We start from the raw sequence: 53,398 nt of genomic DNA, 5'->3' as shown, positions 1-53,398 counted from the left end.
CTCAGCCAGGGCGCTGCCGCGGCAGCCGACCTGGCTGAGCGCCGGGCAATCGCCCAGCACCGGCGGCAGCCGGCCGAAGCGGTTGCCGGAGCCGAAGAAGACCCGCAGCCGACGGCAGCGGGCGAGACCGGGCGGCAGCGCCCCCAGCGCATTGCCGCTGAGGTCGAGCAGCTCGAGGCTCCCGGCGAGGCCGAGGATCTCGGGCGGGAATTCCCGCAGGCCGAGGCCCGCGAGGCGGAGCTCCCGGGTGCCGGCGAGGTCGCCGCGGCGCAGTGCGGCCAGGGTGGTCGCGGCGTCCGTCACCCTGCCGAAAGCCGCCCCACGAGGCCGCCGATGAAGATGCCCAGCAGCAGGTCGAGTGCCACGAAGAGCGCCGCCGTGCCGCCCGCCAGCCGCAGGGCCGACTTCGCCACGAACCATTCGAGCCAGAGCGCATAGCCCAGCGCCGCCAGCCCCAGCCCCTGGGCGATGGCGGCGGGCAGGCCGAAGGCGGCCGGCACGGTCAGGGCGATCAGCACCATGTACTGGACCACGTTCGCCCAGTTCCAGGCGGCGATGAAGCGCGGCCATTCGGCCCGGCGCCCCTGCATCTCCGCCAGCGGCAGGGAGGCGAGCGCGAAGCCCGCCCAGGCCGCCGCATAGCCGATCAGCTCGGCCGTCATGCCGCGCGCGAAGCCGGCCGCCGGCACGCCGTCGCCGGCCCAGGACAGCAGCTTCAGCGCCAGGAAGCCGGGCAGGCAGAGCGCCGCCGCCCAGAAGCTGCGGGCGACGCCGGCCGGCGTGTCCTCGATCAGCAGCAGCCCGTCCGGCTTGCCCTGGGCCAGGCGGCAGGCGCCGCGCAGCCCGGCGGCGATGATGCCGCGCGTGGTCGGCGGGGTGCCGCTCAGGCGAAGGCCTCCTCGAGCACCATGCGGTAGAGCGCCGCGAGGTCGCGCAGCTCGGCCACCGGCGCCGCCTCGTTCGCCTTGTGCATGGTGGAGCCGACGGCGCCGAGCTCCGCCACCGGGCAGAACCGCGCGATGAAGCGGGCGTCGGAGGTCCCGCCGCCGGTATCGAGCGCCGGCTCCTGCCCGGTGGCCCGCAGCACGGCGCGCTTCAGCGCGTCGACGAAGGGGCCGGGCCGGGTCAGGAAGCTCTCGCCGGAGCAGTCGACGCGCATCTCGTAGCGCGCGTCCTCGCGGCGCAGCGCGGCGTGCAGGTGCTCGGTCAGGGACGCGCTGGTGTGGAGGTCGTTGAAGCGGATGTTCAGCATCGCCCGGGCCTCGCCGGGGATGACGTTGTTCGCCGGGTTGCCGACGTCGAAGCCGGTGACCTGCAGGGTCGTCGCCTCGAAGAACTGGCTGCCCTGGTCGATCGGCGCGGCGGTCAGCCGGTGCAGCACGCGGACCAGCCGGTGGATCGGGTTGTCGGCCCGCTGCGGATAGGCGCTGTGCCCTTGCGTGCCGAACAGGGTGATCCAGGCGGTCATGCTGCCGCGGCGGCCGACCTTGACCAAGTCGCCGAGCGCGGCGCGGGAGGTCGGCTCGCCGACCAGGGCCATGTCGGGGATCTCGCCCCGCGCGGCCATCCAGTCCAGCACCTTCACCGTGCCGTCCCTGGCCGGGCCTTCCTCGTCGCCGGTGATCAGCAGGCTGATGCTGCCGGGCGGGTTCGGGTTGGCGGCGAGGTAGTCGGTCAGGCCGGCGACGAAGGCGGCGATGCCGCCCTTCATGTCGCAGGCACCGCGGCCGTACAGCACGCCGTCCCTCACCACCGCGTCGAAGGGCCCGTCCGTCCAGGCCTCGGCCGGGCCGGTCGGCACCACGTCGGTATGCCCGGCATAGCAGAAATGCGGCCCCCCGGTGCCCCGGCGGGCGTAAAGGTTGGGCGTCTCGCCGAAGGTCAGCCGGTGGCAGGTGAAGCCGAGCGCGGTCAGCGCCTGCTCCATCACGCCGAGCGCCCCGGCATCGGCCGGGGTCACGCTCGGGCAGCGGATCAGCGCCTGGGCCAGCGGCACAGGGTCGGTTGGCGTGTTGCGCATCAGTCCCGCAGCAGCTCGTTGATGCTGGTCTTGGCCCGGGTCTGCTCGTCCACCCGCTTCACGATCACCGCGCAATAGAGGCTCGGCCCCGGCGTGCCGTCCGGCAGCGGCTTGCCCGGCAGGCTGCCCGGCACCACGACGGAGTAGGAGGGAACGCGGCCCATATGGACCTGCCCTGTGGCGCGATCGATGATCTTGGTCGAGGCGCCGAGGAAGACGCCCATCGACAGCACCGCGCCGCGCTCCACCACGACGCCCTCGGCCACCTCGGACCGGGCGCCGACGAAGCAGTCGTCCTCGATCACCACCGGGTTGGCCTGCAGCGGCTCCAGCACGCCGCCGATGCCGACGCCGCCCGAGATGTGAACGTTCTTGCCGATCTGCGCGCAGGACCCGACCGTCGCCCAGGTATCCACCATGGTGTTGCGGTCGACATGGGCGCCGAGATTGACGAACGAGGGCATCAGCACCACGCCGGGCGCAATATAGGCCGAGCGCCGCACCACGGCGCCGGGCACCGCGCGGAAGCCGGCCTCCTTGAACCGGTTCGGGCCCCAGTCGGCGAATTTCAGCGGCACCTTGTCGTAGGCGCCGGTGCCCACGTCCATCGGCGCCGAATCGGTCAGCCGGAAGGACAGCAGCACCGCCTGCTTCAGCCACTGGTTCACCCGCCACTCGCCGGGCGAACCGAGCGGCTCGGCGACCCGCGCCTTGCCGGAATCGAGCGCCTCCAGCGCCGCCTCGACCACCGCGCGGTCGTCGCCGCCGGTGGCGGGGGTGAGCGTGTCGCGCCGCTCCCACAGGGCCTCGATGCGCGTCTGGAGGGTGCTGGCGTCCATGGTCGTTGTCCCGCGGCGATATCCGGCGCGCCGGAGGCCCGGCGCGGAAGCGGCGGACCATGCCGATGCCGACACGCGCCTGTCAACGCGCCCTGACCGTTCCGATAACGCGTCCTTCATCCGATGCGGCGATCCTTCCCCGCATGCCTTCCATGGACCCCACGGCAGAGCAGGCCCGCGCGCATGCCGCTTCCGCTGGCGGCGTCGCGGCCGCGCCGGAACCCGATCCCAGCCTCTGCGGGGCCCTGCTCGAATCGCGCCAACGCTGGCGGGACTTCGCCACCCTCGCCGCCGACCTCGTCTTCGAAACCGATGCCGCAGGCCGCTTCACCTTCGTCGCGCCGGAAGCCCCGCTCGGCTGGTCGGCGGAAGCCCTGCTCGACCGCCCGGGCCGCGAGTTGCTGGCGGTGCCGGAACCCGACCCTTTCCTGCTGCGCGGCGCAGCCCGCGGCCTGCGCGCCTGGCTACGCCGGGCGGACGGCGGCAGCGCCTGCCTCAGCCTCTCGCTCGTCCCGCTGCAGGATGCCGCGGGCCGCTTCGTCGGCCTGCGGGGCAGCGGCCGGGACATCACCGCTGAGGTGGCGGAGGCCGAGGCGCAGGCCGCGGCGCTGCGCCGGGCCGAGGCCCTGCAAAGCCTGATCGGTCGCGTGCGGCGCGAGGTCCTGGCGCCGCGCATGCTGACGGCGACGCTGGAGGCGCTGCAGGGCGCGCTCGGCTGCGCCGGCGCCGCGGTGGTGGAATGGCCAAGGGGCGACGGTCCCGTTGCGATCCACCAGCAGGGCGGGGACCCGGTGCCGTTGCTGGCTGGCTTCAGCCAATGCCTCGGCTGCGGCGGCCCGGCCTTCCTTGCGGGTCCGGGCGGCGAACACCTGGCGGTAGTGCCGCAGCAATCCCAGGCCACGACCCATTGCGACCAGCCGCAGGCGTTGCTGGCGTGGCGAGACGCCGGGCAGCGGGGTTTCGATGCCGACGAACGCCACATGCTGGCGGCGCTGTCCGATTTCCTCTTCGTCGTGCTGGGCAATCAGGCGCTGCAGCACCGGCTGGAAGGCCAGGCGCGGACCGATGCGCTCACCGGCCTGCTGAACCGCCGCGCCTTCCTCGAGGACCTCGGCCGCCGGCTGCGCCGCCAGGCGCAGGACCCGCTGCGGGCCGGCCGGGCGGAAGGCGCGCTGCTGTTTCTCGACCTCGACAATTTCAAGCCGATCAACGACCGGCTGGGCCATGAGGCCGGGGATGCCGCCCTGGTCGCGGTCGCCGGCCTGCTGCGCGACCTGATCCGGCCGACCGACATGGCGGCGCGGCTCGGCGGCGACGAATTCGCCCTCTGGCTCGAAGCCGCGGATGCCGAGGGTGCCGCCGGCCGTGCCGCCGCGGTCTGCGCCGCCGCCGCCCGGCTCGACCACCGGCTGGGGAAGGACACGCCGCCGATCACCTTCAGCATCGGCGGCGCCATCCGCCGGCCCGGCACGGCGGAGACGCCCGAGGCGCTGCTGGCCCGCGCCGATGCCGCCATGTACGACGCCAAGCGCGGCGGGCGGGATGCCTGGGTCCTGGCGACGCCGGACGGGCCGCCGCGGCGGCTCGCCTCGTGAAGCCGGCCCGCTCCTACGAGGCGGCGAAGCGCATCGTCGCCGAGGGCACCGAGGCCGAGCGCATCGCGCTCGCCTCCCGCCCCGATGCGGCGCCGGAGATCCTCTATTTCCTCGCCGCCGACGGCAAGCTGACGGTGCGCGCGGCGGTCGCCGCCAATGCGGCGACGCCGGCCCAGGCGGACAGCCTGCTGGCGGGCGACGGCGACCCGCGGGTGCGCGCCGTGGTCGGCCGCAAGCTGGCGCCGCGCGCGCCGGTGCTGGCCGGGGCGAAGGACCGGCTGCAGACCCTGGCCTGGAGCACGCTCTGCGGGCTGGCGGCGGATGCGGCGGTGCTGGTGCGCGCCGTCATCGCCGAGGAATTGCAGGCGATGCCGGACGCGCCGCGCGACCTGATCCTGCGCCTGGCGCGGGACGCGGCGATGGAGGTTGCCGCCCCGGTCATCCGCTTCTCCCCCCTGCTGACCGAGGACGACCTGCTGGCGCTGATCGAGGCGCCGCCGGTGCCGGAGACGGTGACCGCCGTCGCCCGCCGGCCCTGTCTCAGCGAGCGGCTGTCGGATGCGGTGGTCGCGCGGTCCGACAACGGCGCCGTCGCGGCGCTGCTGGCCAACGACAGCGCCTCGATCCGGGAGAAGACGCTCGATACGCTGATCGCGGTCGCCGCCACCCACCAGCAATGGCAGGAGACCCTGGTGCGCCGCGCCGGGCTGCCGCCGCAGGCGACGCTCGCCCTGGCCGCCGTGGTGGCCGATCACCTGCTGGAGCCGCTGGCCACCCGCACTGACCTCGACCCCACCCTGGCCCGGGTGCTGCGGGCGCGCGTCGACCTGCGGCTGGAACGCCGCGGCGGCGGCGCGCTGCCGGCGGAACTGGCCTTCGAGGAAGCCGGGCTGCGCGGCGACAGGATCACCATGATGCGGCTGCTGGCCGAGCACACCGGCGTGCCGGCGCGGGCGGTGGAGCACGCGGCGCAGCTGCGGAGCGGCAAGGCGCTGGTCAGCCTGTGCTGGAAGGCCGGCTTCCCGCCGCGCTGCGCGCTGCCGGCGCAAGGCGTGCTCGGCCAGATCGCCCCGGGCGCCGCCATCCCGCTGCCGCCCGAGGGCGACTGGCCGCTGACCGAGGCGGAGATGCGCTGGCAGATCGAGCTGCTGGCCGAGCCGGTCTGACGCGGATCGCCCGGGCGGCTCGGCCGGAACCGCTACGGCTTGATCAGCGTCCCCGCCCCGCTATCGGTGAAGAGCTCGCGCAGCACCGCATGCGGCACCCGGCCATCGAGGATGACCGCGCCCTTCACCCCGCGCTCGATCGCATAGATGCAGGTCTCGACCTTCGGGATCATGCCGGCATTGATCCATCCCTCCGAGATGCCCTGCTTGACCCGGGCCACCGTCATCTCCGGGATGAAGGCGCCGTCCGGGCCCTTCACGCCGGCCACGTCGGTCAGCACCAGCAGGCGTTCCGCCCCGAGCGCGCCGGCGATCGCGCCGGCCACCGTATCGGCGTTGATGTTGTAGGTCTGGCCGTCATGGCCGACGCCCACCGGCGCCACCACCGGCACGATGTCGGCGCCGATCATCAGCTTCAGCACCTTGGTGTCGATCGAGTCCGGCTCGCCCACGAAGCCGAGGTCGAGCACCTGCTCGAGGTTCGAGCCGGGGTCGCGCACGGTGCGGGTGACCTTGCGGGCGCGCACCAGCCCGCCATCCTTGCCGGAGATGCCGACCGCCATGGCGCCGGCGCGGGTGATCGCCTCGGCCACCTGCTTGTTGACCGGGCCGGCGAGGACCATCTCGACCACGTCGAGCATCGCCTCGTCGGTCACCCGCAGGCCCTGCACGAAGGTCGACTGCACGTTCAGCCGCTTCAGCATGGCGTTGATCTGCGGCCCGCCGCCATGCACGACGACCGGGTTGACGCCGACCTGCTCCAGCAGCGCGATGTCGCGGCCGAAGCGCAGCGCGGTCTCCTCCTCGCCCATGGCGTGGCCGCCGTACTTCACCACCACGATCTGGTCGTCGTAGCGCTTCAGGAAGGGCAGCGCGCCGGCGAGGATCTTCATCGAATCGGGCGTGGCGTCGGTCATCGGCCGGTGTTCCGGAATGCTGGCGCCCCGCTGTAGAGCAGTTTGCCGCGGGGGCAAACCACCCGGTGCGGATGCGCGCGACGGGATGGCCCGAGCGGGCGCCGACCGCCTCGCCGGTCGATCGCCGGGCGCGGCGTGCGGGCCGCAGCGCCGCGGGCGGTGCCGGCGCCGTGCTCAGCCGGCCAGCGCCGCCAGCTCCGCCCGCAGCTCCGGGATGCCTAATCCCGTCTCGGCGCTGGTGACGATGACCAGCGGGTGGCCGGCGGTATGGCTGCGGGCCAGCGTCTCGGCCTCCCGCGTCCGCTGCTCCAGCCACCAGGGCTTGGCGTCGTCGGCCTTGGTCAGCACGATCTGGAAGGCGACCGCCGCGTCGTTCAGCAGCTTCATCGCCATGCGGTCGGAGGCCTTGGTCTCGATCCGCGCATCCATCAGCAGGATGACCCGCCGCAGGGTGGGGCGGCCGCGCAGGAAGTCGAACATCAACCCCTGCCAGTCCTCCTTCACCGACTTCGACGCCTGGGCATAGCCATAGCCCGGCATGTCCACGAGGGTCAGCCGGTCCCCGAGGTTGAAGAAGTTGAGCTGCTTGGTCCGGCCCGGCGTGTTGGACACCCGGGCCAGCGCCTTTTGCCCGGTCAACGCATTGACCAGGCTGGACTTGCCGACATTGGACCGGCCGCAGAAGGCGATCTCCGGCCCGCCCACCGGCGGCAGCTGGTCGATCTTCTGCGACGCGTAGAAGAAGGTGCAGGGCTGCGCGAAGAGCACCCGGCCGGCCTCGATCAGCGCGGCGCGGTCCTCGGGCGTCCTGGCCTCGGCCAGGCCGCCCGCGGGAAGCTGCGGCGGCAGCTTCGGAAGGGTGATCACCCCTTCTTCGGCAGCGCCGTGGCGACCGGCGCCGCCGCGGGCTTGCCGACCTTCGCGTTGCGCTGGATGTACCACTGCTGCGCGATCGAGAGCAGGTTGTTCCAGGACCAGTAGATGACCAGCCCGGCCGGGAAGCTGGCCAGCATGAAGGTGAAGATGATCGGCATGTACTGGAACAGCTTGGCCTGGATCGGGTCGGGCGGCGCCGGGTTCAGCTTCTGCTGCAGGAACATGGTCACGCCCATGATCAGCGCCCAGACCGGCATGTGCAGGTAGTGCGAGAGCTGGGTCGGGTCGAAGGGCAGCAGGCCGAAGAGGTTGAACAGGTTGGTCGGGTCGGGCGCCGAGAGGTCGCGGATCCAGCCGAAGAACGGCGCGTGCCGCATCTCGATGGTGACGAACAGCACCTTGTAGAGCGCGAAGAAGACCGGGATCTGGATCAGGATCGGCAGGCAGCCCGAGGCCGGGTTGATCTTTTCCGTCCGGTACAGCGCCATCATCTCGGCCTGCGCCTTGGCCGGGTCGTCCTTGTAGCGTTCCTTGATCTCGGACATCTTTGGCCCGAGCACCTTCATCTTCCCCATCGACTTGTAGGCCTTGCTGGCCAGCGGGAAGAAGGCCGCCTTCAGCAGCAGCGTGAAGATCAGGATGGCGACGCCGAAGTTGCCGACGATCGTGAAGATCCAGTCAATCGCATAGAAGAACGGCTTGGTCAGGAAGTAGAACCAGCCGAAGTCGATCGCCTTGTCGAAATCCGGGATGCCCAGCCGGTCGCGGTAGCTGTCGAGCAGCCGCACCTCCTTGGCGCCGGCAAAGAGTCGCAGGGCCTGGCCGGCGCCGGTCGTATTGGGCGCGACGGTCGCCGGCTGGGGCTGGGCGAAATCGACCTGCCAGCGGTCCTGGCCGCCTTCCGGAATCGCCCGGTAGGTCGCCCGGAAGCGCGCCGCCTGGTCCACCGGGGACAGCGTCGCCAGCCAGTACTTGTCGGTGAAGCCGGCCCAGCCGCCGGCCGCCTCCTGCTCGAAGGCCACGCCGGCGCGCTTGGCGCCCTCGGTCTTGGCGTTCGAATAGGTTTCCTCCCGCAGCCGGCCGTCGAGCACGCCGACGAAGCCTTCGTGCAGGATGTAGAAGCCCTGCGTCGGCGGGGTGTGCTCGCGGCGGATGCGGGCCCAGGGCAGCAGCTGCACCGGGTCCGGCCCGGTGTTCTTCACCCGCTGCTCGGCGGTGACCATGTAGTTCTCGTCGAGCGCGAGGCCGATCTCGAAGACCTGGCCCTGGCCGTTGTCCCAGCGCAGCGTCACCGGCTTGCCGGGGGCGAGCTCGGCGCCGTCGGCGGTCCAGTCGGTGTCGTTGCCGGGGACCGGGGTGCGGCCATCCGCCGCGGTCCAGCCCCATTGCCCGTAATAGGGCGCGGCGCCTTCCCGCGGCGCCAGCACGCGGACCAGCGGTGAGGTCCGGTCGACCGTCTCGTGGTAGTCCTTCAGCACCACGTCATCCAGCCGCGCGCCGCGCAGGCTGAGCGAGCCATGCACGCGCGGGCCGTCGATCGGAAGCCGGGCGCCGGGAGCGCGCGGCGCGCCGGCGGCGGGCGCCGCATCGGTCGGCGCGCCGAGCGGGCCGACGGGCCCCGGGTTGGGGCCCGGCTTGGGGGCGGCCTGCTGCACCTGGGCCGCCTGCTGCTGCGCCGCGAGCTCGGCCCGCTGCGCCTCGCGCGCCGGGCGGTTCAGCAGGTCGAAGGTGAGCAGGATGCCGATCGAGATGGCGATCGCCGCAAGAAGGCGCTTCTGGTCCATGGAGCTGGGTCAGCCTTTCGGGACGGGCTGGAATTGGCCGGCTTCCCGCGCGGGGACAGGGTCCACGCCGCCGGGATGCCAGGGGTTGCAGCGCAGGATACGGCGGCCAGCGAGCCAGGTGCCGCGCAGGGCGCCGTGGGTCTCCAGCACCTCGAGCGCATAATGGCTGCAGCTGGGGTGGAAACGGCAATGTGCCCCGATGAAGGGGCGCAACGTCCACTGGTAGGCGATGACGGCGCCGCGCAGGGCCTGGGCGGCCGCGCTCATGACGCCGGCTCCGGCGCCCCGCCCGGGTCCGGTACGCCGGCCTGGCGCAGCGCGCCGCGCAGGTCGCCGAGCAGCTTCTGCCAGTCCCGCGCGCCGGTGGCGTCGCGGGCGACCAGCACCAGGTCCCAGCCTGCCGGCGGGGCCACGCCCAGCGTCAGGCGCGCCGCTTCTCGCAGCCGGCGCTTGGCGCGGTTGCGGGCAACGGCGTTGCCGATCTTCTTGGTCGCGGTGAAGCCGAGCCGAAGCCCGCCTTCCGGTTGCGGCATGGCCTGGAGAACCAGGCCCGGGCGCGCGGCCTTGCGGCCCCGGCTGGCGACCTTGAGGAATTCGCCGCGCCGGGTCAGCCGAGGCAGGCGTCCCGGCATGGCAAGCCCCGTCCCGCCCGGTTCAGGCGCTGAGCTTGGCGCGGCCCTTGGAGCGGCGGTTGGCCAGGACCTTGCGGCCGCCCACCGTCGACATCCGGTGCCGGAACCCGTGCCGGCGCTTCCGGACGAGCTTGGAGGGCTGGTAGGTACGCTTCACGGGTGTGGTCTCCGTCAGGATGGGCGTCGGCGCGGCGCCCCCTGGGGTCAGGAGACGCGCTGCAACGACGGCCGGCGGCCCTTCCGTGCGGGCCCCGGCGAAGGGGCGCACCTATAGGGAGGCCGCGGCCCCTTCGTCAATCGTGGTCTGCCTCCCCTGGCCCCCCGCTGGCGCGATCGGCGCCGCTGGCGTAGGGCGGGCGTACGCTGCGACGAGGCCAAGCACCCCGATGCCCGACGATACGACAGCAAGGCCGGGCTGGACCCGGCTCTGGCCGCTGGCGCTGATCCTCGGCGCGCTGGTCCTGGCCTATGCGCTCGGCCTGCAGCGCAGCCTGTCCTTCGATGCGCTGGCGGCGCACCGGGCGGCCCTGACGGGCTTCGTTGCCGCGCATCCGGCCGCCGCGCCGCTGCTCTATGTCCTGGCCTATGTCGCGGTGGTCGCCTTCTCGCTGCCCGGCGGTGCCGTGATGACGCTGGCCGGCGGCTTCCTCTTCGGCCCCTGGCTCGGCGCCGCGGCGGCGGTGGTGGGCGCCACGCTCGGCGCCTGCGCGCTGTTCCTCGCGGCCCGCTACGCCCTGGCCGAGACGCTGGCGCGCCGCGCCGGGCCGCTGCTGGGCAAGCTGCGGGCGGGGCTGCAGCGGGACGGGTTCTGGTACCTCCTCTCGCTCCGGCTGCTGCCGGTGGTGCCCTTCTGGCTGCTCAACTTGGCGCCGGCCCTGGCCGGGATGCGGCTGCTGCCCTATGCGGCGGCGACCTTCCTCGGGATCATCCCCGGCACCGCGGTCTTCGCCGGGATCGGCGCCGGCCTGGGCCAGGTCTTCGATGCCGGGGGACGCCCGGACCTTTCCATCATCTTCTCGCCGGGCATCCTGCTGCCGCTGCTCGGCCTGGCCGCGTTGTCGCTGGCCGGGGCCTGGTGGCGCGGCCGGTCGCGGCGCATGAACGGGGAATAGCGGGATGCCTGACTTCGACGTGGTGGTGATCGGCGCCGGGGCCGCCGGCCTTTCGGTCGCCGCCATCGGCGCCGGCCTCGGCCTGAAGGTCGCGCTGGTCGAGCGCGGCAGGATGGGCGGCGACTGCCTGAATTATGGCTGCGTGCCCTCGAAGGCGATGCTGGCGGCGGGACACGCGGCGGCCGAGGCCCGCGCCGCCGGCCGCTTCGGCATCCGCCTTGCCCCGCCCGAGATCGATTGGGCCGGGGTCCGCGCGCATGTCCAGGGCGCCATCGCCCGCATCGCGCCCAACGACAGCGCGGCGCGCTACCGCGGCATGGGGGTCGAGGTGATCGAGGCCTCGGCCCATTTCACCGCGCCCGACGAGATCGAGGCCGGCGGCCGTCGCCTGACCTTCCGCCGCGCGGTCATCGCCGCCGGCAGCAGCGCCGTCATCCCCGACCTGCCGGGGCTCGACGGCGTGCCCTGGCTGACCAACGAGACGCTCTTCGACCTCGAGGAGCCGCCCGGCCACCTGCTGATCCTCGGCGGCGGGCCGATCGGCGTCGAGATGGCGCAGGCGCATGCCAGGCTCGGCTGCCTGGTGACGGTGATCGAATCCGCCCCCCGCATCCTGGCGCGGGAGGATGACGAACTGGCCGAGGGCGTCCGCGCCGCCCTGCTGGCGGATGGCGTGACCCTGGCGGAGGGCCAGCCGGTGGCGCGCCTGGAACAGCTCGAGCCCGACAGCCCGGCCGCGACCGCCGGCGTGGTCGCGGTGCTGGCCGACGGCAAGCGGATCGCCGGCACCCACCTGCTGCTGGCGGTCGGCCGGGCGCCGCGGCTGGCCGGGCTCGACCTCGTGGCCGGCGGGGTCGAGGCCGGGCCGAAGGGCGTGCGGACCCGGGCCGACCTGCGATCCGTCTCCAACAGGCGGGTCTGGGCGGTGGGCGACATCGCCGACCCCGAGGGAATCGGCCCGCGCGCCTTCACCCATGTCGCGGGCCAGCATGCCGGCATCGTGGTGCGGTCGATGCTGTTCCGCCTGCCCGGGACGAAGGTGGACTACGCCGCCCTGCCCCGCGTCACCTATACCGACCCGGAGCTCGCCCAGGTCGGGCTGACCGAGGCCGAGGCGCGCGCCGCCGGCCACGACGACCTCCGCATCCACCGCTGGCCGCTGTCGGAGAACGACCGCGCCATCGCCGAGGGCCGGCCGGAGGGGCTGGTGAAGCTGGTGGTCACCGCGAAGGGCCGGCTGCTCGGCGCCGGCCTCCTGGCACCGCGGGCGGGCGAGATGGCCGGCCTCTACGGGCTGATGATCGGCCGCCGCCTGCCGCTCTCGGCGCTGGCCGGCATGGTGCTGCCCTATCCGACGCTGTCCGAGGGCGGCAAGCGCGCGGCGGGAGAATTCTACACCCCGAAGTTATTATCTTCCTTCACGAAACGTCTTCTCGGCTTGCTCAAACGGCTGCCCTGAGCGTTCATGCCGCAACTGCGAAGGAGCCGACCACCCATGGACAAGATCCTCACCGGCCGCACCGCCCTGGTGACCGGCAGCACCAGCGGGATCGGCCTCGGCATTGCCCAGCTCTATGCCGAAGCCGGCGCCCGCGTGATGCTGAACGGCTTCGGCAAGCCGGAGGAGATCGCCAAGGCCCGCGCCGAAGTGGGCGCCGCCATGGGCGTGGCCGAGGCGCCCTATTCCGCCGCCGACCTGTCGAAGCCCGATGCGGTCAAGCAGATGATCGCCGAGGCCGAGGCCACCCTCGGCTCGCTCGACATCCTGGTGAACAATGCCGGGATCCAGTTCGTCGCGCCGATCGAGGAGTTCCCCGACGCGAAGTTCGAGGCGATCATGGCGATCAACTTCGCCTCCAACTGGTATGCCATCAAGGCGGCGCTGCCGGGCATGAAGCGGCGCAACTGGGGCCGGATCATCAACATCGCCTCGGCGCACGGGCTGATCGCCTCGCCGGAGAAGTCGGCCTATGTCTCGGCCAAGCACGCGGTCGTCGGCCTGACCAAGACGGTGGCGATCGAGGTCGCGCAGACGCCGATCACCTGCAACGCCATCTGCCCCGGCTTCGTCCGCACCCCGCTGGCCGAGGCGCAGCTGCCGGCCCTGGCCAAGCAGTTCGGCGTCTCCGAGGAGGTGGCGCTGAAGGAGCACCTGCTGGCGCACCAGCCCTCCAAGCGCTGGATCGAGGTCGATGAGGTGGCGCAGATGGCGCTCTATCTCTGCGGCCCGGGCAGCGGCGGCGTGACCGGCGCGGCGCTGTCGATTGACGGGGGCTGGCTGGCGAACTGATGGCGAAGGAACAGGGCGGCGGGCCGGGAGAGTCCCCCGCCGCGCAACCCGGTGCGGTGCCGACCGGCGATCTGCGGGCCGAGGGACCGCTGCCGGAGGCGCTGATCCCCGCGCCAGCCGACGGCCCGGGCGTCGCAGCCGCGCCGCTGCCGCAGCCCGCGGTGGCGAAGCCGGTGGCGACCAAGCGGCTGAACCTGGCGCTGCAAGGGGGCGGCACGCATGGCGCCTTCACCTGGGGCGCGCTCGACCGGCTGCTGGAGGACGAGCGGATCGTCTTCGACGGCGTCTCCGGGACGTCCGCCGGCGGCATCAACGCGGCGATCTTCGTCCAGGGCCTGGCCGAGGGCGGCCGCGAGGGCGCCAAGAAGGCGCTCGACCGGATGTGGCGCGACGTGGCCGGGCGGCTGGCGATGAGCCCCTTGCAGAACACGCCGCTCGAGAAGGCGCTGTGGGGCTACGACCTGACCCATTCGATCGCCTACCAGACCTTCGAGACGCTGACCCGCGTCGTCTCGCCCTACCAGATCAATCCCTTCATGGCGGAGTTCAACCCGCTGCGGCAGGTGATCGCCGACAACCTGGACGAGGCGCGGCTGAAGCGAGACCCGAAGGCGATCCGGCTCTTCATCAGCGCGACAAATGTCCGGACGGGCAAGCCGCGGGTCTTCTCGCGCACCGAGGTGACGACCGACGTCATCCTCGCCTCGGCATGCCTGCCGAACGTGTTCCGCGCGGTGGAGATCGACGGCGAGGCCTACTGGGACGGCGGCTATCTCGGCAACCCGGCGATCTGGCCGCTCTATTATGAACGGGGGGCGCCCGACATCCTGCTGGTGCAGATCAATGCCATCATGCGGAACGAGCTGCCGACCACGCCGTCCGACATCATGAACCGGCTGAACGAGATCAGCTTCAATGCCTCGCTCATGGCGGAGATGCGGGCCATCGACTTCGTCCAAAGGCTGCTGGACTCCGGGCGGCTGGAGCAGCCGCGCTACCGCCGCATCTTCCTGCATTGCGTCGAGGACGAGGAGCGGATGCGGAAGTTCAAGCTCTCCACCAAGCTGAACGGCGACTGGGAATTCCTGCAGACCATCCGCCACTACGGCTGGGAAGCCGCGGACAAGTTCCTCCGCGAGCACTTCGACACGATCGGGCGGGAGAGCACGCTGGATATCCAGCGGTATCTTTGAAAAAGTCAGGAAGTTTGGGGAGGGAAAAGCATTCCCTCCCCAAATCCCACCCTTCCTTTCTGTGGGTTGGCACTCGCCGCGCGGCGAGTGCCAACCCACAAAAATGAAGGAGGGTCCAGGGAGGATACGTCCTCCCTGGCCTCGCGCCGCCAACCGCCAGCGCTCCGCCGCGTTGCCCCCCAGCAATGGAGGGCGGCGATGCTGGTCTATGGCGACAGGCAGCACACCGCCGACCCGCGCGCGCTGCATGCCGCGATCGCGGCACGGCTGGCGAGGGCCGCCACCCTGCCGCCGGGCCTCGAGCGCCATGCCGTCCTGGCCGCCGCGCTGATCGAGGCCGGCGAATTGGCCCAGGGCATCGCCGATGCCGACTACGCCGCGCGCGGGCTGGACGAGCTCTCCCTGGCGCAGGACTGGGCGATGGCGCTGCTGCTGGGCTGCGCCGGGGGCCTGCACCGGTCCTGGCACGATGGCGCCGTCGCCGTGCCGGAGGCCGGCCAGTGCCTTCTGCGGCTGCCGGAGCGCATCGACACCCGGCTCGCCGAGGGCTTCGCCTTCTACGCCCTTTATCCCGAGACCTATGCGCTGGCCGCGGAGGCCTCGGGCCTGCCCGCCGCCACGCGGGTGATCGGGCTGCGCAGCATCGGCGCGCCGCTCGCCGCCATGGTCGCGACGGGGCTCGGCAGCCGGAACCCGGCGACGCTGCGGCCGGCCGGGCATCCCTTCCGGCGGGAGATCGCGGTGGGGCCCGGCCTCGCCTCGAGTCTCACGCCCGGCGCGCCGGTGGCGGTGGTGGACGAGGGGCCGGGGCTTTCCGGCAGTTCCTTCGGCGCGGCGGCCGACTGGCTGGCCGCGCGCGGCCACCCGCGTGGTGCCATCGCGCTCTTCCCGAGCCATGCCTGGCCGCCCGGCCCGATGGCCAGCCCGGACCACCGCGCCCGCTGGGACGGCATGGCCCGCCACGTCTGCAGCTTCGAGGCCGCGGTGCTGCCGCGCCTGGCCGGCTGGGTCGCCGACCTCACCGGCGCCGCCGAGGCGCCGCCCGAGGATATCGGCGGCGGCGCCTGGCGGCGCGGCCCTGCCGAGGCCTGGCCGCCCGCGCACCCGATGCAGGAGCGGCGGAAGTACCTGCTCGCCGCAGGCGGCCGCACCTGGCTGCTGAAGTTCATCGGCCTCGGCGCCGAGGGCGAGCGGAAGGCGGACCGCGCGGCGCGGCTGGCCGCCGCCGGCTTCGCCCCGCCGGTGGCCGGCCTGCGGCACGGCTTCCTGGTGCAGCCCTGGCTGGAGGAGGCCCGGCCGCTCGACCCGGCGGCGATCCCCCGCGAGGTGCTGGCCGCGCAAGTCGCCGCCTATCTCCGCTTCCGCGCCCGCGCCTTTCCGGCCGGGCCCGGCCGCGGCGCCGGCCTGGACGCGCTGCACGCCATGGCCCGCCACAACGCGGCGGAAACACTGGGCGAGGCCGCCGCGGCCCGGCTCGACCGCTGGAGCCCCCGCGACCTCGCCAGGCTCGCCGCCCTCGCCCGGCCGGTCGAGACCGACAACCGCATGCAGACCTGGGAGTGGCTGGCGCTGCCGGACGGGCGGCTGCTGAAGGCGGATGCGGTGGACCACCATGCCGCGCACGACCTCATCGGCTGCCAGGACATCGCCTGGGACGTCGCCGGCGCGATGGTGGAGCTGGACCTCGACCCGGTGCTGCCGGTCGATCCGGACCTGCTTGGCCTGCTGCTGCCCTGCTACTGTGCGTTCCAGCTCGGCGCCTGGACCATGGCGCAGGAGGCCGCGCCCGATGCGGCGGAGGGCGCGCGGCTGCGCCGGACGGCGGGCCGCTATGCCGCGCGGCTGCGGGCGGCGCTCGGCGCGTGATCCTGCTGCGGCATGGCCAGAGCGCCTTCAACCTGCATTTCGGCGCGACGGGCCGGGATCCCGGCATCCCCGACGCGCCGCTCACCCCGCTCGGCCATGCCCAGGCCGAGGCCGCCGCGGCGGCGCTGGCCGGCGCGTCGATCCACCGCATCCTCAGCTCCCCCTATACCCGCGCCCTGCAGACCGCGGCGCCGATCGCCCGCCGGCTCGGCCTGCCGGTCACCGTCACGCCCGGCATCCGCGAACGGTACTCCGCCAGCTGCGACATCGGCATGCCGCGGCTGCAGCTCGCGCTGGCCTGGCCGGCGCTGGACTTCTCCGCCGTCGATGAGGTGTGGTGGCCGGCCATCGAGGAGCCGCACGGGCAGTTCGAGGCCCGGGTGGCGCTGTTCCGCGCCGAGGCCGCGGCATGGCCGGACCGGGACGGGATGCTCGTGGTCAGCCATTGGGGGTTCATCCGCGCCCTGACCGGCCGCGATGTCGGCAATGGCGAGTGGGTCCGGCTGCCGCCAGCGCCGGGCTGAGCCCCTACGCCGTTGCCGGAGGGTTGGTGGTTGCCGGAGTTCGGGCGCGGCCTGAATCGTCGAAGCTTCGGCTTGCCCCCGGGTGAGAGGACGGCACGGCACGGCACTGAGGACCCTTCCGGCCGCCGACGCGCTGGCCATCGCCGCTTCGCCCAGGGCGCCGCGCCGGCCCGGCCGAGTGCGGCCCAGGCGGCGCAGCAGGAGCGGGCGACGACCTGCAAACGCCGAGGCCGGCACCTGCCAACTGGCTGGCGACCTGCGGAAGGCGTTCATGAACGCCTGCCCCGCCGGCACCAGGCCGGCCGCGGCCCCAGCGGCGGCGCGGCGCTGAAGCGCCACAAATCACTCCTGCGCCGGGCCGAATTCCGCATCCCGGTGCACATGCACCGACAGCAGCAGCCCAAAGCCCAGCATCGTCGTCAGCATGGCCGAGCCGCCATGCGAGATCAGCGGCAGCGGCACGCCGCCCACCGGGATGCTGCCCGTCACCATGGCGATGTTGACGAAGACATAGAGGAAGACGTTGGTCCCGAGCCCGACCGCCAGCAGCCGGCCGAACTGGTGCCGGCAGCGGAAGGCGACGAGGTAGCAGAACAGCACCACGAGGCAGAGCAGCCCGAGCGTGCCGAGCGCGCCGACCAGGCCGAATTCCTCGGCAATCATGGTGAAGATGAAGTCGGTCTGCTTCTCCGGCAGGAAGTTCAGGTGGCCCTGCGTCCCCTGCAGGAAGCCCTTGCCCCAGATCCCGCCCGAGCCGAGGGCGATCTTCGACTGGATGATGTTGTAGCCGGCGCCGAGCGGGTCGCTTTCGGGGTCGAGGAAGGTGGTGATCCGCGCCTTCTGGTAATCGCGCAGGTGGTCGTAGGCGATCGGCGCGGCGGTGCCGACGGCGGCCAGGATCAGCGCGAATTTCCACAGGCGCACCCCGGCGGCGAAGAAGATGGCGCCGCCGATCATCGCGGTGATCAGCCCGGTGCCGAGGTTCGGCTGCTTCAGGATCAGCCCCACGGGGATCAGCACCATGATCGCCGGCGGGACCAGGAAGAACAGGTTGCCGACGCGCTCCCAGCTTGCCCGCCGGAACCAGGCGGCGAGGCCGAGCGCCAGCATGATCTTCATCAGCTCCGAGGGCTGCAGCTGCAGCGGGCCGATGTCGATCCAGCGCTGCGCCCCCTTGCCGACATTGCCGTGCAGCAGCACCAGCACCAGCAGCCCGACGCCGAGCGCGTAGCCGACCCAGGCCAGCCGCGCGACCACCCGGATATCGACGACCGCGATCGACAGCATCAATACCAGGCCGAAGCCGAAGCGCAGCGCATGCTTCGCCGCATAGGCCTCCGGCCCGTTGCCCGCGGAATAGAGCGCGACATAGCCGACCGCCGCCACCGCGCTCAGCAGCAGGACGAAGAGCCAGGGGATGCGCCAGAGCTTCTCCAGCAGCCCGTCGCCGCGGTCGCGGGTCAGCAGCCGCCGCTCGAAGCGGGCCGTGCCGCTCATCGCGACGCCTCCGGCCGGCCGGCCTGCGCCACCCGCGGGCCGGGCGCCACGGCGGGGACGGGCGGGGTGCGGAACCGGTTGAAGACCTCGATGAGCGCGTCGCGCGCCAGCGGCGCCGCGGCGCCCGAGCCGCTCATGCCGTGCTCGACCACCACGCTCACGGCATAGAGCGGGTTGTCATAGGGGGCGAAGGCGACGAAGAGCGCATGCGGCCGCCATTCGCGCGGCTGGTTCTCCGCCTTGAAGCCGCGCTCGCGCTGTTCCCGGCTGACGCGGCGGACCTGCACCGAGCCGGTCTTGCCGGCCATGACGCCGAGTCCGCCGGGCAACCGAGCGCCGAGCGCAGTGCCCCCGGGCTCGTTCACCACCGCCCACATGCCCTCCCGCATCAGCCGCAGGTCGCGCTCGGGGATGCCGAGGCTCGGCCAGTCCTCCGCCCGGCCGCCGCGCACCGGCCTCGCCCCGATGCTGCGCGTCAGGTGCGGCTGCACCGCCCGCCCGGTCGCCAGCCGCGCCGCCATGGTGGCGAGGCTGAGCGGCGTCAGCTGGTAGAAGCCCTGGCCGATGCCATGGACGATGGTGTCGCCGAGATTCCAGGGCTTGCCCTGCGCTTGCCGCCAGGCCCGCGTCGGCACCAGCCCCCGCTTGGTCCCCGGCAGCTCGATCTCGAGATCGACGCCCAATCCGAAGCGGTTGGCCATGGCGGCGATGCGGTCGATCCCGGCGCGCTTGGCGATCTCGTAGAAATAGACGTCGCAGGAATGCTTGATGGCGTTCCGCATGTCGAGGCCGCCATGCCCCTGCTTCCGCCAGCAATGGAAGCGGGTGTCGCCGAGGTCGAGATGGCCGGGGCAGAAGACCCGGTCGCCCGGCGTCACCACCTTCGCCTCCAGCCCGGCCAGCGCCACGATCATCTTGAAGGTCGAGCCCGGGGCATAGAGCCCGTTGGTCGCCTTGTTGATCAGCGGCGTCGCCCGGTTGCGGGTCCATTCCCGCCACTGCGCGGCGGAGACGCCGGCATTGAAGACGTCGGGGTCGAAGGAGGGCTGCGAGGCCATGGCCAGCACCTCGCCGCTTCTGGCATCCAGCACGACGATGCTGGTGCCCTCCTCGATCCTGCCGCGCAGCGCCTTCTGCAGCTCGGCATCGACCGAGACCTGCACGTCCTGGCCCGGCAGGCCCTCCCGCCGGTCGAGCTCGCGGATCACCCGGCCGACCGCGTTCACCTCGAGCTGCACCGCCCCGGCGCGGCCGCGCAGCGGCTGTTCGTGATGCTTCTCGATCCCGGCCCGGCCGACCCGGATGCCGGGGAGCTCGAGCAGCGGGTCGCCGTCCATGTCGCGCTCGGCCGGCGGGGCGACGTAGCCGACGACATGCGAGAGGTGCTCGCCTTCCGGATAGAGCCGGGTGGTGCCGACATCGATGACGATGCCGGGCAGGTCGGGCGCGTTCACCTCGATCCGCGCCATCTCCTCCCAGGCCAGGAAGTCGCGCACGGTGACCGGCACGAAGCGGCGCCGGCGGCGCACCTCGCGCTCGATCCGCGCGCGCTCGTGGTCCAGCAGGGGGACGATGCGGGAGAAGGTCTCGAGCGTGGCGCCGACATCCTGGGTCTGCTCGGCGACCAGCAGGGCGCGCCAGTTCAGCCGGTTGCCGGCGATGACCCGGCCGTTGCGGTCGAGCACCTGGCCGCGCGGCGGCGGCAGCAGCCGGGCGGAGAGCCGGTTCTCCTCCGCCAGCGTCCGGTAGCGCTCGCCTTCCTCGGACTGCAGCCGGTACAGCCGGCTGCCGAGGAAGCCGAACAGCGCCAGCTGGCCGATGCCGAGCGCCAGCGCGCGGCGGGTGAAGACGCCGCGGCGCTCCGCCTCCTCCCGCCGAACGCCCTTGCCGAGGCTGCTCATGGCGCCGCCTCCGCCCGCATCATGGTCTCGTGCACCCGGGTCAGCAGCCAGGCCAGCAGGGGATAGAGGCCGGCGGTCAGCAGGGCTTGCCAGGCGCCGGGCGGGACCGGCAGGACCTGCCAGGCCAGCAGCGCCTGCAGCGCGCCGCCCAGCGCCGCGGCGCCGGCGGTGAAGCCGCAGAAGGTCACCCAGACCAGCAGGAAGGACTGCTTCACCAGCAGGCGCCGCCAGCGCACCGCCAGCCCATGCACCACCAGCAGCACCAGCACCCCGGCGCCGAGCGGCGCCGCGGTGAGCAGGTCCTGCAGCAGCCCGAGGGCGAAGACCACCGGCGGCGGCAGCGCGGCGGGGCGGAAGACCGACCAGAAGAAGACGCAGGGCAGCGCCACCGCCGGCACCAGGCCGGGCACCCCGACCGGGACCGCGGCCAGCATCAGCAGCAGCGCGGTCAACCCGCCGGGCAGGACGGCACGCGCCAGCGCGTCGATCTGCCGCAGCAGGCCGTAGGCCGGGGCGGGCCGACCCTTCATGGCCGGCTACCGCTTCGCCCGCGGCTCGGGCCGCGCCACCGCCTCGGGCGGCAGGATCCCGCCCAGCCCGTAGTCGAAGAGCCGCAGCACATCCAGCCGGTCCAGCCGGGCAAAGAGCTCGATCTCGGCCGCGCCGGAGGCGGTCCAGCGCACCACGCCGACGGGCAGGCCGGCGGGGAAGGCATTCGCCTCGGCGCTGGTGACCACGCGGTCGCCCTCCTGCGGCCGGTTGCCGGCCGGCCAGTACTGCAGCCGCGGCCGGGCGCCGTTGGTGCCGACCATCATGGCCCTGGCCCGGCTGCCTTCCAGTGCCACCGGGATGCGGCTGTTGATGTCGGTCGCCAGCACGACGCGGGCGGAGCGCGCGCCGACCTCGGTCACCCGGCCCGCCAGGCCGCGCTCGTCGAGCGCCACCTGGCCCTTGCGGACGGCGTGGTTGGGCCCGGCGGCCAGCAGCACGGCGCGGGCATAGGTGCCGCCGCCGTCGGCGACGACCCGGGCGGTGGTGAAGCCGGGCGCCGCGTCCGGCAGGTAGGCGAGCTGGCGGCGCAGCATGGCGTTCTCCGCCTCCAGCGCCAGGGCCGCGGCCTGCCAGCGGTGCAGCCGGGCATTCTCCTCGCGCAGCCGGGCATTCTCGGCCCGCATGTCGAGCAGCGTCCCGGCCTCCCGCGCCGCGTCGCGTAGCGCGCCCACCGGCTCCCGCAGGGCGGCCCAGATCGGCGTCAGCGCATCGGCCAGGACCATGCGGGCGCGCTCCGCCAGCAGGGCATCCGCCTTGCCGAGGAGCATGGTGCCGAACGCCAGGGCGATCAGCAGCGGAAGGGACAGCCGCGACAGGGCCTGTCGCAGCGGGACGCTCAGTCGGATCACGCGGGCTCCGGGAACCTCAGCGGGCGGGCCTCACCTCACAGGTCATCAATACATGGAAGTCAGCACCTGGCGTAGCCGCTTCATCTCTTCGAGAGCGCGTCCTGTGCCGAGTGCCACGCAGGACAGCGCTTCCTCGGCCACCACCACGGGCAGGCCGGTCGCGGCGCGCAGCACCTCGTCCAGCCGGTGCAGCAGGGCGCCGCCGCCGGTCAGCACGATGCCCTTGTCGACGATGTCGGCGGCGAGCTCGGGCGGGGTGTTCTCGAGCGCGACCTTCACCGCCTCGACGATGGCGCTGACCGGCTCGGCCAGGCTCTCGGCGATCTGCCGCTGGCTGACCACCACCTCGCGCGGCACGCCGTGCATCAGGTCGCGGCCCTTCACCTCGATCACCGGCCCCTCCTCGCCGTCGTCCGGCACGGCCGCGGCGCCGACCGCCATCTTGATCCGCTCGGCGCTGCTCTCGCCGATCAGCAGATTGAACTGCCGCCGGATGTAGCTGATGATCGCCTCGTCCATCTTGTCGCCGCCCACCCGGACGCTGCGGGCATAGACGATGCCGCCGAGCGAGATGACCGCAACCTCGGTCGTGCCGCCGCCGATATCCACCACCATCGAGCCCGAGGGCTCGGTCACCGGCAGGCCCGCCCCGATCGCCGCCGCCATCGGCTCCTCGATCAGCAGCACCTTGCGGGCGCCCGCCGATTCGGCGCTTTCCTGGATGGCGCGGCGCTCCACCGCCGTGCTGCCGGAGGGCACGCAGACGATGATCATCGGCGAGGCGAAGCTGCGGCGGTTGTGCACCTTGCGGATGAAATGCTTGATCATCTCCTCCGCCACCTCGAAATCGGCGATCACGCCGTCCCGCAGCGGCCGGATGGCGGCGATGTTGCCCGGGGTGCGGCCGAGCATCTGCTTGGCTTCCTCGCCCACCGCCAGCACCTGCTTGCGGCCGCGATGGTCGGCGATGGCGACCACCGAAGGCTCGTTCAGCACGATGCCCCGACCCTTCACGTAGACCAGCGTGTTCGCGGTCCCGAGGTCGATGGCCATGTCGGCCGAGAGGAAGCCGAACAGGCGAGAGAACATGCGAAGGAAACCTTCTGGTCGGAGGTCGTGACCCGGGGCGCCGAATCCTCGGCTCCGGGGCGGCAGCGGAGGCGCGCCCCGGGCCCGCGTTCACGATCGCGGGGGGTCCGGCTGCGGCCGTGGCTTACCCGCCGGCCGCCCGGCGCTCAAGCTTTCTGTCCGCGTCTTCACCGAATCCGCCGCGAGCGCACGCCGGCGTGGCCGGTCGGCAGCGCAACCACAGCCCAGCGAGCGGCGTTTCCTTATCCCAACGACTCATGGAAGAAGGAGACGGCAGATGCGGAAAATCGTCCTCGGACTGGTGACCCTCGGCGCGCTCGGGCTCGGCGGCTGCGGCTATTCGACCGGCGACCGGGCGGTCTCCGGCGGCCTGCTCGGCGCCGGCGCCGGGGCGGGAATCGGCGCGCTGACCGGCGGCAGCGCCGGCACCGGCGCGCTGATCGGCGGCGCCGCGGGCGCGGCGGGCGGCGCGCTGACCAGCGGCCGGGACGTCAACCTCGGCCGGCCGGCCTGGCGCTGACCGCCTTGCGAGGGGACGCGGCCGCGGCGCGCCCCCTCGCCGTCCGCGTCAGTCCAGCAGCGAGGCCAAGGTGCTGAGCACCAGGTTGGCGACCGGCAGCGGCAGGCCGGAGCCGAAGCAGCGGATCGTCAACCCACAGGCCGCCCGGAGGGAGGCGCCCCGGGCAGCGACCGCCACGGGCCATGGCCCTGGATGCCGATCGAAGCCGCGGCGAGCACGGCGCTGGCCACCCACCAGGGGTTTCAGGGCCCCTCGTCGAGCTCGAAGACGATAAAGCGGACATGGACCGGGGAGGAGGTGCGCGGCACGGCGATGCCGGTCACCACGGCCCGGCGGTAGCCAACCGGCAGCGGCGCATCGCGCCACGGCTCGGCACCTATGCGCAAGGTGGTCCGGGTCCGGTGATGCGGCACGGCGGGAGTTGCCGCGCCGCCGGGCCAAACCCGCGACGGACTGGGCGACAGCGGCAATGCACCAACTCCCGGGCGGTCCGGCGCCGCTTCCGCTGGCCCGGTCAGCCGCGTGCCCCGCGCAGCAGCCGCCGCAGGCCGCCCTGCCCCGCCATGTCGCGCGCTCCCTCCGGCTGCCGCCGGTCCCGCCGCCGCCGCGCCGTCAGCTTCGCCCCGTCCGCCCCGCGCACCAGGCTCAGGGTCCGGTCGTGATAGACGTCGAGCCCCGGCCGGTGGCCGATCGAGACCAGCGCGGTGCCCTCCAGCTCCTCCCGGAACAGCCGCATCATGGTGTCCTGGTTCTCCTCGTCGAGCGCCGCCGTCGCCTCGTCGAGGAAGACCCAGCGGGGACGGTGCAGCAGCAGCCGGGCAAAGGCCAGCCGCTGCTGCTCGCCGAGCGAGAGGATGCGGTCCCACCGCTCGGTCTCCGCCAGCCGGGGAACCAGGTGTTTCAGCCCGCAACGTGTCAAAGCCGCCGCCTGCGCCTCGGCCGGGAAGCGGTCGGCCGGCTGCGGATAGGCAAGCGCGCCGGCGAGCGTCCCGAGCGGGAGGTAGGGCCGCTGCGGCATGAAGGACATCGCCTCGCGCGGCGGGATGCGGATCTCCCCGCCGCCCCAGGGCCAGAGGCCGGCGATGGCGCGGAACAGGGTGGATTTGCCGGTGCCGCTCTCGCCCACGATCAGCACGCGCTCGCCGGCGGCGATCTCGGCATTGGCCTCGGCGATCAGGCTGCTGCCGTCGGATTGCGCGATCTGCAGGTCGCGGAAGGCCAGCACCTCCCGCCCGTCGGGCTCGGCGCCCTCCTCGATGCGGATGCCCTCCCCGGCCTCGGTCAGCAGCTCGGCCTCCAGCGTGTCCTCCAGCTCCGCCACCCGCTCGACATGGCTGCGCCAGTCGGCGATGCGGGGGAAATTGTCGACGAACCAGTTGAGGCTGGTGGTCACCTGGCCGAAGGCGGAGGAGATCTGCATCAGCACGCCGAGCGTGATGGCGCCGGAGAAGTAGCGCGGGCTGGCGACCAGCACGGGGAAGACAGTCAGCAGCATGCCATAGGCGCTGGTCAGCCACATCAGCCGCCGCTCGCTCAGCATCAGGTCGCGCATGACGTCGGCGACGTGCAGGAAGGCCTGGCGCAGGCCGCGCTCCTCGTCGGCCTCGCCGCGGATCAGCGCCACGCCCTCGCCGCTCTCGCGGATCCGCACCAGGGCGAAGCGGTGGTCGCTCTCGGCCTCGTTGCGGCGGACATTGGCCTGGACCATGGGCCGGCCGATGCGCCAGGTCAGGAAGCTGCCGATCCCGGCATAAAGCAGCGCGGCGAAGACCATGTAGCCGGGGATGTCGAACTCGGTGCCGCCAAGCGCGACATGCAGCGGCCCCGACAGGGTCCAGAGGATGCCGACGAAGGAGACGAGCATCAGCGCCGAGGTGATCAGCCCGATCGCCAGCTCCACCGCCATGGCCGTCGCCCAGCGGGTATTCTCGCTGATCCGCTGGTCCGGGTTGTCCGCGGCGCCGTCGAGGAAGCCGAGCTGGTAATGCCGCCCGCCCTCCAGCCAGCGGTGCTGCAGCCGGAAGACCAGCCATTCCCGCCAGTGCAGCTGCAGCAGCTGCCGGACATAGAGCTGGAACACGGCCGTTGCCATGCTGGCGAGCGTCAGCCCGACGAAGAGCCCCATCTGGCCGAAGAAGGCGGGGCGGTCGCGCTGCTCGAGCGCGTTGAAGAAATCCCGGTTCCAGACGTTGAAGCGGACCTGGATGCCGATCTGCAGCAGGGTCAGCGCCAGCAGGCCGGCGGCCAGCAGCCGGGCCTTCCGCTTCTCCTCCCCGTTGAAATATTGCCCGGCCAGGCGGCGGACGCGGCGCGCGAAGCTGTCGGGGGGCGGCAGGGATTCGGAGTCAGGCATCGGTCGGGCAGCCATCGGCAAGCCTCAGCGCGGCAGCGGCTTGAGCGCGCCCGGCGCCTCGCCGAGCGCGCTGGCCAGCAGGGCGCGGCCGGCCTCGCCTTCGCTGCCGATGCCCTCGGCCGCCAGCTTCGCGCCGGCCTTCAACAGGTCCTTGGCACCCTCGGCGGCGCCCTGCGGGACGAGGACAACCGTGCCGTCCTCCAGCACCGCCCCAGCGACCTCCCCCTGGGGCGTGTAGTAGGGCTGCTTCACCGTGCCGGCGACGGCGAGGTGCGCCGCATGCTCCAGCGGCTGGCGGCCGCCGAGCCGCCAGTAGAAGCGGTCGAGCACGGTCGGCGCGGCATCGGCGCTGGGCGCGAAGGCCAGCATGGTGATCACGGGCGCGCTGCGGGCGCGGATGCCCCAGGCGACCAGCGGCTTGCCGGGCGGCGCCGCCTGCCTGACCGCGTCGGCGATGTCGGGCGGGAAGACGATCTGCGGCCCTTCGCGGAAGATCAGCGCATCGGTCTCGCCGCGCGGGTTGGGCAGGTAGCGCTCCACCGTGCCGGTGAAGGAGGGCAGCTGGGTCGGGTCGAACCAGAACTCCCCCTTGCCCGGCGAGGCCACGACCTGCCCGAGGGCGGCAGCGGGTGCGAGCGCCGCGGTGGCGAGAAGCGCTGCGCGGCGCCGCATGACGCCTGCCTCAGGCCCCGCGCACCACGCCGAAGATCAGCGAGACCAGGAACAGTACGAGGAAGATCGCGAAAAGGATCTTGGCGATGCCCGCCGAGGCCGAGGCGATGCCGCCGAAGCCGAACAGGCCCGCCACCAGCGCGACGACAAGAAAGATGAGGGTCCAGTAGAGCATGCGCGTCCTCCGTTACGTGAGTAGCCGGAGAACGCTGCCCTATCGCGGCGGTTGCCGATGCTCAACGAACCGGCAGAAACAACGATGTGCAGTGGCGCCGGTCCGCCTTCGCATGCGCCCTCAGACGGGGCGCACGCCGCGGGTCACGGCCTGAAAGGTCGCCACCGCCAAAGTCGTCGGATCGAAGGGCTTGGTGATGACGAAGGCGGGTTCCACCGCCTCCCCGGTCAGCAGCCTTTCGGGATAGGCGGTGACGAAGATCACCGGCGCGGTCAGGTGCTTGAGGATGCGCGCCACCGCGCTGGCGCCGTCGCCCCCGGCGCCGAGGTTGATGTCGGCCAGCACCAGGCCGGGCCGCTCGGCCTCGGCGAGCGCGACCGCTTCCGCCTCGGTCGCGGCGATGCCCACGACGCTGTGGCCGCAGCGCTCGACCAGTTCCTGGATGTCGAGCGCGATGATCGGCTCGTCCTCGATGATCAGCACGCGGGTGGCGACGCCGGTCCGCAGGCTGTCGCGGGCCAGCCGCAATTCCAGCTCGGCCGCGGCCGGCAGGATGCGGCAGGCGGCGGCCGCGGCGGTCAGCGGCTGTTCCTCCAGCGCCGTCAGCAGCAGCAGCATCCGCTGCAGCAGCGACATCTCGGTGAGGTCGGCCTCCGGCGGCACCTCGGCCCCGCGCACGCGGTCGCCGATCGCGCCATAGAGCGCGACCCGCGCGCCGGGATCGGCGGCCAGGCTTTCCGGCGGATTGGCGAGCACCTGCTTCAGCGCCTCCGCCACCACCTCGTCGCCTTGCGACTGGCTGCCGGTCAGCGCGCGCGCATAGCGCCGCGCATAGGGAAGCGCTCGGATCAGCGCACCGCGGTCCATTGCACTCATTGCAGTCAGGCCTCGACCGCTCTTCGGGTTGTCATCGTTGGCACAAGCCCGACGTCCTCGCTGGGATTGGATGAGGTTGATATTGACCGTCCGGTGACCGAACAAGCCACGGATACGGGACTGCGGACCGCGCTCGCGGGATTGTTGCCCGAACTGCGCGCATTCGCACGATTCCTCTGCGGATCGCGCAGCGAAGCCGACGACCTGGTGCAGGAGGCGCTGGCCCGCAGCCTGCGGAGCCTCGACCAGCGGGCCGAGCCGGTCGAGGACCTGCGCGCCTGGTGCCTGGCGACCGTGCGCAACATCTTTCACGAACAGCTGCGGGTCAGGAAACGGGAAGCGGCGCGGCTGCGCGACGCGGTGCCGGAGGATGCCACCCCGCCGCTGCAGGAAACCCCGGGGCAGGTGCGCGACCTGGCGCGGGCGATCGCCGCCCTGCCGCCGCTGCTGCGGGAAGCGGTGATCCTGGTCGGCCCACAGGGGATGTCGCATGCCGAAGCCGCGGCGATCTGCGGCGTGCCGGTCGGCACGATGAAGGCGCGGGTGTCGCGGGCGCGAACCCAGCTCGCGGCCGCTCTCGGTCGTGTGACAGCGTAACGGAACCGCGATGCAACCCCGGCCCGCCGGCGATCACTGGTCATCAGAGATCGCAAGGGGACGCACCATGGACGGCATGACCAATACCGCACCGGAAGCTCAGGACGGGCAGCCGGTCGCGACCAAGCCGCAGCGGGGCGGGCGCGCCAGTGCCGAGTTCCACAAGCAGCTCGTCGCGCTGCTGCCGAAGCTGCGGGTGCAGGCGCTGGCGCTGACCCGCAACCGTGCCGCGGCCGAGGACCTGGTGCAGGACGCGGTGGCGAATGCGCTGGCAGCGCAGGAGAGCTTCACCCCCGGCACCAACTTCGCCGCCTGGATGCACCGCATCCTCCGGAATCGCTTCATTTCAACTCTGCGCAAGCAGCGCGAGACCACGGACATCGAGGATCTGCCGATGTCGGCCTTCGCGGTCAGCGGCGCGCATGACGACCGGATGGTGCTGAAGGAGCTCAGCCGGGCGCTCGGGCGGCTGCCGAGCGACCAGCGCGAGGCGCTCTTCATGGTTGTTCTGCAAGGACTTTCCTACGAGGAAGTGGCGCAGGCCACGGGCTGCGCGGTGGGCACCGCGAAGAGCCGCGTCTTCCGTGCCCGGCGCCAGCTGCAGACCTGGCTGGCCGGCGAGGAGCGGTCCGAGCGGCAGCTGCCGCGGTCGGAGCGTTCCGATGTCGTGGGCATTGGCGAATACCGCGCCGGGGTCTAGGGTGCGATGACGCGGAGTGGTGTGGCGGTCTTGGAACGGCCCGCCACCAGTCCGTCCTTCCTGGCAGCGGCGATGGGCAAGACGGACCAGAAGAAACCCGGCGATCCGGCAAAGCCCGGCACGGAACAGGAGGACGGGGCGGTGGACAGCGCCTTCGACCTGTGGCTGCGCCGCGGGTTGCACCAGCTATATGACACAGTCGCGAGCGAACCGATCCCGGAAGCCCTGCTCCGGATGATCGAGGAAGATCGCGCGGCGAAGGAAGACTGAGGCGGCGGCACCGGGCGACCCGGTGCCGCGCGCTTGGCGTCAGGCCGTGAGCGCGGCCTGGAATTCCGGCGGCATGGTCCGCTCGCGCTTCGCCAGCAGCTTGTTCAGCGCATGCACATAGGCCCGCGCCGCGGCGACAATGGTATCGGTGTCGCTGCCCTGGCCATCCACCAGCTTGCCGTTCTCCTCCAGCCGCACGGTGACGCGCGCCTGCGCGTCGGTGCCGCCGGTCACGCTCTGCACCGCGAACAGCTTTAGCGCGACGTCGTGCGGGAAGGCCTGGCGTATCGCGATGAAGGTCGCGTCCACCGCGCCATCGCCGGTCGCCATGCCGTCGCGCCGCTCGCCGTCCACCTCGAGGGCCAGCGTCGCCATCGGCCGGACGCCGAGGCCGGTGGCGACGGTCAGGCCGACCAGCTTGACCCGGTCGTTGCCGCGGACGACCTCGTCATCGACCAGCGCCGCCACATCCTCGTCGTAGACCACCTTCTTGCGGTCGGCGATGTCCTTGAAGCGGCGGAAGGCGTCGTTCAGGGCATTGTCGCCGATCTCCCCATAGCCCAGCGCCTTCAGCTTGTCGCGGAAGGCGGCCCGGCCGCTGTGCTTGCCGAGCACGAGGGAGTTGGTGGTCCAGCCGACGCTCTCCGGCGTCATGATCTCGTAGGTCGAGGCGTCCTTCAGCACGCCGTCCTGGTGGATGCCCGATTCATGCGCGAAGGCGTTGCGGCCGACGACGGCCTTGTTCGGCTGCACGTCGAAGCCGGTGATGGTCGCCAGCAGCTTCGAGGTCCGCAGGATGCGCGGGGTCTGGATGTTGTTCCTGAAGGGCAGCGCGTCGCGCCTGGTGCGCAGCGCCATCGCCACTTCCTCGAGGCTGGCATTGCCGGCACGCTCGCCGATGCCGTTGATGGTGCTCTCGATCTGCCGGACGCCGGCCTGGATGGCGGCCAGCGTATTGGCCACCGCCATGCCGAGGTCGTTGTGGTTGTGCGCGGAAAGGACGACCTTCTCGATCCCCGGGACCCGGTTGCGCAGGTCGCGGAAGATCCGCGCCATGTCCTCCGGCATCGAGTAGCCGACGGTGTCGGGGATGTTGATGGTGGTGGCGCCGGCCTTGATCGCCGCCTCGACGCAGCGGCAGAGGAAGTCGGGGTCGGAGCGGCTGCCGTCCTCGGCCGACCACTCGACGTCGTCGGAATGCTGCCGTCCCAGGGTGACGCTCGAGGTCGTCAGGTCCAGCACCTCCTCCGGCGTCAGCCGCAGCTTGACCCGCATGTGCAGCTCGGAGGTCGCCAAGACGATGTGGATGCGCTTGCGTGCCGCCGGCTTCAGGGCCTCCGCGCTGCGCAGGATGTCGGCCGGGTTGGCGCGGCCCAGGCTGGCGATGACCGGGCCGTCCTTGGCGAATTTCCGTGCGATCGACTGCACGCTCTCGAAGTCGCCGGGGGAGGCGATGGCGAAGCCGGCCTCGATCACGTCGACGCCGAGTTCGGCCAGTTCCTCGGCCATGCGGAGCTTCTCCTCGAGGTTCATCGAGAAGCCGGGCGACTGTTCGCCGTCCCGCAGGGTGGTGTCGAAGAAGATGATGCGGTCGTCGTCCAGCGTGCCGAAGCTGGGATGATTGATGGCCATCTGGGGCGTTCCTTGGTCGTCGTCTCGTTCAGCCGCGCGGGGGCGCACGGAGGCGCCCCAGGATCCCCTGAGCGATAACCGGCAGTCAGCCGGTCGTCACGCCCAGGGGCGGCTAAGTCGAAGGAGAAGGAGGCCGAGGAGCGCGCGCGCGGGACCGCCGACGGGGATACCGCGGGTCAGGCCGGCAGGGGATGCGCTGCGCTGCATGGGCGGGCAACCTAGGCGGGCGGAACCACGGCGTCCAGTGCGGAAGTGGCCGGAGCCGCGCCGGCCCGGTCCCGGCGCTGCGTCAGCCCTCGCCTTACGAAGGGGGGCGAGGCCCGCGGATGGCGGGCGGGCTGGCGGCAGGATGGTTGCGCGCCCCCTCCCCTTCCCCTATAGCCCTCCGCTTCCCGCGGCCGGTCGGTATCGGCTGCGCCCCAGTTCATGAGCGCGCCATGAAGCCCGACATCCATCCCGAGTACCACGAGATCAACATCATCATGACCGACGGGACCGCCTACAAGACGCGGTCCTGCATGGGCAAGGAAGGCGACACGCTGCGGCTCGACATCGACCCGAAGTCGCACCCGGCCTGGACCGGCATTCAGCGCGTGATGGACACCGGCGGCCAGGTCGCCAAGTTCAACAAGCGCTTCGCCGGCATCGGCACGCGCACGAAGTAAGCTGCCCCCGGCCGCGGCCGGGTTTGTCGAATTCGACAGCGCCGCCCCCTTGACCGGGGGGCGGCGCTTGCCAATTTCAGCCTTGTCACGGGGCGCCCTGCTGGGGCTCCGGGCGTGGTTCCTTCCCTTCGCGGTGCCCTGTCGGGGCCGTTCGGGTCAGGGGCCGCAGGCATCAACAGACCTTGCTTGCCAAGGAGGTTCTGGCTGTGAACACCCTCGATTTCTCTCCCCTCTTCCGTACCGCCATCGGCTTCGACCGGCTGGCACGTCAGCTCGAATCCGCCCGCAGCGTGGGCGAGGCGCAGAGCTACCCCCCCTACAACATCGAGAAGACCGGTGAGGACAGCTACGTCCTGACCATGGCCGTCGCCGGCTTCGGCCCTGGCGACATCGACGTGGTGGCGCGGGAAAACGTGCTGACCGTCGCGGGCCGCGCGCCGCAGGCGCCGGAAGGCCGCAGCTACCTGCATCGCGGCATCGCCGGGCGCGCCTTCGAGCGCCGCTTCGTCCTCGCCGACCACATTGTGGTCGAGGGCGCCAACCTGGAGAACGGGCTGCTCGAGCTGGCCCTGAAGCGTGTGGTGCCGGAGGCGCTGAAGCCGCGGCAGATCCCGGTGCAGGCCGGCCGGCCGCAGCCGCAGATCACCGTGAACGAGCAGGCGGACCAGGCCCAGGCCGCCTGAGCGGGCTGGACGGGTTCCGGACGAGGGCCGGCGGGGCAACCCGCCGGCCTTTTTCATGCGCGCTTTACCCGACAGGTAATGGAATCCGCGCGTCGGCCCCGGCAGGCTGGGGCACATGGACGGATATCAGAACAGCCAAGCCGACTGCAGCCATGGCGCCGGCCCCCTGCTGGCCCGCGCCCGCCGTGCCCGGCGGCTGAGCCAGCTGGACCTGGCGCTCGAGACCGGCATCTCCACCAGGCACCTCAGCTTTGTCGAGACCGGCCGGTCCCGTCCCAGTCCCGGCCTGGTGCTGCGGCTCTGCGAGGTGCTCGGCGTGCCGCCGCGGGAGGCCGACGGGGTGCTGCTCGCCGCCGGCCATGCGCCGGCGCATCGCGAGACGCCGCTCGAGGCCCCTGCGATGGCCGAGGTGCTGGCGGCGCTGCGGCTGATCCTGGCGCGGCACGACCCCTTGCCGGCGGTTGCCTTCGACGCGTCCTGGGACATCGTCATGGTCAACCAAGCCTATGCCGGGGCGCTGGATGCCTGCCTCGCCGCCGGGGCGGAGCCGGCGGTGGGCGCCGGCCCGGTGGCCCGCCTCGCCCTGCTTCCGGCGCCGCGGCCGAACCTGCTGCGGCTGCTCTGCCACCCCCAGGGCGCCCGCCGCTTCATCGGCAATTGGCCGGAGGTGGCGCGGGCGCTGCTCGACCGGGTGCAGCGGGAGGCGCGGCTGCCGAGCGCCGACCCGGCGCGGCGCCCGCCGATCGAGGAGGCGCTGGCGCAGCCCGGCGTCGCGGCGCTCATGCGGTCCCGTCCGCCGGGCCTGGCGGCGCCCCTCGTCGTGCCGGTCGAGATGCCGGGCCCGACCCGGTACCTGACCACGATCGCCACCCTCGGCACCGCCCAGGACCTGACCCTGCGCGAGCTGAGGATCGAGACCTACCATCCCGCCTGATGCGGAGGCCCGCCCCCGGCTGCGCTTGAGCTGTTCCCGTGGTCTATTCCCGGGCCTTGCGGAAGAACGCATCCGCCGCGCCCCGGTGCGCCTCCTTCCTGGCGATCGCCGCTTCCGCCCGGCCGATCTCCGCCTGGAGCCTGGCGATGTAGTTCTTCAGTTCCTCGACGTCGCAGCCATCGAGGACTGGCGGCACGAAGCCGTTCACCAGGCCTCGCGCGCGGCGTGGCGGATCGTCCTCCATCATTCCATTCTCCTTTGCCTTCCGGGCTTTGACCCTGCGGGGGGGCGCCTCTATATGCCAGCCATTGCCGTGTCGGGGATGCCCGGCCCTCCCCGGCGCCGCCCAGAAGGTTCCGCTTCCATGACCCAGCCCCTGATGCCGAAGGCCACCGCCGTGTGGCTGATCGAGAAGACCTCGCTGACCTTCGAGCAGGTGGCGGATTTCGTCGGCATGCACCCGCTCGAGGTCCAGGCGATCGCCGACGGCGAGGTGGCGCAGGGCATCATCGGCTACGACCCGGTGCTGAACGGCCAGCTGACGCGGGAGGAAATCGCCCGCTGCGAAGCCGATTCCTCCGCCCGGCTGCAGATCTCGGCCAACTCCCTGCCGATCCCGAAGCCGCGCGGCAAGGGCGCCAAGTATACCCCCGTCTCCAAGCGGAACGACCGGCCGGATGCCATCGCCTGGGTGCTGCGGCACTACCCGCATCTGACCGATGTCGCGGTGGGCAAGCTGCTCGGCACCACCAAGGAGACGATCGCCAAGGTCCGCGACAAGACCCACTGGAACAGCCCGAACATCAAGCCGCGCGACCCGGTGATCCTCGGCCTCTGCAGCCAGGGCGACCTGAATGCCGCCGTCGCCGCGGCTGGCGAGCGGCCGCCCGGCGCGCCGTTGCCGTCGATGGATGCGGAAGAGAGCATGGCCTGACGCAAGCTGCCTGCAGCGGCGATGGGCCGCCGCGCCAGTCGGGGCACGGCGGCCTTTCCGGCAGTTCTTAATTCTGGCGGCGCAGCTTCTCGATTTCCTCCTTGAGCCGCAGCTTCTCCCGTTTCAGCCGGTTGAGCTCCGTCTCGTCGGGTCTGGGCCGTCCGTCCTCCTCGCCGATCTGCCGGTCAAGCACCGCATGCCGCTCCTCAAGGGACCGGATCCTCGGCGAAGTGTTCATTCGGCATCTCCCTGCGTCTGTGAGGCGCGGTGGCCTGGCACGGCGACCCAGTCAGGACACGGCCGTGCTGTGCGCCCGCGCCCGGCCATGGTAAGGGCGGCGGGGGGGCAAATGCACCCTCCTTTCACGTCACGACCTCCACTGGCCGAGCGCATGCCCTGATGCTGGATGACCGCGACTCCCTGCTGCGCCGCCTGCATGAGATGCGAAGCGAGCATCGTGACCTGGATACGGTCATCGCCAGGCTGTCGGACAGCCTGACCGACCAGCTCCAGGTCCAGCGGCTGAAGAAGCGCAAGCTGAAGCTGAAGGACGAGATCACCTGGCTGGAAAGCCGGCTGCTGCCCGACATCATCGCCTGAGACCCGCCATGACCGCCGAGGATCCGATGCCGCTGGTCGGCATCATCATGGGCAGCCGCTCCGACTGGGAGACGATGCGCCATGCCGCCGAGACGTTGGAGAAGCTCGGCGTCCCGCACGAGACCCGGGTTGTCTCCGCCCACCGCACCCCGGGCCGGCTGGTCGCCTATGCCGAGGGCGCGCGCGGCCGAGGCCTCAAGGTCATCGTCGCCGGGGCCGGCGGCGCGGCGCACCTGCCGGGCATGGCGGCGGCGATGACGCCGCTGCCGGTGCTCGGCGTGCCGGTCGAAAGCCACGCGCTGAAGGGCATGGACAGCCTGCTCTCGATCGCCCAGATGCCGGGCGGCGTCCCGGTCGGCACCTTGGCCATCGGCCGCGCCGGCGCGATCAACGCGGCGCTGCTGGCCGCCGCCATCCTGGCGCTGTCGGACCCGGCGCTGGCGGGGCGGCTGGATGCCTGGCGCGCGGCGCAAACCGCCGGCGTCCCCGAGGCGCCCTTCGAGCCCGCCCCGTGACCGACGCCTTCGCCGGCCGCTTCCCGCTGCCGCCCGGCGCGACCATTGGCATCCTCGGCGGCGGCCAGCTCGGCCGGATGTCGGCGCTGGCGGCGGCGCGGCTCGGCTACCGCTGCCACGTCTTCTCGCCGGAACAGGACGGGCCGGGCATGCAGGTCGCCGCCGCGGCGACCGTCGCCCCGTACGAGGACGCCGAGGCGCTGGCGGAATTCGCCGACGCGGTCGATGTCGTCACCTTCGAGTTCGAGAATGTCCCGGCCGAAACCCTGGCGGCGATCGAGCCGCTGGTGCCCTGCCGTCCCGGCGTCGAGGTGCTGCGGATCTGCCAGGACCGGCTGCGGGAGAAGGACTTCCTGACCCGCGCCGGCGTCCCGGTGGCGCCCTGGCGCGCCGTCCATACCGAGTCGGACCTGGCCGAGGCGATCGCCGCGATCGGCCTGCCGGCGGTGCTGAAGACCACCCGCATGGGCTATGACGGCCGCGGCCAGGCGGTGCTGCGTGACCCCGCGGATGCCGCGCCGGCCTTCGCCCGGCTCGCCCCGAAGCCGCTGATCCTGGAAACCTTCGTGCCCTTCGCCGCCGAGCTCTCGGCGATCGCGGCGCGCGGCGCGGATGGCGCGGCGGCGGTCTACGACGCGGTCGAGAACCGCCACCGGGACCACATCCTCGACCTCAGCTTCGCCCCGGCCCGGCTGCCCGCCGCCATTGCCGTGGCGGCGCGGGCGCATGCGGCCGCGGTGGCGGCGGCGCTGGACCTGGTGGGCGTGCTGGCGCTCGAGCTCTTCCTGCTGCCGGACGGGTCGCTGCTGGGCAACGAGATCGCGCCGCGGCCGCACAATTCCGGCCACTGGACGATGGATGCCTGCGCCGCCAGCCAGTTCGAGCAGCATGTCCGGGCGGTGGCGGGCCTGCCGCTGGCGGCGCCGGACCGGCACCACGACGTCGTCATGCTGAACCTGGTCGGGCCGGAGGGCATGGCGCGCTGGCCCGCCTTGCTGCGGCAATCCGGCGTCGTGCCTCACCTTTATGGCAAGGCGGAAGCCCGGCCGGGGCGGAAGCTGGGCCATGCCAACCGCCTGTTGCCGCTCGGCAGCCTGGCGGCGATGGCCGATGAGGCAGCCCTCAACGGGCTGTGACGGAAATGCCATGCGGCACTGTGGCCGTTGGGCAACATTATCGCTTTTCTGGTTCGTAACGCCTGCCAATGCGCGTCATGCGATGGTAGGGTCTTTCCACGCACCGATGGAGTCGTGCCCTGGGCAGGTCTGGCGGCGCGAAAGCTTTGCCTATTCGGATCGAGGAGAGACGAGGATGACCCTCAAGAAGGCCCTTCTGGCCGCGACGGTTCTGGCGCTGCCGGTGGCCGCGCAGGCGCAGCCCGTGTCGGGCCTTTATGTCGGCGCTGGCGCCGGCGTGAACTTCATGCAGGAGAGCAAGTTCAACGCTCTCGGCTATGGCGCGAAGATCGAGACCAAGCCCGGCTGGGCCGCGGTCGGTTCGCTCGGCTGGGGCTTCGGCAACGGCCTGCGCGCCGAGGTCGAGGGCAACTACCGCACCAACGACGTCGACAAGAGCAAGGTCAGCGGCGGCGGTACCGTCGGCGGTCGTGGCGCCCTCGCCAACTACGGCGTTATGGCGAACGTCCTCTATGACATCCAGACCGGCACGCCCTTTACGCCGTATGTCGGCGTCGGCGCCGGCTATGGCTGGCTCGAGACCGACAAGTACCGCGCCAGCTCCACCGTGCTGAACGCCTCTGCGACCTCGGACGACACCGCGGGCGCCTTCGCCTACCAGGCCATCGCCGGCGTCGGCTACAACCTCGGTGCGGGCGTGACCCTGACCACCGAGTACCGCTTCTACGGCACGGTCGACCCGAAGATCGACGGTGAGGTTCGCTCGGGCGCCGGCCCGACCGGCACCGTGCTGCGCGCCGGTGAGGTCAAGTCGGGCAACTACAACCACTCCGTCCTGGTCGGCCTGCGCTACGCCTTCAACGCGCCGGCTCCCGCTGCCGCCGCGGTGGTCGCGCCGGTCGCCGCCCCGGCCCTGGCCCGCACCTACCTCGTCTTCTTCGACTGGGACAAGTACAACCTGACCGAGCGCGCCCGCCAGATCATCGCCGAGGCCGCCGGCGCCGCCCGCACCACGAAGACGACCCGCATCGAAGTGGCCGGCCATGCCGACCGCTCCGGCACCCCGGCCTACAACCAGCGCCTGTCGCAGCGCCGCGCCGACGCGGTCGCCGCCGAGCTGGTCCGCCAGGGCATCGCGCGGAACGAGATCGCGGTCAGCGCCTTCGGCGAGACCCGCCCGCTGGTCCCGACCGCGGACGGCGTGCGCGAGCCGCAGAACCGCCGCGTCGAGATCGTCCTGAAGTAATCGGGCCGGCCGCATCGGGCTTGTCGGGAAGGGGCGCCGCGAGGCGCCCCTTTCTGCATAGAGGCCTCGGCGACTCCGCAGCGGCACCAACCGCCGGGGCAATCTCGCGGCATCAGATTTCCATTTCTGCTCAAATCAACCCCAAGCATCGCTCCGGACACCGTCGCCCGGGATGTGATGATTTTGCCATGCCTATGTGTGTCTTATCCGCCACATTGATGCGGAAATGGTCCATACGGTCTGCCATTGCCGGGCAGGCGATGATAGGTCTCTCCCCACACCGTCGTGTTGGCATGCAATATACTTTCGACGGCGTGACAGTTGGTCGATGAACGATCGAGGAGAGACGAGGATGACCCTCAGGAAGGCCGCCCTGGCCGCGACGATCCTGTCGCTGCCCCTGGCCGCACAGGCACAGCCCGTCACGGGGCTCTATGTGGGCGCCGGGGTCGGCGCGAATTTCCGTCTGGATGCGGACGGCGACTATTCGCGCTCGCTCGTCGCCACGCCCGGTCGGGTGACGAACACCGCGACCGGCAGGGCGCAGGTGAGCACCGATCCCAACATCATGGGCCTCTTCTCGCTCGGTTGGGGCTTCGGCAACGGCCTGCGCGCCGAGATCGAGGGCAACTACCGCACCAACCAGGTCGACAGCGCCACCATCCCGGGCCGCCCGCGGAGCAGCAGCAGCCCCTGGCTGAACACCTACGGCGCGATGGTCAACGTGCTGTACGATTTCCGCATGGGCTGGCCGGTGGTGCCCTATATCGGCGCCGGCGTCGGCTACGGCTGGAACGAGATCGAGAAGGGCGCCAGCTTCGGCTTCCCCTCGACCCAGACCAAGGGCGAGTTCGCCTATCAGGGTATCCTCGGCGTCGCCTATGAGCTGGGCTCGATGGTGCCGGGCCTCGCCCTCACCCTCGAGGGCCGCTACTACGCGACGCTCGACCCGAGCTTCAAGGATGCCAGCCGCGTCTCGCCGACGGTGTCGCAGCAGAGCTACTGGAAGCCGAAGAACGAGAACGTCTCGGCGCTGATCGGCCTGCGCTACGCGCTCTATACCCCGGCCCCGCCGCCGGCCCCGGTGGTCGCGCCGGTCGCCGCCCCGGCCCTGGCCCGCACCTACCTCGTCTTCTTCGACTGGGACAAGTACAACCTGACCGAGCGCGCCCGCCAGATCATCGGCGAGGCTGCCGGTGCCTCGCGCAAGGTGCAGACCACGCGGATCGAGGTGGCCGGCCACGCCGACCGTTCGGGCACCCCGGCCTACAACCAGCGCCTGTCGCAGCGCCGCGCCGATGCGGTCGCCGCCGAGCTGGTCCGCCAGGGCATCGCGCGGAACGAGATCGCGGTCAGCGCCTTCGGCGAGACCCGCCCGCTGGTCCCGACCGCGGACGGCGTGCGCGAGCCGCAGAACCGCCGCGTCGAGATCGTCCTGAAGTAATCGGGCCGGCCGCATCGGGCTTGTCGGGAAGGGGCGCCGCGAGGCGCCCCTTTCTGCGTTCAAGGGCCGTGGCGCGCGCGCCATACACGGCTGTGGTCCTTCCGCCACATCCCGCTGCCATGCACCGCCTGGCGCGAACCCAGGCCAGCGCTTGAACATTCTCCATCCTGCACGCGGCCCCGCGGGGGAACCGTTCTTCGGTTGCAGGGCCGCGGCATCTCAGTGGGACGGAGCAGGAATGAGCAGTTTTCGACGGGCGCTGCTGGCAGCGACCATTCTTTCGGCAGCGGCCGGGCCTTGGGGGGGCCTTGCAGGGGCCGAGGCCCGGGCCCAGCCGGTCACCGGCCTCTACATCGCCGGCGGCGGCGGCTGGAACCAGGTGCAGGACGCCGACATCGCGCTGCGCCGCGGTGGCTACCAGCTGCAATCCAGCATCGACAATGCCGGCACCGCCCGGTTCGATGCCGGCTTCGCCGGCCTCGCCTCGCTCGGCTGGGGCTTCGGCAACGGCATAAGGGCGGAAGTCGAGGGCAACTACAGGGAGAACGACGTCAACGCGATCGGCGGCTTCGACCTCTCGCCCTTCATCGGCATCCAGGGCAAGCAGCGTAGCTACGGCGCCATGGGCAATGTCTTCTACGACATCGACCTGGCCCGCTACGGCATCGCCGGCAGCCCGGTGACACCCTATCTCGGCCTCGGCGCCGGCTATGTCTGGACCGAGTGGCAGGGCGTCCGCGCCGCCAGCGTGCCGAGCTTCAGCCGCCTCAGCCTGACCGCCAATGATTCGGACGGGCAGTTCGCCTACCAGGCCATCGCCGGCATGGCCTTCCCGCTCGGGCAATTCGGCCTGCGCGGGCTGTCGGTCACGGCGGAATACCGCTTCCTCGGCACCGTGACGCCGAAGATCCAGACCGAGTTGCGCCGGCCCGACAACAGCGTGGCCGACCGCGGCAAGGTGGAGCCCGACAACTACAACCACGCGGTCCTGGTCGGGCTGCGCTACGCGCTGTTCCAGCCGCCGCCGGCGCCGGCCCCGATGGTGGCGCCGGCGGTCGAGGCTCCGGCCCCGGCGCGCACCTTCCTGGTCTTCTTCGACTGGGACCGCGCCGACCTGACCGGGCGGGCCCGCCAGATCATCGGCGAGGCGGCGCAGAATGCCCGCCGCGCCGCGGTGACGCGGATCGAGGTGGCGGGCCATGCCGACCGCTCCGGCACCCCGGCCTACAACCAGCGCCTGTCGCAGCGTCGCGCCGATGCGGTGGCGGGGGAACTGGTGGCCCGCGGCATCGCCCGCAGCGATATCGCGGTCAGCGCCTATGGCGAAAGCCGGCCCCTGGTGCCGACCGCCGACGGGGTGCGGGAGCCGCAGAACCGCCGGGTCGAGATCGTCCTGCGCTGAAGCGCCGCGGCGCCGGCGGCGCCTGACCATGCTGCGAAGGGGCGCCGCGAGGCGCCCCTTCCGATTCGGCGTCTTGTCGCGCCCCTGCACCCAGCGCCGGCGCCCTGCCCGCTGTTCCGCCATGGAAACCCGTCCGGCAGCCCTTCCGGCCAAACTGCAGGCACCGGCATCACGGAAGCGGGAGCCATGTTGTAAGTATCATGCCTGACATTGGCTTCGTCGTCCGGTGCCTCACACCACCGATACTGGATTGCGATACTTGGTTACACTGTACTTACAGTCAAAATATGGCGTGTCTATTTGGCAACAGGGTCCGTCTTCTGCCGTTGCGACCGGGCTGCTCGCGCAGCCGTGGGGCCACTTGGCGCGGCTAATCTGCTCTACCTCCGTGGCGTTCCGACGCGCCGCGCATCGCCCGCCTTGCCCCCCCTTCGGGGCACTGTGGCGCTGATGCAACAGCGCCCGGGCTTGCAGCGGGACCGATGAACCTCCGGCCCCGGATTTCTTTAGGCGCATGAGCGCATGTCGCCAGCGAACCGACCCCCCGGTTCCCGCGGCAGGCGCCACGAACACGGAGATGCGACAATGACTCTGAAAAGGGCGCTGCTGGCAGCGACCATCCTGGCGGCCCCGCTGGTGGCCCCTCTCGCGGCCAGCGCCCAGCCGGTGACCGGCCTCTACATCGGCCTCGGCGCCGGGGCGAACTGGATCAACAACCCGTCCAAGTTCGACCTCAGCGGCAGCAGCACGCCGGGTAATTTCGGTCTGCCGAACAACGTCACCATCGACAATGCCGGCAAGGCGAACTTCAAGACCGGTTGGGGCGGCGTCGGCAGCCTGGGCTGGGGCTTCGGCAACGGCTTCCGGGCGGAAATCGAAGGCAACTTCCGCGAGAACGAAGTCGACAGCATCCGCGGCTTCAACCTGGCTCCGATCGGCCGGACCGGTGGCTTCCAGCGCACCTACGGCGTGATGGCGAACGTCCTCTATGACTTCGACTTCGCCAACTTCGGCCTCGGCCAGTCCATCTTCCAGCCCTATGTCGGCGTCGGCGCCGGCTATGCCTGGACCGAGTGGCGCAACATCCGCGGCCAGAGCAATGCCCCGGGCCGTGGCGGCGCGGTGCTCTACGCCAACGACACCGATGCGCAGTTCGCCTACCAGGGTATCGTCGGCGTCGGCACCCCGCTGACCTGGCTCGGCGTCACCGGCCTGACCCTGACGGCGGAATACCGCTTCATGGGCACCCTGCAGCCGGAACTGTTCACCACGATCCGCAGCCCGACCAACAACCAGATCGGCGCTGCCGGCAAGATCCAGGCCGACAACTACAACCACTCGGTCATGCTCGGCCTGCGCTACGCGCTGTTCCAGCCGCCGCCGCCGCCGCCGCCGGTTGCCGTTGCGGCTCCGGCCGTGGCGCCGGCCCCGGCGCGCACCTACCTGGTCTTCTTCGACTGGGATCGCGCCGACCTGACCGCCCGCGCGCGGGAGATCATCGCCGAGGCGGCCTCCAACGCCGGCCGGGTGCAGTCGACGCGGATCGAGGTGGCCGGCCACGCCGACCGCTCCGGCACGCCGGCCTACAACCAGCGCCTGTCGCAGCGCCGCGCCGATGCGGTCGCGGCCGAGCTGGTCGCCCGCGGCATCAGCCGCAACGAGATCGCCGTCACCGCCTACGGCGAGAGCCGTCCGCTGGTGCCGACGGCCGATGGCGTGCGCGAGCCGCAGAACCGCCGGGTCGAGATCGTCCTCCGCTGAGCCTGAACGTCCCGGGTGGCGACACCCGGGACACCACCGGCCCGGTCGGGACAACCGGGCCGGCCTTCGGGGGGCGGAATTGGGAAGGGGCGCCGCGAGGCGCCCCTTTTTCGCGTCCGGGCTCCAGACCCGGTCAGATCACGTGGAACAGGTACAGCAGGATGAGGATCGGGATGGGGATGCCGAGGAGCCAGAGGAGGATGCCGCGCATGGTGACCTTCCGTTGCGTTCCGATCCCGGCTCAACGCGGCCTCCGCCCTGGCGCTCCCATGGTCGCGCATCGAGGCTTGCCCGCTCCATGCTTCGTGAATATGCCTGGACCACAAGGCAGGAGATGCGGATGCGGACGAGACGCGGGGTGATGGCCCTCCTTGGCGGGATTGGCACCATCCTGGCCCTTGGCGGCTGCGAGACCGACCCCAATGCGCCCTATCTCTGGGGCATCGGCGATCCGGTGCGCGGCGCGGCGCTGCGCGCCCCGCGCAACTTCGGCGAACCCAGCCGCTGGGTGGGCTCCCCCGCCAATGCGACCGTCGCGGTCGAGCAGCAGGAATTCCTCGCCAGCGAGCTGGCGACTAGCCCGATCTACGCGCCGGTGCTCAATCCGGCCGTGGTGCAGACGCTGCAGCAGGGCCGCGCCGAGATGCGCGACTACCTCGGCATCCCGGCCAGCGCCGACCCGCAGGCGGTGATCGAGGCAATGCGCCGGGCCGGCGCCGCGCTGCGCGCCGGCAACCAGGCCGGGGCGGAGGCGGCGCTGACCGGCCCGGCCTTTCCGGCCGGGCCGAGAGTGGTGCTCGCCCGCCTGTCCAACATGCCGCGCATGCCGCAGACGGTGGCGGCCGCCGGCATGGTCGCCTCGGACTTCGACCGGCTGGACCGGATCCGATAGGGCGATTCCCGGACGGGCGGGCGTCGTCCCGGGCACGCGGCGCGCGGGCGGCGCCGCGTTTGTCCCGATGCGAAGCGCGGCCGCCCGGTTCAGAAGGCGATCAGCTGCCGCACCACATGGCCGCCCTTCAGGCGCTTGAAGCCGTCGTTGATCTCCTCGAGCTTCAGCGTCGAGCTGATCAGGTGGTCGAGCTTGAGGCGGCCCTGCTGCCACATGGTCAGCAGCCGCGGCATGTCGGTGCGGAAGTGGTTGGAGCCCATCGACGACCCCTGGATCTTCCGCTCGCGCAGGAAGTCGAAGCCGTGCAGCTCGATCTTCTGGCCGAAGGGCACCATGCCGACGATGGTCGCGGTGCCGCCCGGCCGCAGCATGGCGAAGGCCTGCTCGGCGGTCTTCTTCAGGCCCAGCGCCTCGAAGCTGAACTCGACGCCGCCATTGGTCAGGTCCTTCACCGCCTGCACCGGGTCGTCGTTGCCGACGAGGACGGTGTCGGTGGCGCCCATAACCTTCGCCAGTTCCAGCTTCTCCGGCAGCGTATCCAGCGCGATGATGCGCGACGCGCCGGCGAGCGCCGCGCCGTTCACCGCCGAGAGGCCGACGCCGCCGCAGCCGATGACGGCCACCGTCGAGCCCGCGGGCACGCGGGCGGTGTTGATGACGGCGCCGACCCCGGTGATGACGCCGCAGCCGACCAGCGTCGCGTGGTCGAGCGGGATGTCGCGGTCGATCTTCACCAGCGCATTCTCGTGCACCACCATCTGCTCGGCGAAGGCCGAAAGGTTGAGGAACTGGTGCATGAGCTCCCCGCCCTTCCAGGACAGGCGGCGGGACTGGCCCGGCACCATCTTCACCTCGGTATTCTCGCAGAGCACGGTGCGGCCGCCGGTGCATTGCTGGCAGGCGCCGCAGAAGACCGACAGGCAGCCGATCACGTGGTCGCCGGGCGAGAGGTAAGTGACGTCGGACCCGACGGCCTCGACCACGCCGGCGACCTCGTGGCCCGGCACGGTCGGCATCGGATGGGGGTAGAGGCCCTCGATGAAATGCAGGTCGCTGTGGCAGAGGCCGGCGAAGGCGGTGCGCACCAGCACCTCCCGCGCCTTCGGCTTCTGCAGGGTGACCTCCTCGATGGTCAGGGGCTCGTTCGCCGCGTGCAGGACCGCTGCCTTCATGGGATGTCCTCTCCTCCTCCGGTCGCGTCATTGCCTTTGCGCGACGGGTAGCGCGCTATTCTGCGCCGGCGGTATAGGCTGCGCCAGACGGCAGAAGCAGGAGGAAACCCATGCCCGATCTTCTCGTGACCGAGCAGGATGGCGTCGCCACCCTCACCATGAACCGGCCGGACAGCCTGAACGCGCTCGGCGGCGACATGCTGACCGAGATGCTGGAAGCCCTGACGCGCATCGCCGGCGACATGTCGGTCGGCTGCGTGGTGCTCACCGGCGCGGGTCGCGGCTTCTCCGCCGGCGGCGACATGAAGGCGCGCGCCACCGGCGAGAAGCCGATCCTGGATGGCACGCGGGAGCAGGCGCAGATGTCGCTGCGCGCGCGGATGGAGGCGTCCCGCATCCTGCACGAGATGCCCAAGCCAACCATCGCCATGGTCAACGGCGTGGCGGCCGGCGCGGGGATGTCGCTGATGCTGGCCTGCGACATGCGCATCGGCGGCGCCAACGCGCGGATGGGCACCGCCTTCGGCAAGATGGGGTTTTCCGGTGACTTCGGCGGCCATTGGTTCCTCAACCGCCTGGTCGGGCCGGCCAAGGCGCGCGAACTCTACTTCACCGCCGAGGTCATCGATTCCGCCGAGATGGCCCGGCTCGGCCTGCTGAACAAGCTGGTGGCGGATGCCGAGCTGACGGCGACGACCATGGCGCTGGCGAAGCAGCTGGCGGCCGGGCCGCGCGTCGCCTGGCACCACATGAAGCGCAACATGCAGGTCGCCGAGCAGGGCACCTTGTCCGAGGCGCTGGATGTCGAAGCCTTCGGCATGACCCGCTGCCGCGACACCGAGGACCACCGGGAGGCGCTGAAGGCCTTCGCCGAGAAGCGCCCGCCGGTTTTCAGCGGGCGATAAGCTTGGCGAGGGAACAGTATTCCATTCCCAAGCTTGTCCGTCGCTTCTCGTAGGTCCGGCTGCAGCCGCGCAGCGCGTGCCGACTCAGAGAAACAGATCAAGGGTCCGGGGAGAATACCTTCTCCCCGGCCTTGCCTTGCTAGGCGTCGAGATTCCAGCAATCGACGTCCCACTTCCAGGCGCCGCCTTCCTGCTTCCACAGCACCACGTATTTGACGGTGACCGGCGGCGCCCCGGGCTTGGTGAAGATCTCGCCGCGGCCGAGCTCGGTCGCGCGGTCGCCGGTGACGGTCACTTCCAGGCTGTGCAGCTTCGCCCCGGTGACGCCGAGCGCACCGGCGGCGCCCTTCCAGTAGTCGATGATGCCGGGGATCCCGGTAATGGCGGGCACGCCGGGCGAGAACAGCCGGGCGCCTTCGGTATAGACCCGCGCCAGGGCGGCGAAGTCGCCCCGGCCCATCGCATCTTCCTCGAAGATGCGGTTGGTCGCGCGGAATGCCTCATGCGCCATGGTCGCCTCCCTGCCTGCCGGCGCAGCTTGCACCGGCGGCGGGAGGCACTCCTTCACGGTTCCGCGACAGGCGACCCGGCCGCGGTCAGGACTTGTTGCTCGGGTCGTGGACGTGGTGCCGGTCGCGCTCGCCGCCGCCGGAAACCCGGCTTCGGTCGGGATTGGTCGCCTCGCCCGGGGTCGGGCCGTGGTCGTCCCGGTCGCGATGCGCCCTGCCGTGCCCGCCGCCCTGGTGGCTGCTGCCGGGCCCGCCCTCGTCGCGCTTCACCTCGTGCTCGCCGCGTTGCTGCTTCATCTCAGCGATCCTGCTGGTGGCCCTGGTGGGTGGTGTTCTGCTTGATGTTGCCCTGCCGGCCCTGCTCCGCGAGGTTGCGGTCGCGGCCGGACTTGGTTGCCTCGGCGGCCTGGGCCGACATGTCCCCGGCATGGTCCTGGTGCGGGCCGGGACCTTTCGGGCTGATGCCGGCCGGCGGGACCGGCGGCAGGTGGGCCTTCGACATGGGCGTTCCTCTTCCTGGCCTGTGACCCGTCGCGAACGCGCCCCCGCCCCACGCTGTTCCCGATATTTGTCCCCTGGCCTTCCACCGTTCCGCACCCCATACCGGCGGCATGTCCGCCACCCCCACCCGGGCCGCCGCCATGCCCGGCAGCCGCGCCTGGCTGAACAGCCTCTTCGTCGACCACGCCCTGCTCCGCGTCTCCTGGCGCAACTGGGGCGTGGTCGAGAGCGGCCGGCTCTACCGGTCCAATCACCCGCTGCCCTGGCAACTGCGTGACGCGCAGCACCGGCTCGGCCTGCGGACCGTGATCAACCTGCGCGGCGAGCGGCGGGATTGCGGCTCCGACCGGCTCGGCCGCGCCGCCGCCGCCGCCGCCGGCCTGGTGCATGTGGACGCGCCCTTCGAGAGCCGCGGCGCGCCGCACAAGGACCGCATCCTCCGCCTGGCGGAGGTCTTCGCCAGCGTGCCGGAGCCGATCCTGATCCACTGCAAGTCGGGCGCCGACCGCACCGGGCTCGCGGCCGGGCTCTGGCTGCTGCTGCAGGGCCGGCCGGTCGGGCAGGCGATGGCGCAACTCACGCTGCGCCACGGCCATATCCGCCAGGGCAAGACCGGCATCCTCGACGCCTTCTTCGCCCGCTACGCGGCGGCGACGCGGGTGGCGCCGAAGCCTTTCCTCGAGTGGGTCAGGGAGGATTACGAGGAGGCGGCGCTGCGGCGCGACTTCACCTCGCAGCCCTGGGCCGACCGGCTGCTGGACGGGATCCTGCGGCGGGAATAGCGGGCCGGATCGATCGCCGCAGGACGGGTTGCCGCGCGGAGGCGCGGATCCGCTTCGTCGGCGATCGCCTCACAGCAGCCCGAGCTTCAGCCCCATCCGGTGCAGCGGCCCGACCAGCAGGTTGCACAGCACCGTCCGGGTCAGGTGGAAGCCCAGCACCAGCGGCACCGCCAGTTCCAGCGCCTTGGCCGTCAGCGCCATCTCCGGCATCCCGCCCGGCGCCATGCCGAGGATCAACGCCGGCACCGGCAGCCCGGCCAGCCGCGCCATGCCCCAGGCGATCAGGGTCAGCAGCAGGGACAGCACGACCGAGGAGATCACCGCGGCGACCGCCAGCCGGCGCGAGGTCAGCAGGAAGCTCTTGGTCAGCCGCGTCCCGAGCGAGGCGCCCATCGCCACCTGCGCCGCGTTGAGCAGCACGGCCGGCACGCCGGACGGCAGGTGCCCGGTCGCCGCCAGGCCGATCGCCACGCCGCAGGGGCCGAGCATCCAGGGATTGGCCAGGCCCGCCAGGCGCAGCGGCCAGGCCATGGCCAGGCCGCCCGCCGCCATCGCCAGCAGCCCCGGCCACCAGACCGGCTGCCGCGTCGCCATGAACTCGCCGAAGGCGCCGTGCGGCGCCAGCCAGCCGAGCAGCGGCGGGAAGGTCAGCACCACCACCAGCACCCGCATGGTCTGCGCCAGCGTCACCGTGGCGACCGAGGCGCGGGCGTCCTGCGCCAGCATGGCCATGACGATCACCCCGCCGGGGACGGCGCAGAAGAAGCCGGTCTGCGGATCCGTTCCCGCCAGCCGGGTGAACAGCCGCGCCACGACGAAGCCGGTGGCGATGGCGATGACGCCGCCGGCCAGCAGCACCGGCAGGGCGCCGCTGACCGCCGCCAGCACCGGGCCGGAGAAGGTGGCGCCGAGCCCGAGGCCGAGGAAGACCAGCCCGGCCGGCCGCGCCCAGCCGATCACCGCCACCGGCCGGTGCCAGGCGAGCGTCGCGGTCGCCACCATCGCGCCGATCATCCAGGCGAGCGGCAGGTGCAGCAGCGCCAGCAGGCCGCCGCCGAGGGCGGCGCTTCCGGTGGTGAGGAGCTGGGTCGGGAGGGTCCGCAAGGCGCCCGACCTTCGCGCCGGCGGCCCGATCCGTCAAACCGGTCGGGCCGGATTCAGGCTTCCTTCAGCCTTTGTCTCGAAAATCGGGACGGCCCGATCATGAACTCGCTCAGCCCCCTCCCCCCGCCGCGCGGGGCGGATCCTCCCAGCGAAGCCGCCCCGCCGAGGGCCGCGGCATACGAGCCTGCCGGCAGGCCCGAGGCAGCCTCGCCCGGCCTGCCGAACCCGTCGCTGCGGCTCGATCCGGCGCTGGGGCTGGTGGTGCTGGAGTTCCGCGACCGATCCGGCCGCACCGCGACCCTGCCGACCGAGCGCGAGTTGGCCGCCTATCGCTCCGCCCGCGGCAGGCCGGAACCGACCCCGCCGCCGCCGAAGCCGGGCGCCGGGATGGAGGCGCAGATGGCGGCACGCCTGGCCGCCGATACGGCGGCCAAGGCGGCCCCGCAGGTTGCCGCCCCAGCCGCCCCGGCGCGGCCCGACCGGGGCTGACGCCGGCGGCCCGGCGCCGCCCCCTCTTTCCGCGTTCAGGGCCTGTCGCGGGAGGCCGCGAAGGCCCGGAGGCATGGATCCGCTTCGGACACCAGGCGGGGCCGCGACGGCGCCGGGTTCAGGCCGGGACGCAGGCCGCGATCGTCCCTCAGGCCTCGGCCCGCGGCGGCGCCGGCGGCATCAGCCCCAGCACCTCCTCCTCATGCCGCATCACCCGGCGCGCCAGCTTCAGCGCCTGGTAGCAGTCATCCACCTCAGCGAAAGCGAGCGCCTGGCCCAGCATCTCCCGCACGGTGGCGGAGGTCGTCGCCTCCTGGAAATCGGTGATCAGGCCGCGCGCCGCGACCAGGCCGCCGGGCCGTTCCTCGTCGTTGCCGATATAGGCGGTCTGCAGGGCGAAATAGATCCGCCGCGCCGGGGTGGTCGCCGTCTCCGGCGCCATGATCTGCTTGCCGAACAGGAAGCGCGCCTTGGCCGCGAGCTCGATGCGCGCGCGATTGCGGAAGCGGATCGGCGCCCCGTTCACCACCATCAGATCGCCCTGGCGTAACTCGAGCACCAGCGTGGACATGCATCTTCCTTTTATCGCTGCGCGCAATCCGCGAAACGTCGCAGGTTGCGTTTAACGGTCCCTGAACCGCGGCGCGGTCAGCGGAGATAGGAGGTCAGGCTCAGCCGGCCGAGATTGCCGAGCGCCGTATAGCTCGCCTCCAGGGCGGTTCGCGTCGCCTGCAGGCGGGTGAGGGTGGCTGCAAGGTCGACCTCCTCGACATCGGCAAGTTGTGCCTTCAGCGTATCCGTGACGGTGGCGTGCCGCGCCTGCGCCGCCTGCAGCCGCTGCTCCGCCAGGCCGAGCGCGCCCTGCTCGTCGGCCAGGCCGTTCGCCGCGCTCCTCAGCCCCTGCCGGATGGTATCCGCCAGGGCACGGAAATCGGTTGGCGCGGCGGCCTGGGCCGGGCCCAGCGCGGCGATGCTGGCCAGGCCGCGCAGCAGGTCGCGCGCCCAGGACCCGGTGGTCTCCCCGGTCGAGGCCACCGCGCCGTTGCGGTTGGCCGGGACGCCATAGGCCATCGCCTGACCATCCCCCGCCGGCACGCTCCGCCGCGGCTCGGCCAGGCCGCCGGCCGGGTCGGAGAGGAACGCGGAGAAGGGCGTCACCCCGGCGCTGTCGTCCATCGCCGCCGCCTTCGTCGCCGCCGCGACCGCCGCCGCATTGCCGCCGCCGAGCGTCGCCACCGCGCCGGCCACCTGCCGCGCCATGCCGGAGGCCGGCAGGCCTTCCGGGTCCGGGACCGGCGGGTTGGCGAAGTCGGACCCGCCGAACAGGTATTCGCCGTTGCTCTGGCTGTTCAGCAACTGCCCGACCTCGACCATCGCCGCCCTGGCACGGGAGGCGACCAGGGCGAGCGAGCCGGTGTCGTTCGGGTCGAGCTTCATCGCCACGCCACCGGCGAATTCGCCGGCGATCGAGGCCAGCCGCTGCAGCGCCGTCCCGGTGGCGGCGGTGCGGCCCAGCGCCTCGCCGATCGCGCTGCCATAGGCCTCGCGCCGGACGATCTCGCCGCGCAGCGTCAGCGCCCGCGGCAACTGCGGCGCCAGGTCGCCGATCGCATCGGTCCGCCGCCCGGTCGAGGCCTGGCGGGTCAGCCCCTCGAGCCGCAGGCGCAGCGCGGCGCTGTCGGCTTCCAGCCGGCCGAGGAGGCTGATCGAGGTCATCGGCCCATCCCCTTACCTCACCGCGCCAAGCAGGGTGTCGAACAGCGCCTGCACCGTGCCGAGCACCTTGGCATTGGCGGCATAGGCATTCTGCAGCGCGACGATGCCGGCCATCTCGGCATCGGTATCGACGCCGGACTGGCGGCCGAAGCGGGCCTCGAGCGCCGCGCCCAGCGCCGTCGCCTGGTCCTTGGCCACGGTCGCCGCGGCGCGGTCGCCGGCCTGCGCGGCGGTGATGCGCCCGGCATAGGACTCGAGCGTCGCCGGCGCGGTGAAGGGGGAGGCCAGGGTGCCGTCCGGCCCGAGCCCGGCGGTGGCGATGCCCGGCCAGGGCTGGCCGGCGGCGGCCTCCGCCCCGAAGGCGAAGTCCAGCACGCGGTCGAGCAGCGTGGTGAAGCCGGCCGGCCCGCCTGCCGGGTTCGGCACGAAGGCGGTCGGCCCGCCGGCGCTGCCCGCCACCGCCCGGGTGCCGTCGCGCAGCAGGGCCGGGTTGGCGGCGATGGCCGGGTTCACCCGGATGCGTCCGGCGAAGCCGACCTGCGCGCCGCCGGCATAGGGCTGCGCCGGATCCGGCAGGCTGGTCCCGTCGGCATCGGTGAAGAGCCGCAGCCCCTCCCCGTCCAGCCGGGCCGCGAGGTTGCTGGCCAGCACGTCGGCCTCCGCCTGGTAGCGCGGCAGGGTGCGGTCGCGCAGCGCGATCGCCTCGCCCAGCCGGCCGCCGGAGACCTGGCCGGTGATGTCGAGCCCGTTCAGCGTGACGCCCGGCAGGGTGCCGCCGGCGCCCGACAGGCTGGCCGGCTGCACCGCAGCCTCCGCGGTCGAGAACTGGTCGCGGCCGGGGTCGAGCGGCAGCACGATGCCGCCCTTGGCCACCAGCAGCAGGTCGCCGCCGGCCCGCTTCACCGCCTGCACGCCGAGGCTTTCCGACAGGGTGGCGATCGCCGCGTCGCGCCGGTCCTCGAGCGCCGCGGCATCGCCATCGGCGCCGCGCTGCAGCGCCAGGGTCAGCGTGGCGACCTCGCGCAGCGCCGCATTGGCGGTCTTCACCTCGGCCACGATCGCATCCTGCGCCTGCTGCCGCGCCGTGCCGATCGCCTGCGAGACGCCGTTCAGCCGCCCCGCCAGGGTCTCCGCCGCGGCGGCCGCCGCCTGCTGCTTGCCGGCATCGGCCGGTGCGGCGCGCAGCGCGAGGAAGCGGGTGTGGAGGTCGGCCAGCCCGTCGGCCAGGGTCTGGCCGCTGTCGCCATGCGCCTGCTCGATGCCGGTCAGCAGCGTTTCCCGCAACGCGGCGGCGGCGCTGCCGGCGCGACTGGCATCGAGCCGTGCCAGCAGCGCGGCATCGACGGCACGCGCCGCCTCGGCGCTGCGCAGCCCGGCCGGGCTGTCGCCGACCGTGACCGCCTGCTGCGGCACGGTCTTCCGCGTGTAGCCGGGCGTGTCGGCATTGGCGACGTTCTGCGAGGCCTGCGCCAGGCCACGCTGCACGGCGGCGAGGCCGCTGCGGGCGATCAGCAGGGCGGAGTCGAGGCTCATGGCGGGCTATCCCCGGGCCCGGCTCAGCGGCGCATGTTGATCGTGTCCTGCAGCAGCTCATCCGTCGCCGACACCACCTTGGTGTTGGCGGAATAGGCGCGCTGGGCGACGATCAGCTTGGTGAACTCGGTGGCGATGTCGACGTTCGACCGCTCGATCGAGCCGGTGACCAGCTTGCCGACGCCGTTCGAGGCGGCATCGGTGACCCGCGCCTCGCCGCTTTCGGGCGTCCGCATGAAGGCCTGGCCGTCGAGGCGCTGCAGCTTCTCCGGGTCGTTGAAGGCGACCAGCGGGACGCGGGCGATGACGCGGCTCTGGCCGTTGTCGTAGTTCACCGCGACGTCGCCGTTGCCGCGGATCGATAGGCCGGAATAGGCGCCGAGCGGCACGCCGTCCTGGGCGTTGTTGCGGACCGAGAATTCGGTGCCGGAATACTGTGTCAGCCCCTGCGCCAGGCCGAACTTGCCGAGCGCCAGCTGCACCGTCTGCGCCCCTTGGCCGAAATCCGCGGTGAAGCTGATGGTGGCGGGGTCGCCGGTGGCGCTGGTGCCGGGCAGGGTGACGGAGCCGGTGGCATTGGTGAAGGTGCCGATCGTGCCATCCGTCACCGCTGGCGTGGCACCGGTGCCGAAATGCAGCCCGACCGTGCCGCGCGCGGCGCTGTTGATGTCGTCCGGCGCGTTCAGCCCCAGGGTCCAGGAATTGGTGCCGGCACTGGTGAAGCTCAGGTTGACCGTGTGCAGCCGGCCGAGGCTGTCATAGACCTGCGCCTGGGTGGTGACCGGCGTGGTCGTCGCATCCGCCGGCAGGTTGGCGGCCAGGTCGATCCTGGTGGTGGCGACCGGATTGAAGACCTGCTGGTTCAGCCGGATGGGGTTGAGGATGGTGCGGTCCGGATTGCCGGCGGCATCCGACGGCCAGCCCTGCAGGTAGTAGCCGGCGCCGTTGACCAGGTAGCCGTCCTTGTCGAGCGCGACGTCGCCGGCCCGGGTGAAGAACTGCCGCTCGTCGAACACCGGCTGGCCGTTGGTGGTGCCCTTGGCGAGTGCCACGCTGAAGAAGCCCTGGCCGCCGATCGCCATGGCCAGCGGCTGCTCCGCCTGCTCGATCGTGCCCTGGACGGCGTTGGTGTAGTTGGGCCGGGCGATGACCGCGCCGGGCTCGTTCACCGTGGCATTCGACTGGGTGATGTAGGAGACGAAATTCGTGTCGACGCGCTTGTAGCCGATGGTCTGGCTGTTCGCGACGTTGTCCGAGATGTCGCCGAGCGCCTTGCTCTGCGCGGTGAGGCCGCTGATGGCGGCGGTGAGAGAGCCGAAGAGGGACATGCGGGAAAGCTCCGGCGACGAAGGGTGACCGGGCCGCGGGGGACCTGGCCGGGGTGATTGCGGCGGCGTGGTTGCAGCGACCGTGCCAGGATTCGGCGAAGGGCGACCGGCGCCGCTTGCCGGCGGGGCGGCAGGGCTTGCCGGGTGGCCGGCCGGGCTTGCCGGAGTTCGGCCGGCACGGGGTGGAACGCCGCTCGCAACCGGGGCGGCATGGATGCCCAGCCATTGCCCGCCAAGCCCCGGACCGCCCGGCCCCCGCCTGTCCAGTCCCAGACTGTCCAGTCCCGGGCTGCCCAGTCCCACCCTGCCCGGCGCCTGCATGCCCGAGACGTCCCTGCCCCGGGCCTGCCGGACGCAACCCCGCCCGCCGCCGCGGCGCGCGACGCCGCATCCCCCGACAGGGGCTTCGCCGGCACCCTGGCGCGGCTGGCGAGCGACAAGGCGCCAGCGGCACCCGATGCCGCGGCGGCCGAGCCGGCGGAGGATGCGCCGCCAGCGCCGCCCGGCGCGGGACCGCAAATCCTTCAACCCACCGTCCTCCCCCTGACGGCCGCGGCCGCCGGCGCGGTCCCGGGCGCCGCGCTGCTGGGCGCGGCTGGCGCGGCGCCTTCCGCCGATCCGCCGGCCATGGCCGGGGCGGCCCCTGGGGCT

General features: G+C 72.2%; 61 protein-coding genes and 1 pseudogene (1 of these 62 cut by a window edge). 29 read left to right on the top strand and 33 right to left on the bottom strand.

Going from position 1 to position 53,398, the window contains the following annotated elements; all coding sequences use genetic code 11:
• The 4 genes from E2C06_RS10710 to dapD form a co-directional block, all read right to left on the bottom strand.
• Window positions 1–303, bottom strand: partial view of a leucine-rich repeat-containing protein kinase family protein gene (locus tag E2C06_RS10710; protein WP_206664508.1) — the 5' end (the start) only. The gene continues 984 nt to the left of window position 1, outside the view; the window shows 303 of its 1,287 coding nt (coding positions 1–303); the start codon lies at window positions 301–303; the stop codon falls past the left edge of the window.
• Window positions 300–689 (bottom strand): hypothetical protein, encoded by a 390-nt coding sequence (locus tag E2C06_RS38700; RefSeq protein ID WP_206664507.1) that lies wholly within the window; start codon window positions 687–689, stop codon window positions 300–302. The genes E2C06_RS10710 and E2C06_RS38700 overlap by 4 nt, the downstream gene beginning before the upstream one ends.
• 194 nt (window positions 690–883) lie before the next feature.
• Window positions 884–2,020, bottom strand: coding sequence for a succinyl-diaminopimelate desuccinylase (dapE, locus tag E2C06_RS10705; RefSeq protein ID WP_133288597.1), 1,137 nt, complete (start codon window positions 2,018–2,020; stop codon window positions 884–886).
• Window positions 2,020–2,859, bottom strand: a complete 840-nt coding sequence (dapD, locus tag E2C06_RS10700) for a 2,3,4,5-tetrahydropyridine-2,6-dicarboxylate N-succinyltransferase (RefSeq protein ID WP_133288596.1) — start codon at window positions 2,857–2,859, stop codon at window positions 2,020–2,022. The genes dapE and dapD overlap by 1 nt, the downstream gene beginning before the upstream one ends.
• Window positions 2,860–3,011: 152 nt before the next feature.
• Here dapD and E2C06_RS10695 point away from each other — a divergent pair, with 152 nt between their 5' ends.
• Both E2C06_RS10695 and E2C06_RS10690 read left to right on the top strand, forming a co-directional pair.
• A complete protein-coding gene (locus tag E2C06_RS10695; RefSeq protein ID WP_165982321.1) occupies window positions 3,012–4,454 on the top strand; it encodes a sensor domain-containing diguanylate cyclase in 1,443 nt (480 codons plus the stop codon).
• The gene (locus tag E2C06_RS10690) at window positions 4,451–5,620 is read left to right on the top strand and encodes a DUF2336 domain-containing protein (RefSeq protein WP_133288594.1); all 1,170 of its coding nucleotides are present in this window, start codon (window positions 4,451–4,453) and stop codon (window positions 5,618–5,620) included. The genes E2C06_RS10695 and E2C06_RS10690 overlap by 4 nt, the downstream gene beginning before the upstream one ends.
• 32 nt (window positions 5,621–5,652) lie before the next feature.
• Here the strand turns inward: E2C06_RS10690 and argB are convergent, their stop codons facing one another.
• From argB to rpmH, 6 genes are all read right to left on the bottom strand, one after another.
• Window positions 5,653–6,537, bottom strand: a complete 885-nt coding sequence (gene argB, locus E2C06_RS10685) for an acetylglutamate kinase (RefSeq protein WP_133288593.1) — start codon at window positions 6,535–6,537, stop codon at window positions 5,653–5,655.
• Window positions 6,538–6,711: 174 nt separating this feature from the next.
• A complete protein-coding gene (gene yihA / locus E2C06_RS10680) occupies window positions 6,712–7,359 on the bottom strand; it encodes a ribosome biogenesis GTP-binding protein YihA/YsxC (RefSeq protein ID WP_133288669.1) in 648 nt (215 codons plus the stop codon).
• Window positions 7,360–7,400: 41 nt separating this feature from the next.
• The gene (gene yidC / locus E2C06_RS10675) at window positions 7,401–9,197 is read right to left on the bottom strand and encodes a membrane protein insertase YidC (protein WP_133288592.1); all 1,797 of its coding nucleotides are present in this window, start codon (window positions 9,195–9,197) and stop codon (window positions 7,401–7,403) included.
• A 9-nt stretch (window positions 9,198–9,206) separates the two neighbouring features.
• Window positions 9,207–9,464: a membrane protein insertion efficiency factor YidD gene (yidD, locus tag E2C06_RS10670; RefSeq protein ID WP_133288591.1), complete on the bottom strand. Its 258-nt coding sequence runs from the start codon at window positions 9,462–9,464 to the stop codon at window positions 9,207–9,209.
• Window positions 9,461–9,829 (bottom strand): ribonuclease P protein component, encoded by a 369-nt coding sequence (gene rnpA / locus E2C06_RS10665; RefSeq protein WP_133288590.1) that lies wholly within the window; start codon window positions 9,827–9,829, stop codon window positions 9,461–9,463. The genes yidD and rnpA overlap by 4 nt, the downstream gene beginning before the upstream one ends.
• 22 nt (window positions 9,830–9,851) lie before the next feature.
• Window positions 9,852–9,986 carry a 50S ribosomal protein L34 gene (gene rpmH, locus E2C06_RS10660; protein ID WP_133288589.1) on the bottom strand — a complete coding sequence of 45 codons (135 nt, stop codon included), beginning with the start codon at window positions 9,984–9,986 and terminating at the stop codon, window positions 9,852–9,854.
• A gap of 229 nt (window positions 9,987–10,215) precedes the next feature.
• On the opposite strand from rpmH, the gene E2C06_RS10655 reads away from it, so the two are divergent.
• From E2C06_RS10655 to E2C06_RS40755, 7 genes are all read left to right on the top strand, one after another.
• Entirely contained in the window at window positions 10,216–10,941 is a 726-nt protein-coding gene (locus E2C06_RS10655; RefSeq protein ID WP_133288588.1) for a TVP38/TMEM64 family protein, read from the top strand.
• Between the two features lie 4 nt (window positions 10,942–10,945).
• On the top strand, window positions 10,946–12,400 hold the full coding sequence (locus E2C06_RS10650) for a dihydrolipoyl dehydrogenase family protein (protein ID WP_133288587.1): 1,455 nt from the start codon (window positions 10,946–10,948) through the stop codon (window positions 12,398–12,400).
• 36 nt (window positions 12,401–12,436) lie between these two features.
• Window positions 12,437–13,231: a 3-hydroxybutyrate dehydrogenase gene (locus E2C06_RS10645; protein WP_133288586.1), complete on the top strand. Its 795-nt coding sequence runs from the start codon at window positions 12,437–12,439 to the stop codon at window positions 13,229–13,231.
• Window positions 13,231–14,424, top strand: coding sequence for a patatin-like phospholipase family protein (locus E2C06_RS10640; protein WP_165982320.1), 1,194 nt, complete (start codon window positions 13,231–13,233; stop codon window positions 14,422–14,424). Before E2C06_RS10645 ends, E2C06_RS10640 begins: the two co-directional genes overlap by 1 nt.
• Before the next feature lie 198 nt (window positions 14,425–14,622).
• Entirely contained in the window at window positions 14,623–16,290 is a 1,668-nt protein-coding gene (locus E2C06_RS10635; protein ID WP_133288585.1) for a hypothetical protein, read from the top strand.
• Complete coding sequence (locus tag E2C06_RS10630; RefSeq protein WP_133288584.1) at window positions 16,287–16,814, top strand: histidine phosphatase family protein; 528 nt, start codon at window positions 16,287–16,289, stop codon at window positions 16,812–16,814. The genes E2C06_RS10635 and E2C06_RS10630 overlap by 4 nt, the downstream gene beginning before the upstream one ends.
• An 82-nt stretch (window positions 16,815–16,896) precedes the next feature.
• Window positions 16,897–17,145 (top strand): PsiF family protein, encoded by a 249-nt coding sequence (locus tag E2C06_RS40755; protein ID WP_133288583.1) that lies wholly within the window; start codon window positions 16,897–16,899, stop codon window positions 17,143–17,145.
• A gap of 11 nt (window positions 17,146–17,156) precedes the next feature.
• On the opposite strand, the gene rodA is transcribed toward E2C06_RS40755, so the two are convergent.
• From rodA to E2C06_RS10600, 5 genes are read right to left on the bottom strand one after another with little or no spacing between them, the layout of a single operon-like run.
• Window positions 17,157–18,311: a rod shape-determining protein RodA gene (gene rodA / locus E2C06_RS10620; RefSeq protein ID WP_133288582.1), complete on the bottom strand. Its 1,155-nt coding sequence runs from the start codon at window positions 18,309–18,311 to the stop codon at window positions 17,157–17,159.
• On the bottom strand, window positions 18,308–20,212 hold the full coding sequence (gene mrdA, locus E2C06_RS10615) for a penicillin-binding protein 2 (RefSeq protein WP_133288581.1): 1,905 nt from the start codon (window positions 20,210–20,212) through the stop codon (window positions 18,308–18,310). The genes rodA and mrdA overlap by 4 nt, the downstream gene beginning before the upstream one ends.
• Window positions 20,209–20,742 (bottom strand): rod shape-determining protein MreD, encoded by a 534-nt coding sequence (gene mreD / locus E2C06_RS10610; RefSeq protein WP_133288580.1) that lies wholly within the window; start codon window positions 20,740–20,742, stop codon window positions 20,209–20,211. The genes mrdA and mreD overlap by 4 nt, the downstream gene beginning before the upstream one ends.
• A gap of 6 nt (window positions 20,743–20,748) precedes the next feature.
• Entirely contained in the window at window positions 20,749–21,612 is an 864-nt protein-coding gene (gene mreC / locus E2C06_RS10605) for a rod shape-determining protein MreC (RefSeq protein ID WP_133288579.1), read from the bottom strand.
• A 45-nt stretch (window positions 21,613–21,657) separates the two neighbouring features.
• On the bottom strand, window positions 21,658–22,701 hold the full coding sequence (locus tag E2C06_RS10600) for a rod shape-determining protein (protein ID WP_133288578.1): 1,044 nt from the start codon (window positions 22,699–22,701) through the stop codon (window positions 21,658–21,660).
• A gap of 277 nt (window positions 22,702–22,978) precedes the next feature.
• On the opposite strand from E2C06_RS10600, the gene E2C06_RS10595 reads away from it, so the two are divergent.
• Window positions 22,979–23,221 (top strand): YMGG-like glycine zipper-containing protein, encoded by a 243-nt coding sequence (locus E2C06_RS10595; RefSeq protein WP_133288577.1) that lies wholly within the window; start codon window positions 22,979–22,981, stop codon window positions 23,219–23,221.
• 48 nt (window positions 23,222–23,269) lie between these two features.
• Here E2C06_RS10595 and E2C06_RS40250 read toward each other — a convergent pair whose 3' ends face one another.
• The 6 genes from E2C06_RS40250 to E2C06_RS10575 all read right to left on the bottom strand — a co-directional run bounded on the left by E2C06_RS40250 (window position 23,270) and on the right by E2C06_RS10575 (window position 27,297).
• Window positions 23,270–23,398 (bottom strand): hypothetical protein, encoded by a 129-nt coding sequence (locus E2C06_RS40250; RefSeq protein ID WP_277751809.1) that lies wholly within the window; start codon window positions 23,396–23,398, stop codon window positions 23,270–23,272.
• A gap of 65 nt (window positions 23,399–23,463) precedes the next feature.
• Window positions 23,464–23,607: a hypothetical protein gene (locus tag E2C06_RS37505; RefSeq protein ID WP_165982319.1), complete on the bottom strand. Its 144-nt coding sequence runs from the start codon at window positions 23,605–23,607 to the stop codon at window positions 23,464–23,466.
• A gap of 128 nt (window positions 23,608–23,735) precedes the next feature.
• The gene (locus tag E2C06_RS10590; protein WP_165982318.1) at window positions 23,736–25,574 is read right to left on the bottom strand and encodes an ABC transporter ATP-binding protein/permease; all 1,839 of its coding nucleotides are present in this window, start codon (window positions 25,572–25,574) and stop codon (window positions 23,736–23,738) included.
• Window positions 25,575–25,598: 24 nt separating this feature from the next.
• Window positions 25,599–26,246 (bottom strand): hypothetical protein, encoded by a 648-nt coding sequence (locus E2C06_RS10585; RefSeq protein ID WP_133288575.1) that lies wholly within the window; start codon window positions 26,244–26,246, stop codon window positions 25,599–25,601.
• Between the two features lie 10 nt (window positions 26,247–26,256).
• Complete coding sequence (locus E2C06_RS10580) at window positions 26,257–26,421, bottom strand: DUF1328 domain-containing protein (RefSeq protein ID WP_133288574.1); 165 nt, start codon at window positions 26,419–26,421, stop codon at window positions 26,257–26,259.
• Window positions 26,422–26,541: 120 nt separating this feature from the next.
• Window positions 26,542–27,297: a PhyR family response regulator anti-anti-sigma factor gene (locus E2C06_RS10575; protein WP_133288573.1), complete on the bottom strand. Its 756-nt coding sequence runs from the start codon at window positions 27,295–27,297 to the stop codon at window positions 26,542–26,544.
• A gap of 93 nt (window positions 27,298–27,390) precedes the next feature.
• On the opposite strand from E2C06_RS10575, the gene E2C06_RS10570 reads away from it, so the two are divergent.
• From E2C06_RS10570 to E2C06_RS10560, 3 genes are all read left to right on the top strand, one after another.
• A complete protein-coding gene (locus E2C06_RS10570) occupies window positions 27,391–27,894 on the top strand; it encodes a sigma-70 family RNA polymerase sigma factor (protein ID WP_133288572.1) in 504 nt (167 codons plus the stop codon).
• Between the two features lie 67 nt (window positions 27,895–27,961).
• Window positions 27,962–28,594: a sigma-70 family RNA polymerase sigma factor gene (locus tag E2C06_RS10565; protein WP_241671208.1), complete on the top strand. Its 633-nt coding sequence runs from the start codon at window positions 27,962–27,964 to the stop codon at window positions 28,592–28,594.
• Between the two features lie 72 nt (window positions 28,595–28,666).
• Window positions 28,667–28,864 (top strand): hypothetical protein, encoded by a 198-nt coding sequence (locus E2C06_RS10560; RefSeq protein WP_133288571.1) that lies wholly within the window; start codon window positions 28,667–28,669, stop codon window positions 28,862–28,864.
• Window positions 28,865–28,903: 39 nt separating this feature from the next.
• Here E2C06_RS10560 and E2C06_RS10555 read toward each other — a convergent pair whose 3' ends face one another.
• Window positions 28,904–30,496, bottom strand: coding sequence for a 2-isopropylmalate synthase (locus tag E2C06_RS10555; RefSeq protein ID WP_133288570.1), 1,593 nt, complete (start codon window positions 30,494–30,496; stop codon window positions 28,904–28,906).
• Between the two features lie 437 nt (window positions 30,497–30,933).
• Here E2C06_RS10555 and rpmE point away from each other — a divergent pair, with 437 nt between their 5' ends.
• The 3 genes from rpmE (at window position 30,934) to E2C06_RS10540 (ending at window position 32,778) form a co-directional block, all read left to right on the top strand.
• Window positions 30,934–31,161 (top strand): 50S ribosomal protein L31, encoded by a 228-nt coding sequence (rpmE, locus tag E2C06_RS10550; RefSeq protein WP_133288569.1) that lies wholly within the window; start codon window positions 30,934–30,936, stop codon window positions 31,159–31,161.
• Between the two features lie 206 nt (window positions 31,162–31,367).
• Window positions 31,368–31,844: an Hsp20 family protein gene (locus E2C06_RS10545; protein WP_133288568.1), complete on the top strand. Its 477-nt coding sequence runs from the start codon at window positions 31,368–31,370 to the stop codon at window positions 31,842–31,844.
• A gap of 115 nt (window positions 31,845–31,959) precedes the next feature.
• Window positions 31,960–32,778, top strand: coding sequence for a helix-turn-helix transcriptional regulator (locus tag E2C06_RS10540; RefSeq protein WP_133288567.1), 819 nt, complete (start codon window positions 31,960–31,962; stop codon window positions 32,776–32,778).
• 43 nt (window positions 32,779–32,821) lie between these two features.
• Here E2C06_RS10540 and E2C06_RS10535 read toward each other — a convergent pair whose 3' ends face one another.
• Complete coding sequence (locus E2C06_RS10535; RefSeq protein WP_133288566.1) at window positions 32,822–33,025, bottom strand: DUF1192 domain-containing protein; 204 nt, start codon at window positions 33,023–33,025, stop codon at window positions 32,822–32,824.
• Window positions 33,026–33,142: 117 nt separating this feature from the next.
• Between E2C06_RS10535 and E2C06_RS10530 the strand changes: the two genes are divergently transcribed.
• Window positions 33,143–33,712: a DUF1013 domain-containing protein gene (locus E2C06_RS10530; RefSeq protein WP_133288565.1), complete on the top strand. Its 570-nt coding sequence runs from the start codon at window positions 33,143–33,145 to the stop codon at window positions 33,710–33,712.
• A 67-nt stretch (window positions 33,713–33,779) separates the two neighbouring features.
• On the opposite strand, the gene E2C06_RS10525 is transcribed toward E2C06_RS10530, so the two are convergent.
• Window positions 33,780–33,950, bottom strand: a complete 171-nt coding sequence (locus tag E2C06_RS10525) for a YdcH family protein (RefSeq protein ID WP_133288564.1) — start codon at window positions 33,948–33,950, stop codon at window positions 33,780–33,782.
• Between the two features lie 161 nt (window positions 33,951–34,111).
• On the opposite strand from E2C06_RS10525, the gene E2C06_RS10520 reads away from it, so the two are divergent.
• From E2C06_RS10520 to E2C06_RS10485, 8 genes are all read left to right on the top strand, one after another.
• Window positions 34,112–34,312, top strand: coding sequence for a YdcH family protein (locus E2C06_RS10520; protein ID WP_133288563.1), 201 nt, complete (start codon window positions 34,112–34,114; stop codon window positions 34,310–34,312).
• Window positions 34,313–34,320: 8 nt separating this feature from the next.
• A complete protein-coding gene (gene purE, locus E2C06_RS10515; protein WP_206664506.1) occupies window positions 34,321–34,827 on the top strand; it encodes a 5-(carboxyamino)imidazole ribonucleotide mutase in 507 nt (168 codons plus the stop codon).
• Window positions 34,824–35,963, top strand: coding sequence for a 5-(carboxyamino)imidazole ribonucleotide synthase (locus E2C06_RS10510; protein ID WP_133288562.1), 1,140 nt, complete (start codon window positions 34,824–34,826; stop codon window positions 35,961–35,963). The genes purE and E2C06_RS10510 overlap by 4 nt, the downstream gene beginning before the upstream one ends.
• A 175-nt stretch (window positions 35,964–36,138) precedes the next feature.
• On the top strand, window positions 36,139–37,209 hold the full coding sequence (locus tag E2C06_RS10505) for an OmpA family protein (protein WP_133288561.1): 1,071 nt from the start codon (window positions 36,139–36,141) through the stop codon (window positions 37,207–37,209).
• Between the two features lie 352 nt (window positions 37,210–37,561).
• Window positions 37,562–38,653 (top strand): OmpA family protein, encoded by a 1,092-nt coding sequence (locus tag E2C06_RS10500; RefSeq protein ID WP_133288560.1) that lies wholly within the window; start codon window positions 37,562–37,564, stop codon window positions 38,651–38,653.
• A 238-nt stretch (window positions 38,654–38,891) separates the two neighbouring features.
• Entirely contained in the window at window positions 38,892–40,055 is a 1,164-nt protein-coding gene (locus tag E2C06_RS10495; RefSeq protein WP_133288559.1) for an OmpA family protein, read from the top strand.
• Window positions 40,056–40,640: 585 nt separating this feature from the next.
• Window positions 40,641–41,816, top strand: coding sequence for an OmpA family protein (locus tag E2C06_RS10490; protein WP_133288558.1), 1,176 nt, complete (start codon window positions 40,641–40,643; stop codon window positions 41,814–41,816).
• A 340-nt stretch (window positions 41,817–42,156) separates the two neighbouring features.
• On the top strand, window positions 42,157–42,708 hold the full coding sequence (locus tag E2C06_RS10485) for a hypothetical protein (protein WP_133288557.1): 552 nt from the start codon (window positions 42,157–42,159) through the stop codon (window positions 42,706–42,708).
• An 89-nt stretch (window positions 42,709–42,797) separates the two neighbouring features.
• Here the strand turns inward: E2C06_RS10485 and E2C06_RS10480 are convergent, their stop codons facing one another.
• Complete coding sequence (locus E2C06_RS10480) at window positions 42,798–43,880, bottom strand: Zn-dependent alcohol dehydrogenase (protein WP_133288556.1); 1,083 nt, start codon at window positions 43,878–43,880, stop codon at window positions 42,798–42,800.
• A 110-nt stretch (window positions 43,881–43,990) separates the two neighbouring features.
• Between E2C06_RS10480 and E2C06_RS10475 the strand changes: the two genes are divergently transcribed.
• Window positions 43,991–44,785 (top strand): enoyl-CoA hydratase, encoded by a 795-nt coding sequence (locus E2C06_RS10475; RefSeq protein WP_133288555.1) that lies wholly within the window; start codon window positions 43,991–43,993, stop codon window positions 44,783–44,785.
• A gap of 139 nt (window positions 44,786–44,924) precedes the next feature.
• On the opposite strand, the gene E2C06_RS10470 is transcribed toward E2C06_RS10475, so the two are convergent.
• The 3 genes from E2C06_RS10470 to E2C06_RS10460 form a co-directional block, all read right to left on the bottom strand.
• Complete coding sequence (locus tag E2C06_RS10470; protein WP_133288554.1) at window positions 44,925–45,296, bottom strand: YybH family protein; 372 nt, start codon at window positions 45,294–45,296, stop codon at window positions 44,925–44,927.
• Window positions 45,297–45,381: 85 nt separating this feature from the next.
• A complete protein-coding gene (locus E2C06_RS10465; RefSeq protein WP_133288553.1) occupies window positions 45,382–45,591 on the bottom strand; it encodes a hypothetical protein in 210 nt (69 codons plus the stop codon).
• A gap of 1 nt (window position 45,592) precedes the next feature.
• Window positions 45,593–45,796 (bottom strand): hypothetical protein, encoded by a 204-nt coding sequence (locus tag E2C06_RS10460; RefSeq protein ID WP_133288552.1) that lies wholly within the window; start codon window positions 45,794–45,796, stop codon window positions 45,593–45,595.
• A gap of 109 nt (window positions 45,797–45,905) precedes the next feature.
• On the opposite strand from E2C06_RS10460, the gene E2C06_RS10455 reads away from it, so the two are divergent.
• Window positions 45,906–46,577, top strand: a complete 672-nt coding sequence (locus E2C06_RS10455; RefSeq protein ID WP_133288551.1) for a tyrosine-protein phosphatase — start codon at window positions 45,906–45,908, stop codon at window positions 46,575–46,577.
• 69 nt (window positions 46,578–46,646) lie between these two features.
• On the opposite strand, the gene E2C06_RS10450 is transcribed toward E2C06_RS10455, so the two are convergent.
• A complete protein-coding gene (locus E2C06_RS10450; protein WP_165982317.1) occupies window positions 46,647–47,681 on the bottom strand; it encodes an AbrB family transcriptional regulator in 1,035 nt (344 codons plus the stop codon).
• A gap of 99 nt (window positions 47,682–47,780) precedes the next feature.
• Between E2C06_RS10450 and E2C06_RS10445 the strand changes: the two genes are divergently transcribed.
• The gene (locus E2C06_RS10445) at window positions 47,781–48,170 is read left to right on the top strand and encodes a hypothetical protein (RefSeq protein WP_133288549.1); all 390 of its coding nucleotides are present in this window, start codon (window positions 47,781–47,783) and stop codon (window positions 48,168–48,170) included.
• Window positions 48,171–48,318: 148 nt separating this feature from the next.
• Here the strand turns inward: E2C06_RS10445 and E2C06_RS10440 are convergent, their stop codons facing one another.
• From E2C06_RS10440 to flgE, 4 genes are all read right to left on the bottom strand, one after another.
• Entirely contained in the window at window positions 48,319–48,741 is a 423-nt protein-coding gene (locus E2C06_RS10440) for a flagellar biosynthesis repressor FlbT (RefSeq protein WP_133288548.1), read from the bottom strand.
• A 77-nt stretch (window positions 48,742–48,818) separates the two neighbouring features.
• Window positions 48,819–49,886: a flagellin gene (locus tag E2C06_RS10435; protein ID WP_133288547.1), complete on the bottom strand. Its 1,068-nt coding sequence runs from the start codon at window positions 49,884–49,886 to the stop codon at window positions 48,819–48,821.
• 12 nt (window positions 49,887–49,898) lie between these two features.
• The gene (locus tag E2C06_RS10430) at window positions 49,899–51,419 is read right to left on the bottom strand and encodes a flagellar hook-associated protein FlgK (protein ID WP_133288546.1); all 1,521 of its coding nucleotides are present in this window, start codon (window positions 51,417–51,419) and stop codon (window positions 49,899–49,901) included.
• Between the two features lie 23 nt (window positions 51,420–51,442).
• Window positions 51,443–52,747: a flagellar hook protein FlgE gene (gene flgE / locus E2C06_RS10425; protein ID WP_165982316.1), complete on the bottom strand. Its 1,305-nt coding sequence runs from the start codon at window positions 52,745–52,747 to the stop codon at window positions 51,443–51,445.
• A gap of 225 nt (window positions 52,748–52,972) precedes the next feature.
• On the opposite strand from flgE, the pseudogene E2C06_RS38695 reads away from it, so the two are divergent.
• Window positions 52,973–53,398 (top strand): annotated as a pseudogene (locus E2C06_RS38695) (hypothetical protein); the annotation flags it as partial.

It is taken from the genome of Dankookia rubra (assembly GCF_004355005.1).
In the GTDB taxonomy this organism is placed as follows: domain Bacteria; phylum Pseudomonadota; class Alphaproteobacteria; order Acetobacterales; family Acetobacteraceae; genus Paracraurococcus; species Paracraurococcus ruber_A.
This window is presented reverse-complemented; position numbering and strand designations above follow the sequence as displayed.

Coding starts and splice junctions, on each gene's coding strand:
- dapE (WP_133288597.1), bottom strand. CDS start 2,020: ATGCGCAACACGCCAACCGACCCTGTGCCGCTGGCCCAGGCGCTGATC.
- dapD (WP_133288596.1), bottom strand. CDS start 2,859: ATGGACGCCAGCACCCTCCAGACGCGCATCGAGGCCCTGTGGGAGCGG.
- E2C06_RS10695 (WP_165982321.1), top strand. CDS start 3,012: ATGGACCCCACGGCAGAGCAGGCCCGCGCGCATGCCGCTTCCGCTGGC.
- argB (WP_133288593.1), bottom strand. CDS start 6,537: ATGACCGACGCCACGCCCGATTCGATGAAGATCCTCGCCGGCGCGCTG.
- yidC (WP_133288592.1), bottom strand. CDS start 9,197: ATGGACCAGAAGCGCCTTCTTGCGGCGATCGCCATCTCGATCGGCATC.
- yidD (WP_133288591.1), bottom strand. CDS start 9,464: ATGAGCGCGGCCGCCCAGGCCCTGCGCGGCGCCGTCATCGCCTACCAG.
- rnpA (WP_133288590.1), bottom strand. CDS start 9,829: ATGCCGGGACGCCTGCCTCGGCTGACCCGGCGCGGCGAATTCCTCAAG.
- E2C06_RS10655 (WP_133288588.1), top strand. CDS start 10,216: ATGCCCGACGATACGACAGCAAGGCCGGGCTGGACCCGGCTCTGGCCG.
- E2C06_RS10650 (WP_133288587.1), top strand. CDS start 10,946: ATGCCTGACTTCGACGTGGTGGTGATCGGCGCCGGGGCCGCCGGCCTT.
- E2C06_RS10645 (WP_133288586.1), top strand. CDS start 12,437: ATGGACAAGATCCTCACCGGCCGCACCGCCCTGGTGACCGGCAGCACC.
- E2C06_RS10640 (WP_165982320.1), top strand. CDS start 13,231: ATGGCGAAGGAACAGGGCGGCGGGCCGGGAGAGTCCCCCGCCGCGCAA.
- E2C06_RS10635 (WP_133288585.1), top strand. CDS start 14,623: ATGCTGGTCTATGGCGACAGGCAGCACACCGCCGACCCGCGCGCGCTG.
- rodA (WP_133288582.1), bottom strand. CDS start 18,311: ATGAGCGGCACGGCCCGCTTCGAGCGGCGGCTGCTGACCCGCGACCGC.
- mrdA (WP_133288581.1), bottom strand. CDS start 20,212: ATGAGCAGCCTCGGCAAGGGCGTTCGGCGGGAGGAGGCGGAGCGCCGC.
- mreD (WP_133288580.1), bottom strand. CDS start 20,742: ATGAAGGGTCGGCCCGCCCCGGCCTACGGCCTGCTGCGGCAGATCGAC.
- E2C06_RS10600 (WP_133288578.1), bottom strand. CDS start 22,701: ATGTTCTCTCGCCTGTTCGGCTTCCTCTCGGCCGACATGGCCATCGAC.
- E2C06_RS10595 (WP_133288577.1), top strand. CDS start 22,979: ATGCGGAAAATCGTCCTCGGACTGGTGACCCTCGGCGCGCTCGGGCTC.
- E2C06_RS10590 (WP_165982318.1), bottom strand. CDS start 25,574: ATGCCTGACTCCGAATCCCTGCCGCCCCCCGACAGCTTCGCGCGCCGC.
- E2C06_RS10585 (WP_133288575.1), bottom strand. CDS start 26,246: ATGCGGCGCCGCGCAGCGCTTCTCGCCACCGCGGCGCTCGCACCCGCT.
- E2C06_RS10580 (WP_133288574.1), bottom strand. CDS start 26,421: ATGCTCTACTGGACCCTCATCTTTCTTGTCGTCGCGCTGGTGGCGGGC.
- E2C06_RS10575 (WP_133288573.1), bottom strand. CDS start 27,297: ATGAGTGCAATGGACCGCGGTGCGCTGATCCGAGCGCTTCCCTATGCG.
- E2C06_RS10565 (WP_241671208.1), top strand. CDS start 27,962: ATGGACGGCATGACCAATACCGCACCGGAAGCTCAGGACGGGCAGCCG.
- E2C06_RS10560 (WP_133288571.1), top strand. CDS start 28,667: ATGGGCAAGACGGACCAGAAGAAACCCGGCGATCCGGCAAAGCCCGGC.
- E2C06_RS10555 (WP_133288570.1), bottom strand. CDS start 30,496: ATGGCCATCAATCATCCCAGCTTCGGCACGCTGGACGACGACCGCATC.
- rpmE (WP_133288569.1), top strand. CDS start 30,934: ATGAAGCCCGACATCCATCCCGAGTACCACGAGATCAACATCATCATG.
- E2C06_RS10540 (WP_133288567.1), top strand. CDS start 31,960: ATGGACGGATATCAGAACAGCCAAGCCGACTGCAGCCATGGCGCCGGC.
- E2C06_RS10535 (WP_133288566.1), bottom strand. CDS start 33,025: ATGATGGAGGACGATCCGCCACGCCGCGCGCGAGGCCTGGTGAACGGC.
- E2C06_RS10530 (WP_133288565.1), top strand. CDS start 33,143: ATGACCCAGCCCCTGATGCCGAAGGCCACCGCCGTGTGGCTGATCGAG.
- E2C06_RS10525 (WP_133288564.1), bottom strand. CDS start 33,950: ATGAACACTTCGCCGAGGATCCGGTCCCTTGAGGAGCGGCATGCGGTG.
- E2C06_RS10520 (WP_133288563.1), top strand. CDS start 34,112: ATGCTGGATGACCGCGACTCCCTGCTGCGCCGCCTGCATGAGATGCGA.
- purE (WP_206664506.1), top strand. CDS start 34,321: ATGACCGCCGAGGATCCGATGCCGCTGGTCGGCATCATCATGGGCAGC.
- E2C06_RS10505 (WP_133288561.1), top strand. CDS start 36,139: ATGACCCTCAAGAAGGCCCTTCTGGCCGCGACGGTTCTGGCGCTGCCG.
- E2C06_RS10500 (WP_133288560.1), top strand. CDS start 37,562: ATGACCCTCAGGAAGGCCGCCCTGGCCGCGACGATCCTGTCGCTGCCC.
- E2C06_RS10495 (WP_133288559.1), top strand. CDS start 38,892: ATGAGCAGTTTTCGACGGGCGCTGCTGGCAGCGACCATTCTTTCGGCA.
- E2C06_RS10490 (WP_133288558.1), top strand. CDS start 40,641: ATGACTCTGAAAAGGGCGCTGCTGGCAGCGACCATCCTGGCGGCCCCG.
- E2C06_RS10485 (WP_133288557.1), top strand. CDS start 42,157: ATGCGGACGAGACGCGGGGTGATGGCCCTCCTTGGCGGGATTGGCACC.
- E2C06_RS10480 (WP_133288556.1), bottom strand. CDS start 43,880: ATGAAGGCAGCGGTCCTGCACGCGGCGAACGAGCCCCTGACCATCGAG.
- E2C06_RS10475 (WP_133288555.1), top strand. CDS start 43,991: ATGCCCGATCTTCTCGTGACCGAGCAGGATGGCGTCGCCACCCTCACC.
- E2C06_RS10470 (WP_133288554.1), bottom strand. CDS start 45,296: ATGGCGCATGAGGCATTCCGCGCGACCAACCGCATCTTCGAGGAAGAT.
- E2C06_RS10465 (WP_133288553.1), bottom strand. CDS start 45,591: ATGAAGCAGCAACGCGGCGAGCACGAGGTGAAGCGCGACGAGGGCGGG.
- E2C06_RS10460 (WP_133288552.1), bottom strand. CDS start 45,796: ATGTCGAAGGCCCACCTGCCGCCGGTCCCGCCGGCCGGCATCAGCCCG.
- E2C06_RS10455 (WP_133288551.1), top strand. CDS start 45,906: ATGTCCGCCACCCCCACCCGGGCCGCCGCCATGCCCGGCAGCCGCGCC.
- E2C06_RS10445 (WP_133288549.1), top strand. CDS start 47,781: ATGAACTCGCTCAGCCCCCTCCCCCCGCCGCGCGGGGCGGATCCTCCC.
- E2C06_RS10440 (WP_133288548.1), bottom strand. CDS start 48,741: ATGTCCACGCTGGTGCTCGAGTTACGCCAGGGCGATCTGATGGTGGTG.
- E2C06_RS10435 (WP_133288547.1), bottom strand. CDS start 49,886: ATGACCTCGATCAGCCTCCTCGGCCGGCTGGAAGCCGACAGCGCCGCG.
- E2C06_RS10430 (WP_133288546.1), bottom strand. CDS start 51,419: ATGAGCCTCGACTCCGCCCTGCTGATCGCCCGCAGCGGCCTCGCCGCC.
- flgE (WP_165982316.1), bottom strand. CDS start 52,747: ATGTCCCTCTTCGGCTCTCTCACCGCCGCCATCAGCGGCCTCACCGCG.